Annotated in this window: 48 protein-coding genes (1 of these 48 running past the window's edge); 29 read left to right on the forward strand and 19 right to left on the reverse strand. The window is 72.7% G+C overall.

The annotated features are described in order from the left end of the window. Window positions 1–36: 36 nt before the first annotated feature. The gene (locus tag ACFV57_RS35370) at window positions 37–2,748 is read right to left on the reverse strand and encodes a helix-hairpin-helix domain-containing protein (protein ID WP_385240828.1); all 2,712 of its coding nucleotides are present in this window, start codon (window positions 2,746–2,748) and stop codon (window positions 37–39) included. Then, window positions 2,745–3,728, reverse strand: coding sequence for an aldo/keto reductase (locus ACFV57_RS35375; RefSeq protein ID WP_385240831.1), 984 nt, complete (start codon window positions 3,726–3,728; stop codon window positions 2,745–2,747). Before ACFV57_RS35375 ends, ACFV57_RS35370 begins: the two co-directional genes overlap by 4 nt. Before the next feature lie 162 nt (window positions 3,729–3,890). Here ACFV57_RS35375 and ACFV57_RS35380 point away from each other — a divergent pair, with 162 nt between their 5' ends. Further along, a complete protein-coding gene (locus tag ACFV57_RS35380) occupies window positions 3,891–4,946 on the forward strand; it encodes an LLM class F420-dependent oxidoreductase (RefSeq protein ID WP_385240834.1) in 1,056 nt (351 codons plus the stop codon). A 259-nt stretch (window positions 4,947–5,205) separates the two neighbouring features. Further along, a complete protein-coding gene (locus ACFV57_RS35385) occupies window positions 5,206–5,994 on the forward strand; it encodes a ferritin-like domain-containing protein (RefSeq protein ID WP_385240837.1) in 789 nt (262 codons plus the stop codon). A gap of 109 nt (window positions 5,995–6,103) precedes the next feature. Here the strand turns inward: ACFV57_RS35385 and corA are convergent, their stop codons facing one another. Further along, window positions 6,104–7,087, reverse strand: coding sequence for a magnesium/cobalt transporter CorA (gene corA, locus ACFV57_RS35390; protein ID WP_385240839.1), 984 nt, complete (start codon window positions 7,085–7,087; stop codon window positions 6,104–6,106). Window positions 7,088–7,199: 112 nt separating this feature from the next. On the opposite strand from corA, the gene ACFV57_RS35395 reads away from it, so the two are divergent. The 6 genes from ACFV57_RS35395 (at window position 7,200) to ACFV57_RS35420 (ending at window position 13,097) form a co-directional block, all read left to right on the forward strand. Further along, window positions 7,200–7,898, forward strand: coding sequence for a histidine phosphatase family protein (locus ACFV57_RS35395; RefSeq protein WP_385240842.1), 699 nt, complete (start codon window positions 7,200–7,202; stop codon window positions 7,896–7,898). A gap of 129 nt (window positions 7,899–8,027) precedes the next feature. Further along, the gene (locus ACFV57_RS35400; protein ID WP_385240845.1) at window positions 8,028–8,618 is read left to right on the forward strand and encodes a DUF3090 domain-containing protein; all 591 of its coding nucleotides are present in this window, start codon (window positions 8,028–8,030) and stop codon (window positions 8,616–8,618) included. After that, window positions 8,582–9,559: an SCO1664 family protein gene (locus ACFV57_RS35405; RefSeq protein ID WP_385240847.1), complete on the forward strand. Its 978-nt coding sequence runs from the start codon at window positions 8,582–8,584 to the stop codon at window positions 9,557–9,559. Before ACFV57_RS35400 ends, ACFV57_RS35405 begins: the two co-directional genes overlap by 37 nt. Window positions 9,560–9,743: 184 nt before the next feature. Continuing rightward, on the forward strand, window positions 9,744–10,973 hold the full coding sequence (mshC, locus tag ACFV57_RS35410; RefSeq protein ID WP_385240849.1) for a cysteine--1-D-myo-inosityl 2-amino-2-deoxy-alpha-D-glucopyranoside ligase: 1,230 nt from the start codon (window positions 9,744–9,746) through the stop codon (window positions 10,971–10,973). A 175-nt stretch (window positions 10,974–11,148) separates the two neighbouring features. Next, on the forward strand, window positions 11,149–12,108 hold the full coding sequence (locus ACFV57_RS35415; RefSeq protein WP_385240852.1) for an SMP-30/gluconolactonase/LRE family protein: 960 nt from the start codon (window positions 11,149–11,151) through the stop codon (window positions 12,106–12,108). A gap of 32 nt (window positions 12,109–12,140) precedes the next feature. Next, window positions 12,141–13,097 carry a superoxide dismutase gene (locus ACFV57_RS35420; protein ID WP_385240853.1) on the forward strand — a complete coding sequence of 319 codons (957 nt, stop codon included), beginning with the start codon at window positions 12,141–12,143 and terminating at the stop codon, window positions 13,095–13,097. A gap of 2 nt (window positions 13,098–13,099) precedes the next feature. Here the strand turns inward: ACFV57_RS35420 and ACFV57_RS35425 are convergent, their stop codons facing one another. From ACFV57_RS35425 to ACFV57_RS35440, 4 genes are all read right to left on the reverse strand, one after another. Continuing rightward, window positions 13,100–13,780, reverse strand: a complete 681-nt coding sequence (locus ACFV57_RS35425; protein ID WP_385240856.1) for a response regulator — start codon at window positions 13,778–13,780, stop codon at window positions 13,100–13,102. Window positions 13,781–13,787: 7 nt separating this feature from the next. Next, a complete protein-coding gene (locus tag ACFV57_RS35430) occupies window positions 13,788–15,140 on the reverse strand; it encodes a sensor histidine kinase (protein WP_385240859.1) in 1,353 nt (450 codons plus the stop codon). A 71-nt stretch (window positions 15,141–15,211) separates the two neighbouring features. Continuing rightward, entirely contained in the window at window positions 15,212–16,405 is a 1,194-nt protein-coding gene (locus tag ACFV57_RS35435) for a serine hydrolase domain-containing protein (RefSeq protein ID WP_385240861.1), read from the reverse strand. Between the two features lie 149 nt (window positions 16,406–16,554). After that, a complete protein-coding gene (locus ACFV57_RS35440) occupies window positions 16,555–17,766 on the reverse strand; it encodes a PAC2 family protein (protein ID WP_385240863.1) in 1,212 nt (403 codons plus the stop codon). A gap of 328 nt (window positions 17,767–18,094) precedes the next feature. Here ACFV57_RS35440 and ACFV57_RS35445 point away from each other — a divergent pair, with 328 nt between their 5' ends. The 8 genes from ACFV57_RS35445 to ACFV57_RS35480 all read left to right on the forward strand — a co-directional run bounded on the left by ACFV57_RS35445 (window position 18,095) and on the right by ACFV57_RS35480 (window position 26,736). Further along, complete coding sequence (locus tag ACFV57_RS35445; protein ID WP_385240866.1) at window positions 18,095–19,411, forward strand: enolase C-terminal domain-like protein; 1,317 nt, start codon at window positions 18,095–18,097, stop codon at window positions 19,409–19,411. Then, window positions 19,408–20,211 carry an SDR family NAD(P)-dependent oxidoreductase gene (locus ACFV57_RS35450; protein WP_385240869.1) on the forward strand — a complete coding sequence of 268 codons (804 nt, stop codon included), beginning with the start codon at window positions 19,408–19,410 and terminating at the stop codon, window positions 20,209–20,211. The genes ACFV57_RS35445 and ACFV57_RS35450 overlap by 4 nt, the downstream gene beginning before the upstream one ends. 50 nt (window positions 20,212–20,261) lie before the next feature. After that, entirely contained in the window at window positions 20,262–21,284 is a 1,023-nt protein-coding gene (locus ACFV57_RS35455) for a sugar ABC transporter substrate-binding protein (protein WP_385240872.1), read from the forward strand. A gap of 4 nt (window positions 21,285–21,288) precedes the next feature. Beyond that, a complete protein-coding gene (locus tag ACFV57_RS35460; RefSeq protein WP_385240875.1) occupies window positions 21,289–22,887 on the forward strand; it encodes a sugar ABC transporter ATP-binding protein in 1,599 nt (532 codons plus the stop codon). Then, a complete protein-coding gene (locus tag ACFV57_RS35465) occupies window positions 22,884–23,918 on the forward strand; it encodes an ABC transporter permease (protein WP_385240878.1) in 1,035 nt (344 codons plus the stop codon). The genes ACFV57_RS35460 and ACFV57_RS35465 overlap by 4 nt, the downstream gene beginning before the upstream one ends. A 10-nt stretch (window positions 23,919–23,928) precedes the next feature. Beyond that, on the forward strand, window positions 23,929–24,945 hold the full coding sequence (locus ACFV57_RS35470; protein WP_385240881.1) for an aldo/keto reductase: 1,017 nt from the start codon (window positions 23,929–23,931) through the stop codon (window positions 24,943–24,945). A gap of 32 nt (window positions 24,946–24,977) precedes the next feature. Beyond that, window positions 24,978–25,808 carry an amidohydrolase family protein gene (locus ACFV57_RS35475; protein WP_385240980.1) on the forward strand — a complete coding sequence of 277 codons (831 nt, stop codon included), beginning with the start codon at window positions 24,978–24,980 and terminating at the stop codon, window positions 25,806–25,808. A gap of 181 nt (window positions 25,809–25,989) precedes the next feature. Continuing rightward, the gene (locus tag ACFV57_RS35480) at window positions 25,990–26,736 is read left to right on the forward strand and encodes an SDR family NAD(P)-dependent oxidoreductase (protein WP_385240884.1); all 747 of its coding nucleotides are present in this window, start codon (window positions 25,990–25,992) and stop codon (window positions 26,734–26,736) included. 45 nt (window positions 26,737–26,781) lie between these two features. On the opposite strand, the gene ACFV57_RS35485 is transcribed toward ACFV57_RS35480, so the two are convergent. From ACFV57_RS35485 to ACFV57_RS35525, 9 genes are all read right to left on the reverse strand, one after another. Next, window positions 26,782–27,453, reverse strand: coding sequence for a FadR/GntR family transcriptional regulator (locus ACFV57_RS35485; protein WP_385240887.1), 672 nt, complete (start codon window positions 27,451–27,453; stop codon window positions 26,782–26,784). 234 nt (window positions 27,454–27,687) lie between these two features. Further along, entirely contained in the window at window positions 27,688–29,031 is a 1,344-nt protein-coding gene (locus ACFV57_RS35490; RefSeq protein ID WP_385240889.1) for an amidohydrolase, read from the reverse strand. After that, window positions 29,028–29,786 (reverse strand): purine-nucleoside phosphorylase, encoded by a 759-nt coding sequence (locus ACFV57_RS35495; RefSeq protein WP_385240892.1) that lies wholly within the window; start codon window positions 29,784–29,786, stop codon window positions 29,028–29,030. The genes ACFV57_RS35490 and ACFV57_RS35495 overlap by 4 nt, the downstream gene beginning before the upstream one ends. A 187-nt stretch (window positions 29,787–29,973) precedes the next feature. Next, entirely contained in the window at window positions 29,974–31,335 is a 1,362-nt protein-coding gene (gene mtnC, locus ACFV57_RS35500) for an acireductone synthase (RefSeq protein WP_385240895.1), read from the reverse strand. Continuing rightward, complete coding sequence (locus ACFV57_RS35505; protein WP_385240898.1) at window positions 31,332–31,928, reverse strand: acireductone dioxygenase; 597 nt, start codon at window positions 31,926–31,928, stop codon at window positions 31,332–31,334. Before ACFV57_RS35505 ends, mtnC begins: the two co-directional genes overlap by 4 nt. 181 nt (window positions 31,929–32,109) lie before the next feature. Beyond that, on the reverse strand, window positions 32,110–33,720 hold the full coding sequence (locus ACFV57_RS35510; protein WP_385240901.1) for an FAD-dependent oxidoreductase: 1,611 nt from the start codon (window positions 33,718–33,720) through the stop codon (window positions 32,110–32,112). Between the two features lie 2 nt (window positions 33,721–33,722). Beyond that, window positions 33,723–35,264: a glycerol kinase GlpK gene (gene glpK, locus ACFV57_RS35515; protein ID WP_385240904.1), complete on the reverse strand. Its 1,542-nt coding sequence runs from the start codon at window positions 35,262–35,264 to the stop codon at window positions 33,723–33,725. Window positions 35,265–35,304: 40 nt separating this feature from the next. Further along, window positions 35,305–36,093: an MIP/aquaporin family protein gene (locus ACFV57_RS35520; RefSeq protein WP_385240907.1), complete on the reverse strand. Its 789-nt coding sequence runs from the start codon at window positions 36,091–36,093 to the stop codon at window positions 35,305–35,307. Between the two features lie 227 nt (window positions 36,094–36,320). Then, window positions 36,321–37,094, reverse strand: a complete 774-nt coding sequence (locus ACFV57_RS35525; RefSeq protein WP_385240910.1) for an IclR family transcriptional regulator — start codon at window positions 37,092–37,094, stop codon at window positions 36,321–36,323. Window positions 37,095–37,494: 400 nt separating this feature from the next. Between ACFV57_RS35525 and metH the strand changes: the two genes are divergently transcribed. From metH to ACFV57_RS35545, 4 genes are all read left to right on the forward strand, one after another. Continuing rightward, a complete protein-coding gene (gene metH, locus ACFV57_RS35530; protein ID WP_385240912.1) occupies window positions 37,495–41,004 on the forward strand; it encodes a methionine synthase in 3,510 nt (1,169 codons plus the stop codon). Between the two features lie 160 nt (window positions 41,005–41,164). After that, the gene (locus tag ACFV57_RS35535) at window positions 41,165–41,866 is read left to right on the forward strand and encodes an HAD family hydrolase (protein WP_385240915.1); all 702 of its coding nucleotides are present in this window, start codon (window positions 41,165–41,167) and stop codon (window positions 41,864–41,866) included. 373 nt (window positions 41,867–42,239) lie between these two features. Continuing rightward, window positions 42,240–43,850, forward strand: a complete 1,611-nt coding sequence (locus ACFV57_RS35540; protein WP_385240918.1) for an ABC transporter substrate-binding protein — start codon at window positions 42,240–42,242, stop codon at window positions 43,848–43,850. Between the two features lie 202 nt (window positions 43,851–44,052). Then, window positions 44,053–45,639, forward strand: a complete 1,587-nt coding sequence (locus tag ACFV57_RS35545; protein WP_385240920.1) for an ABC transporter substrate-binding protein — start codon at window positions 44,053–44,055, stop codon at window positions 45,637–45,639. 212 nt (window positions 45,640–45,851) lie between these two features. Here the strand turns inward: ACFV57_RS35545 and ACFV57_RS35550 are convergent, their stop codons facing one another. Together ACFV57_RS35550 and ACFV57_RS35555 are read right to left on the reverse strand one after the other, a co-directional pair. Beyond that, complete coding sequence (locus ACFV57_RS35550) at window positions 45,852–46,523, reverse strand: response regulator transcription factor (RefSeq protein ID WP_003981597.1); 672 nt, start codon at window positions 46,521–46,523, stop codon at window positions 45,852–45,854. A gap of 13 nt (window positions 46,524–46,536) precedes the next feature. Beyond that, complete coding sequence (locus ACFV57_RS35555; RefSeq protein WP_385240983.1) at window positions 46,537–47,532, reverse strand: RecB family exonuclease; 996 nt, start codon at window positions 47,530–47,532, stop codon at window positions 46,537–46,539. Between the two features lie 513 nt (window positions 47,533–48,045). Here ACFV57_RS35555 and ACFV57_RS35560 point away from each other — a divergent pair. From ACFV57_RS35560 to ACFV57_RS35570, 3 genes are all read left to right on the forward strand, one after another. Further along, entirely contained in the window at window positions 48,046–49,359 is a 1,314-nt protein-coding gene (locus tag ACFV57_RS35560; protein WP_385240923.1) for a site-2 protease family protein, read from the forward strand. Window positions 49,360–49,510: 151 nt separating this feature from the next. Next, a complete protein-coding gene (locus ACFV57_RS35565; protein ID WP_385240926.1) occupies window positions 49,511–50,419 on the forward strand; it encodes a tRNA (adenine-N1)-methyltransferase in 909 nt (302 codons plus the stop codon). Window positions 50,420–50,615: 196 nt separating this feature from the next. Beyond that, complete coding sequence (locus tag ACFV57_RS35570; protein ID WP_385240929.1) at window positions 50,616–51,200, forward strand: hypothetical protein; 585 nt, start codon at window positions 50,616–50,618, stop codon at window positions 51,198–51,200. Between the two features lie 15 nt (window positions 51,201–51,215). On the opposite strand, the gene ACFV57_RS35575 is transcribed toward ACFV57_RS35570, so the two are convergent. Beyond that, window positions 51,216–51,503 (reverse strand): ferredoxin, encoded by a 288-nt coding sequence (locus tag ACFV57_RS35575; protein ID WP_385240932.1) that lies wholly within the window; start codon window positions 51,501–51,503, stop codon window positions 51,216–51,218. A 241-nt stretch (window positions 51,504–51,744) separates the two neighbouring features. Between ACFV57_RS35575 and arc the strand changes: the two genes are divergently transcribed. The 6 genes from arc to prcA all read left to right on the forward strand — a co-directional run. Further along, the gene (gene arc, locus ACFV57_RS35580; protein WP_385240935.1) at window positions 51,745–53,511 is read left to right on the forward strand and encodes a proteasome ATPase; all 1,767 of its coding nucleotides are present in this window, start codon (window positions 51,745–51,747) and stop codon (window positions 53,509–53,511) included. 276 nt (window positions 53,512–53,787) lie between these two features. Next, a complete protein-coding gene (gene dop, locus ACFV57_RS35585; RefSeq protein ID WP_385240938.1) occupies window positions 53,788–55,299 on the forward strand; it encodes a depupylase/deamidase Dop in 1,512 nt (503 codons plus the stop codon). 178 nt (window positions 55,300–55,477) lie between these two features. Further along, window positions 55,478–55,696 (forward strand): ubiquitin-like protein Pup, encoded by a 219-nt coding sequence (locus tag ACFV57_RS35590; RefSeq protein ID WP_003981605.1) that lies wholly within the window; start codon window positions 55,478–55,480, stop codon window positions 55,694–55,696. A 5-nt stretch (window positions 55,697–55,701) separates the two neighbouring features. After that, window positions 55,702–56,145 (forward strand): endonuclease domain-containing protein, encoded by a 444-nt coding sequence (locus tag ACFV57_RS35595; RefSeq protein WP_385240941.1) that lies wholly within the window; start codon window positions 55,702–55,704, stop codon window positions 56,143–56,145. Continuing rightward, window positions 56,097–56,942 (forward strand): proteasome subunit beta, encoded by an 846-nt coding sequence (gene prcB, locus ACFV57_RS35600; RefSeq protein WP_385240944.1) that lies wholly within the window; start codon window positions 56,097–56,099, stop codon window positions 56,940–56,942. The genes ACFV57_RS35595 and prcB overlap by 49 nt, the downstream gene beginning before the upstream one ends. A 64-nt stretch (window positions 56,943–57,006) precedes the next feature. Then, window positions 57,007–57,671 carry the 5' portion of a proteasome subunit alpha gene (gene prcA, locus ACFV57_RS35605; protein WP_385240946.1) on the forward strand. 145 nt of this gene lie beyond the right edge of the window, so the window shows 665 of its 810 coding nt (coding positions 1–665); its start codon is at window positions 57,007–57,009; its stop codon lies beyond the right edge, outside the window.

Genomic DNA, 57,671 nt, shown 5'->3' on the forward strand with positions numbered 1-57,671 from the left:
GACCGACGCGCCGCCCCGGCACCGTACGGGCCGTGGTCAGCGGGCCGGGGCGTCCGCCGTGGCCTGGGCCGTGTGGAGCTGGAGCAGCGTCCGCAGGCGGGTGGTGCGCTCCTTCGCCGGGATCTCGGCGACCGCGCGGGGCAGCGCCTGGTCCACGCCCTGCACGACGGACAGATGGCGCTCGCCGCGGCTGAAGGCGGTGTAGACCCAGGCGCGGGTGAGCCCCTTGGCGGCGTCGCCCGGCAGGACGGCCACGACGGCCGGCCAGCGCGAACCGACCGCCTGGTGGGCGGTGACGGCCCAGCCGTGGCGCACGGTGTCCGCGCCCACCCGCTCGCGCGCCACGACCACGGGCGAACCGGCGCAGTCCAGGTGCAGCCCGGCCGCGTCGGCGCCGGTGACCGTGCCGACGACCGTACGGCCGGGGGTGGGGGAGTAGGCGACGCGGTCGCCCGGGTCGAAGCCGCCGAACCGGCCGGGGCCGGGGTTGAGCCGCTCCTTGAGAGCCGCGTTCAGCGCGCGGGTGCCCGCGGCGCCGCCGTGGCCGACGGTGACGACCTGTGTCTGCCCGGCGGGCACACCGATCGCCCGGGGCACCGAGTCGGCGACGAGCTGGACGGTGCGGTGCACCGCCTCGCCCGGATCGCGCGCCGGAACGATCACCACCTCCTTGCCGGGCGCCTCGACCTGGTGCAGCTCGCCGATGCCGATGCCCGAGACCAGCTCGCCGACCGGCCCGAAGTCCGGGGTGCGGGAGGCGACCTGGGGGCAGCAGCGGGCGGCGAGCACGTCGGCGAAGAGCCGGCCGGGGCCGGCCGACCACAGCACGCCGGGGTCGCCACTGAGCACCAGCCGGGTGCCGTCGGTCAGCGACTCGACGAGCATCGCGGCGGTTTCGAGATCGAGTTGGGGGGCGTCCAGGACGACGAGCAGGTCGAGGGCGAGCGCGCCGTCCGCGTCCCGGCCGGGCCCTTCGTGGCCGGCCAGCAGACCGGAGAGGGTGACGGCGGCCTCGGCGGCGGCACCGGGGGCCGGGGCCGTGGCGAGGGGGGCGTACGCGTCGGAGGCCTCGGCGAGATGCCGGGACAGCCGGTCACGGCCGTCCGCGGTGTGGGTGGCGCCGCAGGCCCGCAGGCCGAGCGCGCGGGCCGCGGCGATCAGCGCGGCGGGCTCGGCGCGCGCGGCCTCGGCGCCGGTGTGCGCGACCAGGCCGCCACGGGCCGCGGCGCGGATCAGCTCCGCCGCGGAGGGGGAGGGGGCGGCCGTCGCGGCGGCTTCCCACGCGGCGGCGGACGGCTGCCGGACGGTCAGGACGGCCGGGTCGTCGGTCTCCGTGCCGGGGGCGGGCTCCGAGGGGGTGTCCGGGCTTGCCGCGTCCTGGTGGGGCGGGGCCTGGCCGGATGGGGCCTGCCCGGCTGAGTCCTGGCCTGTCGCTTCCTGTCCCGGCCCGTCCGCTCCCGGCCCGCCCTCCGCGGTCCCGCTGTCCGGCGCGCTGTCCGCGGTCCCGCCGTCGTCGGCCGCCGAGGTGTCGTCGTCCGTTTCGGTGGGCTCCTCGAAGGTGTTGAGCAGCCGTGCGAGGCCGTCCGCCACGCTCTCCTCGGCCATGGCGAACCGGTCGAGCCCGAGCAGGACCCGGACCGGCTGCTCCGCGTCCTCGTCGTCCGCGGCCGGGCGGGCCGCGCCGGGCGTCTCGACGGCGTCCTGGAAGACCAGCACGGCCCCCTCGGCGATGGCCGTCTGCAGGGCCTCGTCCGGGTCCGGGACCGAGCGCTGGGCGAGCGCGGCGCGCAGCGCGGACGCCTCCAGCGCGGAGTGCCCCACCAGGGCGGCCTGCTCCAGCAGCCAGCCGACCAGGGCCTGCGCGCGCCGGTCGTCGTCCGGCCCGCACGCCGGGCCGAGCAGTGCCCGTGCGAAGCCGTCGGCCTGCTCGGGGCGGACGCCCGGTACGCAGAGCAGCTGCCACGGGTCCTCGCGCAGGGCCTCCGCCGCGCGCTCGCCGAGCGTTTCGGCCGCCTTCGGGGCCAGTGCCTCCGGGGCGCCGCCCGCCGTCAGCACCTGGCGGACGCCGTCGAGGCCGGGGGCCAGGTCGAGGTCCGCCGTCGTGGCCGGGTGCGCCGCCGTGTGCTCCGCGGGAGCGGGACGGCTGCCGCCGTCACCGCCCGGGGCCGGCCGGGTGTGGCCCGGGGCGCCGCCCTGATCGGGCCGGGCCGCGGCCTCCGGCTGGGCGCCCGTCGGACCGCCGCGCTCCTGGGCGCCCGACGCCGGGGCCGGTACGCCGCCAGGGGCCTTACGGGCGCCTGCCGCCGCACCCGCGCCGCCCGACCGGGGGGAACGCTGGGTGAAGAACGAGTCCGCCGACCGCTCGCCGCTCTCCACGGCCCGCACCGCCGCAGCCAGCGCCGCGGCCGTCGGCGCACCGCCCCGCCCGGCAGCCGTCGGCGCGCCGCCGCCCGTCCCACCGGCACCGTCCGCACCCGCACTTGCACCCGCGTCCGGACCGCCGACGCCGGCAGACCCGTTCGCGGCGGCCGTCGGCGCTCCGCCCGCATCCGCAGCGACCGGTCCGCCGCCGTCGGCCGCGGGCCCGTCCGGTCCTCCGGCCTCCGCCGCGGCCCGCGGAGCGGCGTCCGTGTCACCGTCCGTCCCGGCTGCCCCCGGAGCGGCCGCGGCGGCCTCCCCTTCGGCGGTCTCCGGGCCGGGCGCGGTGGGCTCGGGCGCGGCCTCGTCGGAGAGGCGGTCGGTACTCACAGCGTGCTCCAGTCGTGGTCGGGGTAGTGGTGCACCGGGGCCGAGACATCGTCCAGGGCCCGGCAGATCTCGTCAGGAAGACTAAGGGTCTCCACTGACAACGCGGCTCTGAGCTGCTGCGCAGTGCGTGCGCCGACGACCGGGGCGGTGACTCCGGGACGGTCGCGCACCCACGCGAGGGCCACCTGGAGCGCGGTGACGGCGAGCCCGTCGGCGGCCGTGCTGACCGCCTCGACGATCCGGCCCGCCGTGTCGTCCAGATACGGCGCGACGAACGGCGCGAGCTGTTCCGAGGCGCCGCGGGAGTCGGCCGGGGTGGTGTGCCGGTACTTGCCGGTGAGCACCCCGCGGCCCAGCGGCGACGAGGGCAGCAGGCCCACGCCCAGGTCACGCGCCGCGGGCAGCAGCTCGCGCTCGATGCCGCGCTGGAGGAGGGAGTACTCCATCTGGGTCCCGGCCAGGCGGGTCCGTATGGTCGGGGCGGACAGCTGCCAGGTCGCTGCCTTGGCCAGCTGCCAGCCGGAGAAGTTCGAGACGCCGACATAGCGGGCGCGGCCGGTGGCGACGGCGATGTCGAGGGCCTGGAGGGTCTCTTCGAGCGGGGTGTGCGGGTCGAAGGCGTGCAGCTGCCAGAGGTCCACGTAGTCCGTGCCGAGACGTTCCAGCGAGGCGTCCAGCGCGTCCAGCAGGTGGCGGCGGGAGCCGTCGACGCGGCGGTCCGCGGCCAGGACGCTGCCCGCCTTCGTCGCGATCACCAGGTCCCGGCGCGCCACCAGTGACTCGCAGAGCCGGCCGAGCAGATACTCGGCGCCGCCGTCCGCGTACACGTCCGCCGTGTCCACGAGGGTGCCGCCGGCCTCCCAGAACGCCTTGAGCTGCTCGGCGGCGTCGTGCTCGTCGGTGTCCCGGGCCCAGGTCAGGGTGCCGAGGCCGAGCCGGGACACACGCAGGCCCGTACGGCCGAGGTGCCTTTGCTCCATGGGCCTTGAGATTACTGGCCCGTCGCGAAGTTCAGTGGACCTGTGGACAACCGGCCTGCCCGGCGCGTGGGCGGCCTGTGGACAACCGGCCGGTGACGCCCGGCGCCACCCCGCGCTAGAGTCCCCGGAACACCGACGTTACTGATCAGTAAGGGGAGCGCTATGAGGCTCGGGATCAACCTCGGCTACTGGGGCGCCGGGATGGACGCGGACAATCTGGCCGTCGCGCAGGAGGCCGACCGGCTCGGCTACTCGGTGTGCTGGGCGGCCGAGGCGTACGGCTCCGACGCCCCCACCGTGCTCTCCTGGGTCGCCGCCCAGACCGAGCGCATCGACGTGGGCTCGGCGATCTTCCAGATCCCGGCCCGTACGCCCGCGATGACCGCGATGACCGCCGCCACCCTCGACTCGCTGTCCGGCGGCCGTTTCCGGCTGGGGCTGGGCGTCTCCGGGCCGCAGGTCTCCGAGGGCTGGTACGGCGTGAAGTTCGACAAGCCGCTGGCCCGCACCCGGGAGTACGTGGAGATCGTCCGCAAGGCGATGACGCGCGAGCGGCTGTCCTACGAGGGGCAGCACTGGACGCTGCCGCTGCCCGGCGGCCCCGGCAAGCCGCTGAAGCTGACCGTGCACCCGCAGCGCGAGCACATCCCGCTCTACATCGCCGCGATCGGCCCCAAGAACCTCACCCAGACCGGTGAGATCGCCGACGGCGCGCTGCTGATCTTCCCGTCCGCCGACCACCTGGAGGAGACGGCGATCGCGCACATCCGGGCCGGGCGCGAGAAGGCGGGCAAGCCGCTGGAGGGCTTCGACGTCTGCCCGACGCTGCCGCTGGCCGTCGGCGACGACAAGGACGTCAGCGCGCTCGCCGACACCTTCCGCCCGTACACGGCGCTGTACGTGGGCGGCATGGGCAGCCGCAAGCAGAACTTCTACAACCAGCTCGCACAGCGCATGGGGTACGAGAAGGAGGCCGCCGAGATCCAGGACAAGTACCTCTCCGGCGACAAGGAGGGCGCGGCGGCCGCGATCCCGCACAAGCTGATCGACCAGACCACGCTGCTGGGCTCCGTGGAGCGCATCGCGGACCGGATGCAGGCGTACGCGGCGGCCGGCGTGACCACGCTGACGCTGGCACCCGCGGGCTTCACCCTGGAGGAGCGGGTCGCCTCGCTGCGGGCGGGCACCGAGGCCCTGGAGCGCGCGGGACTGGCGTAGGGCCCGGGGCGCGGAACGGGCCCGGACAGGCCTGCGGCCGTGGTGGGGGCTCGGGGGTCTTCCCCGCCACGGCCGTCACCCGGCACAACGCCGGGACGGCCCGCGTGGTTACGCCACGGCGCCCCGTCCCGCCGCCGGTCCGTCGTCCGGCCGTCCCGTCCATCCCCCGAACGGACGAGATGGCCGACTCCGTGGTTGCCGCCTTTCCCGTCCGCCCTTTACTTTTCTTTTGCGGATGCGGCGTATCGGAGGTGCCCCGGTGCTCTCGGCCAGAAGCCTGTTCCAGGAGATCCTCGCCCACGACGAGTCGTACCGGCTCTTCTGCTCCATCGCGGCCAGCGGCGAGGCGCAGGGCGGCTGGGAGAACGGCCGGATCGCCGCCCTGGTCCCCGAGTCGCTGCGCGCGCTGGCCCCCAAGGTCGCCCGGCACGGCGCCGACGAGGACAAGCACGGCCGGCTGTTCAACGCCCTGCTGCGCAAGCGCGGCCTGGACCCGGCCCCGGTCCCCGAGGCCGCCGACTACACCGTCCTCCTGGAGCGCCGGGGCATCGGCCTGGCGCACGACAAGCTGCGCCGCGACGAGCCGCTCACCGAGCAGGACATCGTCACCTACCTCGCGCACAGCCGGGTCACCGAGCAGCGCGCCGCCGAGCAGATGGACCTGCTGAAGAAGCACTTCGGCGACCACCCGGAGATCGGCAGGGCGGTCCTGATGATCGCCCGGGACGAGGAGAACCACCTCGCCTACTGCCACGAGGAACTGCTGCGACTGGTGGAGCAGGGCCACGGCCCCGCGATCCGGCGCACGCTGCGCGCCTCGGCGCGCGTCGAGATCGAGGTCTACCGGGACGTCAGTCTGGCCGTGATGGCCCATATGGGCCGCATCCTGGGCTGGTCGCGCCCGAAGTCCGCCGTGCTGGCCGCCGGCATCCACGCGGTGTACGTCTACGAGCGGCTCGCCGGCCGGCGCCGGATGGTCACGCTGCGCCTCCCGGAGCGGCGCGACGCACTGGGCGGCCCGGCCGCCTCGGCGGCGGAATTCGTCTGAGCCCGAGCCGGTTGCGCGCCGGCGCCCACGGCCGGCGCCCACGGCCGGCGCACACCGGCGCCCGAAGCCCGCCGTGCGCCCGCGCACACGGCCCGATGCGTGCCGGCGCTCACAGCCAGCCGCGGCGCTTGAACGTGCGGTACAGCAGCAGCTCGATGGTCACCATCAGGAGCAGGATGCCGTAGTAGCCCCAGTCCCACTTCAGCTCGGGCATGTGCTCGAAGTTCATGCCGTAGACGCCCGCGATCAGTGTCGGTACGGCCGCCAGGGCCGCCCAGGCGGAGATCTTGCGCATGTCGTCGTTCTGGCGCACGCCCATCTGCGCCAGATGGGCGCTGAGGATGTCCGACAGCAGCCGGTCCAGACCCTCGACGGACTCGTTGGCGCGGGTCAGGTGGTCGCCGACGTCCCGGAAGAACGGGCGGGCCTCGTCGTGCACGAAGGGCACCCCGGGGTTCTGCAGGCGCAGCATCGGCTCCACCAGCGGGTTGGCGGCCCGCCGGAACTCCAGCACCTCGCGCTTGAACGCGTAGATGGCGGCCGCCGTGTTGTTGCTGTCCGAGCGGGACGGGGCGAACACCTCCGCCTCCAACTCCTCCAGGTCCACCTGGAGTTCCGCGGCCACCTCGATGTAGTGGTCGACGACCGCGTCACCGACCGCGTACAGCACCGCGGTCGGGCCGTGCCGCAGTACGTCCGGTTCGTGCTCCAGACGCCGGCGTACGGCGGCGAGCGAGCTGGTCGTGCCGTGCCGGACGGTGACGACGAAGGAGTCCCCGAGGAAGATCATGAGTTCGCCGGCGGAGACGGTGCCCGAGGCGTCGTCGTAGGCGATCGGTTTGAGCACCACGAACAGGGAGTCGTCGTACACCTCCAGCTTCGGCCGCTGGTGCGCCTTGAGCGCGTCCTCCACGGCGAGCGGGTGCAGCCCGAACTCCCTGCTGACGTGGTCGAACTCCTCACTGGTGGGCTCGTGCAGCCCGAGCCACAGGAAGGAGTGACCCTCGGCGCGCGCCGCGTCGAGGGCATCGGAGAAGTCCGTCGGCCCCTCGCTGCGGCGGCCGTCCTGATAGATGGCGCAGTCGATGATCACACCGGAAATTGTCACTCGCCGTGCCGGGTCGTGCCAGGAGCCCGGGTCACCGGGGTGCGCGACGCCGGGCCTGCGTCCGGTGCCGCTACGCCGGGAACGTAGGCTGGCTGCCATGCCCACGCTGATCCTGGTGCGGCACGGCCGCTCCACCGCAAACACGTCCGGCCTGCTCGCCGGGCGGACGCCCGGAGTGGCCCTGGACGAGCGCGGCGCCGCCCAGGCCGCCGCGCTCCCCGGCCGCCTCGCGGACCTGCCGCTGGCCGCCGCCGTGAGCAGTCCGCTCCAGCGCTGTCTGGAGACCCTGCGCCCCCTCCTCGACGCCCGTCCCGGCCTGTCGCTGCACACCGAGGACCGCATCACCGAGTGCGACTACGGTGACTGGTCGGGCCGCAAGCTGGCCGAGCTGAACGACGAACCGCTGATGGAGGTCGTCCAGCAGCACCCGTCCGCCGCGGCCTTTCCCGGCGGGGAGTCGATGCGCGCCATGCAGGCCCGTGCCGTGGACGCGGTGCGCGACTGGAACGCCCGTATCGAGGACGCGCACGGCCCCGAGGCCGTCTACGCGATGTGCTCGCACGGCGACATCATCAAGTCGCTCGTCGCCGACGCCCTCGGTCTGCACTTCGACCTCTTCCAGCGGATCTCGGTCGAGCCCTGTTCGCTGACCGCGATCCGCTACACCCGGCTGCGGCCGTACGTCGTACGCCTCGGCGACACCGGCCACTTCGGCGGCCTGGCGCCGCGCGAGGACGGCTCCTCGGCGGCGGACGACCGGGACGCGGCCGTCGGGGGCGGCGCGGGCGGATCGTGATCAGCGGGCGCAGTAGGGTGGTGCGACGGCGCTGCCTGCCCCACCTCCTGCGTTCCGCAACCGGAAGCCACACCCCCAGGAACCGCAGCGACCACAGTGACCCCGCAGTCGAGCAAACGGAGCTGGACGTTGTCCCGTCAGGTGTTCTTCTACGACGCGCCGGACCGCTTCGTGGCCGGTACGGTCGGGCTGCCTGGCCGCCGTAGCTTCTTCCTCCAGGCGACGGCTTCCGGCCGGACCACCAGTGTGGCCCTGGAGAAGACCCAGGTCGCCGCGCTCGCCGAACGGATCGACGAGCTGCTGGACGAGGTGGTGCGCCGCAGCGGCGGCAACGCGCCGGTGCCCGCCGTCGCCCCCGCCGAGGTGAGCGACACCGCGCCTTTGGAGTCGCCGGTGGAGGAGGAGTTCCGGGTCGGCACGATGGCGCTGGCCTGGGACGGCGACGAGCAGCGCATGATCATCGAGGCTCAGGCGCTGGTCGAGCTGGAGGCCGACACGGATGAGGACCTCGCCGAGGCCGCGGAGCGGCTGCTCCAGGACGACGAGAACGGCCCGCCGATGCTGCGCGTGCGCCTCACCGGCTCGATGGCCCGCTCCTTCGCCAAGCGGGCCCTGGAAGTCGTCAACGCGGGGCGCCCGCCGTGCCCGCTGTGCAGTCTGCCGCTCGACCCGGAAGGACACGTATGCCCGCGTCAGAACGGGTACCGGCGGGACGCGTGATGCCGGGGGAGGAGACCGTGGCGGCCGACGGCGGCGGACCGGCCGGCCGTACGGGTGAGGGCCCGGAGGGGGGCTCCGACGGCCGGTCGAACGGCGACATACCGGGCCGGGCCGATGCCCGGGTGGACGGCCGGACCGACGGGCCTCCCGGGCGGCTGTCCGCCGACGCGCTGACGCACGGCGAACTGACCGTACGCGGACAGGTGCGCGAGGCGTCCAACGCCGTCCTGTACTGCACGATCAGCCACGAGGGCGCCACCGGCACCTGCGTCTACAAGCCCGTCGCCGGGGAGCGCCCCCTGTGGGACTTCCCCGACGGCACCCTCGCCCAGCGCGAGGTCGCCGCGTACGAGCTGTCCCGGGCCACCGGCTGGGACCTGGTGCCGACCACCGTGCTGCGCGACGGCCCGTACGGGCAGGGCATGGTCCAGGAGTGGATCGAGGTGGCGCCCGAAGGCGGGGAGCTGCTGGCGCTGGTCGAGGAGGACGAGCCGGGACCCGGCTGGAAACCGGTGGGTTTCGCCGAGATCGGTGAAGGTCGCACGGCACTTCTGGTACACGCCGACGACGAGCGGCTGCGGCGCCTCGCGGTCCTGGACGCCGTCATCAACAACGGCGACCGCAAGGGCGGCCACCTGCTGCCCGCGGACGGAGGGCGGCTCTACGCCATCGACCACGGTGTGACCTTCAACGCCGAGGACAAGCTGCGCACGCTCCTGTGGGGCTGGGCGGGCGAGCCGCTGACCGAGGAGGCCCGCGCGGTGCTGGGGCGGCTCGACACGGCGCTGGCGGACGGCACCCCGCTCGCCGCCCGGCTGGCCGCACTGATCACCGCCGCCGAGCTGGCGGCGCTGCGCGCCCGTGTGGCGGACCTGCTGCGCACCGGGGTGCACCCGCGGCCGGGCGGCGACTGGCCGCCGATTCCCTGGCCGCCGGTCTGACCGGCGGGGGCGCCCGGCGGGCCCGCGGGCAGCGCCGGGACCCGTCCCGGGGGGCCGCGGCGCCGCTCGCGGGCCCGGCGGCACCCTGTGCAGCACAGACCGCCCCTCGGCACAAGAGTGTCTTATCGGCCAAGATCCGAGGACCGGTTCGTATGCGGAACGTGCATCCGGTTACGCTCAAGACATGCATGGATGGCCCGCTTCTGAGGTTCCCGCCCTGCCCGGTCAGGGCAGCGACCTGAGGATCCACGACACCGCGACCGGCGGACGGGTGACCCTCGCCCCCGGTCCCGTCGCCCGTATCTACGTCTGCGGCATCACGCCGTACGACGCCACCCACATGGGGCACGCGGCGACCTACAACGCGTTCGACCTGGTCCAGCGCGTGTGGCTCGACACGAAGCGCCAGGTGCACTATGTGCAGAACGTCACCGACGTCGACGACCCCCTCCTGGAGCGGGCCCTGGCCACCGGCGACGACTGGAGCGCGCTCGCCGAACGCGAGACCGCCCTCTTCCGTGAGGACATGACGGCCCTGCGGATGCTCCCGCCGCGCGAGTACGTCGGCGCCGTCGAGGCCATACCGTGGATCGTCCCCATGGTCGAGCGGCTGCGCGACAGCGGCGCCGCCTACGAGCTCGAAGGCGACGTCTACTTCTCCGTCGAGGCCGACCGGCACTTCGGCGAGGTCTCCCGGCTCGACGCCGAGGCGATGCGGGTGCTGTCCGCCGAGCGCGGCGGCGACCCGGAGCGCCCCGGCAAGAAGAACCCGCTCGACCCGATGCTGTGGATGGCCGCCCGCGACGGTGACCCCAGCTGGGACGGCGGCTCGCTCGGCCGCGGCCGGCCGGGCTGGCACATCGAGTGCGTGGCCATCGCCCTGCAGTACCTCGGCATGGGCTTCGACGTGCAGGGCGGCGGCTCCGACCTCGCCTTCCCGCACCACGAGATGGGCGCCTCGCACGCCCAGGCGCTGACCGGCGAGCACCCCTTCGCCCAGGCCTACGTCCACGCCGGCATGGTCGGCCTGAACGGCGAGAAGATGTCCAAGTCCAAGGGCAATCTCGTCTTCGTCTCCAAGGTGCGGCGCGACGGCACGGACCCGGCGGCCATCCGCCTGGCCCTGCTGGCGCACCACTACCGCTCCGACTGGGAGTGGACGGACGCGGTCCTGGAAGAGGCCGTGGAGCGGCTGGCGCGCTGGCGTGCCGCGGTCTCCCGCCCGGACGGCCCGTCGGCCGACGCGCTGCTGGCGGAGATCCGTACGGCGCTGGCGGACGACCTGGACTCGCCGGCCGCGCTCGCCGCGGTCGACCGCTGGGCCGCCGCGCAGCAGGCGGACGGCGGCAGCGACGAGGGCGCGCCCGGCCTCGTCTCGCGCGCCGTGGACGCGCTGCTCGGCGTCGCCCTGTGATCACCTGACGGGCCGTCGCGAAGAATCGGTCCGTCGCTCCTCGTCCCTCCGGGGCGTTCCCTCTCGCGAGGGAGCGCCCCGGTTCGCTTGTGAAGACGCGCGGTTGCGGCGGACGGCGGGCGCGGGGATGTGCTGCGCTGAGTGGCACAGGAGTCCCGCAGGAAGGACGCGCGCCATGCCACGTTCCCTGTCCCGCCGAAGACTGCTCGCCACCGGTACGGCTCTGGGCGCCGCGGCCGTACTCGCCCCGTCCGGCCCCCGGACGCCGCGGGCCCACGCGGCCGGCGGATGGCCCACGACGCTCCCGCTGCCCGACGGGTTCCAGCCCGAGGGCATCGCCATCGGCCCCGGCCCGTACGCCTACTTCGGGTCCCTGGCCGACGGCTCCGTCTACCGTGCCGAGCTGGCCACCGGCCGGGGCAGGCTGATCACCGGCAGCCTCGGTACGGGCCGGCGGTCCATCGGCCTGAAGACCGACGCCCGGGGGCGGCTGTTCGTCGCGGGCGGTCCGGGCACGCTCCGCGTCATCGACACCCGCAGCGGCGCGGTCCTGGCCACCTACGCCGCCGGCGACGGGCAGAACTTCGTCAACGACGTCCTCCTCACCCGGGGCGCCGCCTGCTTCACCGACTCCTTCCGGCCCCAGCTCTACGTGCTGCCCCTCGGACGGCACGGCGAACTGCCCGGCCCGGACGGCGTCCGCACCCTGCCGCTGACGGGGGAGTGGGTCCAGGGCCCGGACTTCACGGCGAACGGCATCGAGTACACCCCGGACCGCACGGCGCTGCTGGTCGTCAACTCCTTCGCGGGCGCGCTCTTCCGGATCGATCCGCGCACCGGGGACGCCCGCAGGGTGCCGCACACCGGCCCTCCGCTCGTGAACGGGGACGGACTGCTGCTCCTGGAACGGGACCTGTACGTCGTGCAGCAGGCGCAGAACGCCGTGGACGTCCTGCGCCTGAACCGCAGCGGCACGCGCGGCCGGGCCGTCGCCCGCATCACCGACCCGCGCTTCCAGGTGCCGACCACCGCCGCCGCCTGCGGCGACCGCGTCTACCTGCCCAACGCCCGCTTCGATGTGAACCCGCCGCTGCCCACCACGACGTACACCGCGGTCGCCGTGGCCCGCGTATGACCGGCACCGGCACAGCGGAAGGACGTACACCGATGGCGCGCGCCCTGTCCCGCCGCGGGCTGCTCGCCGCCGGCGCCGCGCTGGGGGCCGGCGCGGCCCTGGCGTCCGCCGTGCCCGCCGCGGCCCGGCCCCGTACGGCCGCCGGGCCCGGCCGCGCCGTCTTCCGGCTCCCCGACGGCTTCCGGCCGGGGTGCGTCGGCGACGGCCGGTTCGGCCTGCTCTACTTCGGCTCGCTCCGTGACGGCTCGGTCCACCGGATCGACCCCGCCACCGGCGAGGGCACCCCCGTCCACCAGGGCACCGGCGGCCCGGCGGTCGCTCTCCAGGTCAACTGGCAGACGTCCCTGTTCATCGCGGGCGGCGCGAGCCGCGAACTGCGCGTGGTCGAGGGCGGCAGCGGAGCGGTCCGCGGCGTCTACCCCCTCGGCGGCGAGGGGACCTACGCGGGCGACCTGATCGGATTCGGCGCCGGGCACTACGTCACCGACGCCGGTCGCCCGCAGCTGTACCTGCTGCCGTACGGGCCCTTCGGTTCCCTCCCGCCCGCGCCCGGCGGCATCGTCACTCTGCCGCTTACGGGGGAGTGGGTGCAGGGCGACGGCCCCACGGCCACCGGCATCACCTATGCGGACGACGGCAGCCTGATCGTCCTCAACGCCGCCGCCGGGGCGCTGTACCGGGTCGATCCGAAGACCGGTGACGCCGTCAGGATCGCGCACCACGGGCCGTCGCTGTGCGGCGGCGACGGGCTGCGCACCCTGGGCGGCCGCCTCTACGTCGTCCGGCCGCGGCAGAACGCCGTGGACGTGCTGCGCCTCGACCCGGCCACCGGCAGCACCACCGTCGGCCGTCTCACCGACCCGGATCTCGACTTTCCGGGCAAACCGGCGGTGGACTGGGCGCGTACGCAGCTGTGCGTGCCCAACTCCCGCCGTACGGTGCCGCCGACGCCGACGACCACCTACACGGCGCTGTCCCTGCCGGGATGACCTCACGGCGGGCCGGGCGCAGGAGGCACGATCCCGGCCTCGTGGGCCACGACCGCGGCGGCGGCCCGGTTGTCCACGCCCAGCCGCGCCAGGATGGAACTCACATGGGCCTTGACCGTCCCCTCCACCACCCGCAGCCGCTGGGCGATCTGCCCGTTGGACAGCCCGCCGCCGAGGAAGGCCAGCACCTCCCGTTCCCGGGCGGTCAGGGCGCGCACCCGGTCACGGGCGGCGGTCCGCCGGCCCGCCAGGGCGCCCGTGCCGGTCGCCGCGAGGTGTGCGACGACCCGGGCCGCGATCTTCGGCGACAGATACGCGGCGCCTCCGGCCACCGCACGCACCCCCGCGATCAGTTCCTCCGGCTCGCCCGACTTGATCAGGAAGCCGGCCGCGCCGCCGCCGAGCGCCTGGAGGATGTAGTCGTCCTCGCCGAACGTCGTCAGCATGACGACGCCGGTGGCCGGCGCGGTGGCGCGGATCTCGGCCGCCGCCTCGATGCCGTCGGTCCCGGGCATACGGATGTCGAGTACGGCCACCGCGGGGCGGTGGCGCCTGACCAGTTCCACGGCCCGGCGCCCGTCCGCGGCCTCGGCGACGACGTCGATGTCCGGGGCCGTGGCGAGAACGGCGCGCACGCCCGCGCGGATCATCGCGTCGTCGTCGGCGACCAGCACCCGGATCATCGCGGGCTCATGAGGTCAGGGCGTCCAGGGACACCAGCGTGCCGTCCCGGAAACAGAGCCGGTAGGCGTCCTCGCGGCGCGTGCCGAAGAAGGCGGCGGTCATCGCGTAGTACTCGCACGTCGTGTCCTGTCCTTTCGGTTCCGGAACCGGCGGCCGGTGGCCGGTCTGACGGTCGGGCAGGAAACGTTCCGCCTCGGAGCGGGCCTGACCCACGTACAGGCGGGCGCGGTCGCCGGGCTCCAGGACCGACCGCGACACCGACAGCACCTCCCACGCCGCGCGCGCCCCGCCCAGCAGGGCGCCGGCCAGCACGGGCAGCACGACCATGGCGGCCAGGGACCGGCGGACCCGCCGCCGCGCCCGGCGGTGTTCCGACAGCAGCCCGCCGTCCGGCGTGCCGGGGGGAGGCGACGGCGGATCGCGCGGAATCCGTGCGGCGACCGCGAAACCGCCGGCGTACGGGCCGTGATGGAAGGAGCCGCCGGCGGACCGCACACGTTCGCCGAGGCCGGCGAGGCCGCGTCCCCCGCCCGGCGGGCGGACGGCGACCGTGCGGGGCGGCGGGCCGTTGACCACCACCACCCGAGTCTCCGTGGGCGTGTGCGTCACCCGGACGGTCGCTTCGGCACCGGGCGCGTGCTTGGCGATGTTGGTCAGCGCTTCCTGCACGACGCGGTGGGCGACCCGTTCGACCGCCGTGGACAGGGCGTCCGCGTCGCCGTCGATGTGCAGTTCCACCAGCAGCCCGGACGCGGACGCCTCGGCCGCCAGACTCGCGAGACCCGACCCCGGCGGCCGGTCCGGCGCGTCGTCGGCCTCCGTACGCAGGACACCGATCACCTCCCCGAGACGCTCCACCGCGGCAGCCGCCCGGGACCTGATGTCTCCCGCGGCCCGGCGGTGGTGGTCGTCGAGGCCGGGCGCGAGTTTCAGCGTGCCGGCGGACAGCGCGATCAGGCTGAGGTCGTGGCCGATCACGTCGTGCATGTCCTGGGCGATACGGGCCCGCTCACGCAGCCGCGCCCGCTCGGCCACCGACTGCTGCTCGCGCACCAGTTGCTCGGCCCGCTCCCAGCCCTCCCGGGCGAGCTGTCGGCAGCGTCGCCGGAACCGGCCCGCGAACCAGGCGAGCATCGTGACGGCGACCACCACGGCCACGGACCGGCTCCCCGGCAGGAGCTGACCGGACACGGCGGACGACGCCACCATGCCGGTCGTGGCCAGCGCGACCGGAACGAGCACCGCCGAACGCCTGCCGTCCGTCCGGCGTCCCGCCAGGAACGCGGCGGCCATGGCGGGGACCACCCACCACAGGTGCACCACGTCCGAACCGGCCGCCATCGCCGCGCCCACGGTCACCAGCCCCCCGATCAAGAGCCCGCCGCCCCCGGTTCACGCCCGGGACCGGGCCGTCGGCTCCCCCTCCCGTCTCAGCGGCTGTCCGGCACGGCGAACGCGGCCCGCACGATGCGCGTGGCGACCGGGTTCATCGCTTCGCCCTTGTCGTCGACCGCGTTGACGGAGTACACCAGCGTCCTGGAGAGGTCCCGGGTGGCACCGAGGAACGTGCTGTAGCCGGGGCGGCCTCCGCTCTTGCCCCAGGCGACCCGCCCGTCGCCCGCCTCATAGCGCTGGAGCCCCGCGCTCAGCTGGGCGCCCTTGACGTCCGGCAGCGTGAACATCTCCTTCTCCAGCAGCGGCTGGGGCACGAGTTCGCCCCTGAACAGCGCGAAGAGGAGCTTCTCCAGGTCGGCGGTGGTGGAGATCATGTCGCCCACCGCCCACCGGTCCGACATGTTCCATTCGGTCGCGTCCACGACCTTGCCGTTCGCCAGCCGCTGGTAGCCGCGGTGGTGCGGGCCGTGGATACGCGGGTCGGGTCCGCCGGGAAACGAGGTGTGCCACATTCCGGCGGGCCGCAGGACGCGGGTCCACGCCTGGTGTTCGTAGGTGTCGCCGGTGACCTTCTCGATCAGCATGCCGAGGACGGTGTAGTCGATGTTGGCGTAGCGCTGCTTCCTGCCCGGCCCCTCACCGGGACCGCGGTAGGGGCCCTTGGCGACGGACTCCGCGACGACGGCCCGCGGGGTGAGCGTCTTGAAGCGGTTCTCGTACCCCTCGGCCTCCTTCGGACCGAGGGACGCCCCCGGCTGCAGTCCGCTGGTGAAGGTGAGCAACTGCCGTACGGTGATGGGCTCGAAGGCGTCCGTCAGCAGGCCGGGCAGATACTCCTGGACCGTGCCGTCCAGGTCGATCTTCTTTTCGGCGGCGAGCCGGAGCACGATCGCCGAGGTGACGACCTTGGTGGTGGAGCCCGCGCGGAACCGGGCGTTCTCCAGGGGCCCGCGCCCGCTCGGCAGATCGCGGACACCGGCGCTGCCGTGCCAACTGCCCTGCCCGCCCACGCGCACCAGCGCCGCGGTCGTGTCCCGGTCCGGCAGCCCGCGGATCGCCTGTCTGAGCGCCTCGGCGTTCGGGCCGGTCTGCTGCGCGTACGCCGCCGCGTGCGCGCCGGACGCGTTGCCCGGCGCGGGCGCCGCGGCGGCCGGTACCGCGGCGATTCCCGTGACGAGTGCGGCGGACAGGGCCGTGGCCAGGGCGGCGGTACGTATGCGTGTGTGCAAGGGGACTCCAGGCAAGGGGCGAGCCGGGGCTCGTTCGTACGCTGACGAAGAGCAGCTTTCCGGACCCGGACGCCCGGGGGATCGCCGACGAGGAGGAGCCCGCCCCCGCCCTGCCTTAGGGGGCGACCCTGAGGCCGCCCCCTCGGGGGTCATTCCTCGGAGTCGTCCGGGGAGGCGTCCTGCGGGCCCTTGGCGTCCGCGGAGCCACCGGGCGCGCAGGAGTCGTCCTTGGCGCGGGGGTCCTCGGGCGCGCCGGAGTCACGCGGCTCCCGGCCCGGCGCGGCGGATTCCCGGCCGCCACCGGCTTCCCCGGCGCCGCCGGAGTCCTCGGTGCGGCCGGAGCCACCGGAGTCCTTGGCGGCACCGGGCTCCTTGGACTCCTTGGAGTCCTTCGGTTCCTTGTGCGCCGGCTTCGGCGGGCGGGTGCGCCCGCTCGTCGTGTCGCGCAGGTACGAGCCGTCGCGGCCGTCGGCGACGCCGCCCTCGGTCGCCAGGCCGGGGCCGGCCTGCGGGTCGCGGCGCCGGAGGTAGCGCTCGAACTCCCGGGCGATGGCCTCGCCCGACGCCTCCGGCAGCTCGGCGGTGTCCCGCGCCTCCTCCAGCGACTGGACGTACTCGGCGACCTCGCTGTCCTCCGCCGCCAGCTGGTCCACGCCCAGCTGCCAGGCGCGCGCGTCCTCGCTCAGCTCGCCCAGCGGGATGCGCAGGTCGAGCAGGTCCTCCAGGCGGTTCAGGAGCGCGAGGGTCGCCTTCGGGTTCGGCGGCTGGGAGACGTAGTGCGGCACCGCCGCCCACAGGCTGACCGCCGGGACGCCCGCGTGGGTGCACGCCTCCTGGAGGATGCCGACGATGCCGGTCGGTCCCTCGTAACGGGTCTCCTCCAGGTCCATCGTGCGTGCCAGATCCGGGTCGGAGGTGACGCCGCTGACCGGCACCGGCCGGGTGTGCGGGGTGTCGCCGAGCAGGGCGCCCAGCACCACCAGCATCTCCACGCCCAACTCGTGCGCGAAGCCCAGGATCTCGTTGCAGAACGAGCGCCAGCGCATACTGGGCTCGATGCCGCGCACCAGCACCAGGTCGCGTGGTTTGCCCTTGCCGTTCGCGTCGGCGATCCGGACGACGGAGAGCCGCGTCGTGGGCCACGTGACCTTGCGGACGCCGCCGTCCAGCCAGACCGTCGGACGGTTGACCTGGAAGTCGTAGTAGTCCTCCGCGTCCAGCGCGGCGAACACCTCGCCCTTCCACTCCCGGTCCAGATGCGCGACCGCGGCGGAGGCGGCGTCGCCGGCGTCGTTCCAGCCCTCGAACGCGGCCACCATGACCGGGTCGATCAGCTCGGGAACTCCGTCGAGCTCGATCACCCAGCGCCTCCTTCCGACCGGCGCCGCCTCCTCGGGGCGGCCACCGGCAGCAGTTCCATTGCGTGCGCCCCCAGCCTACGGCGTCCGTGGTACCTCCACGCAGCCCCTGTGCACGAACGAGTGTGCATACATCCGACGTGTTCGGATTCCGTCCGGCGCGGCCCCTTTCCGCCGCGCGTGACCGTCCGGACCCGGCCCCGCGACCGGGTTCGGACACCGGTCCGCGACGTCGCCGCGCCCTCTGGACGGTGGCACGGAAGCGGCGCTATACATCGAAGGACCGGGAAAGGTCCGATGTCCGTCCGCATCCCTGCCTGGAGGCGTACGCATGGCCGTCACCGCACCCGTCACGGAGGTCGAGGTCCACGACGTCCGCTTCCCCACCTCCCGGCAGCGCACCGGCTCGGACGCCATGCACCCGGACCCCGACTACTCCGCCGCCTACGTCGTCCTGCGCACCGCCGACGGCGGCCGGGGCCACGGCCTGTGCTTCACCCTCGGCCGCGGCAACGACGTCATCGCCGCCGCGGTCCGCGCCCTCGCCCCGTACGTGACCGGCCGCCCGGCCCCCGCCACCGCCGCCGACCTGGCCGCCCTGCACCGCGACCTGACCCACGACGGGCAGCTGCGCTGGCTCGGCCCGGAGAAGGGCGTGACGCACATGGCGGCCGGGGCACTGGTGAACGCCGCCTGGGACCTGGCGGCCACCCGCGCGGGCCTGCCGGTCTGGGCGTTCCTGGCCGCGATGTCCCCCGAGGACCTGGTCTCCCTCGTCGACTTCCGCTATCTCACCGACGCGCTGACCCCCGACGAGGCGCTGGCGATCCTGCGTGCCGCGGAGCCGGGCCGCGCCGGGCGCGCGGCCCGGCTGCGGGCCGAGGGGTACCCGGCGTACACCACCTCGCCCGGCTGGCTCGGATACGACGACGCCACCCTCGTACGGCTGGCCGAGCGGGCGGTGGCCGACGGGTTCGGGCAGATCAAGCTCAAGGTGGGCGCGGACCTCGAAGACGACGTGCGGCGGCTGCGGCTGGTGCGCGCCGCCGTCGGGCCCGAGGTGCGCGTCGCCGTCGACGCGAACCAGCGCTGGGACGTGGCCGACGCGGTGCGCTGGATGACCGCGCTCGCGCCGTACGGCCCGTACTGGATCGAGGAGCCGACCAGCCCCGACGACATCCTCGGGCACGCCGCCGTGCGCTCCCGCCAGCCGGTCAAGGTCGCCACCGGCGAACACGCCGCCAACCGCGTCGTGTTCAAGCAACTGCTGCAGGCCGGGGCGGTGGACTTCGTACAGATCGACGCGGCCCGGGTGGCGGGGGTGAACGAGAACCTGGCGGTCCTGCTGCTCGCCGCCAAGTACGGCGTGCCGGTGTGCCCGCACGCGGGCGGCGTCGGGCTGTGCGAGCTGGTGCAGCACCTGGCGATGTTCGACTACGTGGCGGTGTCCGGCAGTTGGGAGGACCGGGTGATCGAGTACGTCGACAACCTGCACGAGCACTTCACCGACCCGGCCGTCGTCACGGACGGCCGCTACCGGGCGCCCGCCGCACCGGGCTTCTCCGCCCGGATGAAGACCGCGTCGGTCGCCGCTTACCGCTTCCCCGACGGGCCGGTGTGGCGGGCCCGGCAGGACGCCGCGCAATGAGCGCCGCCCCCGGAACCCCGGAGCCTTCCGCAGGACGCGACTTCGCGGGCATGGCGGCGCTCGTCACCGGCGGCGCCTCCGGCATCGGCGCCGCCACCGCCGCCCTGCTGCTGAGCCGCGGCGCCCGCGTCGCCGTACTGGACCGTGACCCCGCGGGCGCACCACCCGGCACCTTGCCCGTCACCGCCGACGTGACCGACGACGACGCCGTACGGGCGGCGGTCGCGGCGGCCGTGGGCGCGCTGGGCGGACTGGACACCCTCGTCGGCAACGCGGGCATCGGCGCCGTCGGCACGGTCGAGGACAACACCGACGAGGAATGGCGGCACGTCCTCGACGTCGACGTGCTGGGCCTGGTGCGTACCGCGCGCGCCGCCCTGCCGCACCTGCGGCGCTCCGCCGCCGCCCACCCCGGCCGGCCCTCGATCACCCACACCTGCTCCATCGCCGCCACCGCCGGACTGCCGCAGCGCGCTCTCTACAGCGCCGCCAAGGGAGCCGTCCTCTCTCTCACCCTCGCCATGGCCGCCGACCACGTCCGCGAGGGCATCCGCGTCAACTGCGTCAATCCCGGTACGGCCGACACCCCGTGGATCGGGAGGCTGCTGGCACAGGCGCCCGACCCGGCGGCCGAACGCGCCGCTCTCGACGCCCGGCAGCCGACCGGCCGGATGGTCACCGCGGACGAAGTGGCCGCCGCCATGGTCCACCTGGCGTCCCCGGCGGCCTCCGGCATCACCGGCACCTCCCTCGCGGTCGACGGCGGGATGCAGGGACTGCGGCTGCGCCCCGCCCCCTGAGCCGTACGGGAACGGGCGGGGCGCCGTACACCTCGACCAAGGACGGGACCATGGGACTGCGTACGACCGGCGCGGCGGCCTGTGCCGTACTGCTCGCCGTCGCGCTCACCGGCTGCAACCGCGGCAGCGACGCCCGGGGCAGGATCGGCATCGACCTGCCGCGCGCGGACACCGACTTCTGGAGCTCCTACCAGCAGTACCTGGAGAAGGAGCTGGCCGCGAGTCGTACTAGGGCGCTGCCGCTGTCCAACTCGCAGAACGACATCGCCAAGGTCGTCTCCAACGTCCAGGCACTGACCGGCCAGGGCGCCGACGCCGTCGTGATCGCCCCGCAGGACACCGGCGCCATCACCGCCGAACTGCACCGCCTCGCGGCGAAGAAGATCCCCGTGGTCAGCGTCGACACCCGGCCGGACGAGGGCGCGGTCTACATGGTCGTACGGGCCGACAACCGCGCCTACGGGCAGAAGTCCTGCGACTACCTCGGCCGGAAACTGGGCGGCCGGGGCCGGGTCGCCGAACTGCAGGGCGACCTCAGCTCGGTCAACGGCCGGGACCGCTCCGAGGCGTTCGCCGCCTGCATGCAGCGCAAGTACCCCCGGATCACCGTGCACGAGCTGCCCACCGACTGGAAGGGCGAGGTCGCCTCCGCCAAACTGCAGAGCCTGCTGGCCCAGCACCCGGACACCGACGGCATCTATCTGCAGGCCGGCGGCGCCTTCCTGCGGCCCACCCTGGCCCTCCTCGAACAGCGGGGCCGGCTCAAGCCGGCCGGTACCGCCGGGCACATCACGATCGTCTCCAACGACGGCATCCCGGACGAGCTGGCCGCGATCCGCGCCGGGACGATCGACGCGACGCTCTCCCAGCCGGCCGACCTGTACGCGAAGTACGCGCTGTACTACGCCCGCGCGGGCCTGGCGGGCAGAACGTTCCGGCCCGGCCCCACCGGCCACGGCTCGAAGATCGTGAAGATCCCGAACGGCCTGGAGGACCAGCTCCCGGCCCCCCTCGTGACGCGGGCCGACGTGGACGACCCGAAGCTGTGGGCCAACCGGACGGCGGAGGAGTAGGGCGGTGGCGGACGTGCGGAACGCGACGGAGGCAGCGGCGGGCCCGGTGGACGCCCCGCCCGCCGTACACGCCGAGGGCATCGTCAAACGCTACGGTCCGACCCTCGCCCTGGACGGCGCCGGACTGACCGTACGGCGCGGCGAGGCACACGCCCTCGTCGGCCGCAACGGCGCCGGCAAGTCCACCCTGGTCTCCGTGCTCACCGGCCTGACCCGGCCGGACGCCGGACAGATCGCCTTCGACGGCGTCCCGGCGCCCCGCCCGGGCGACACCGCCGGCTGGCGGCGCAAGGCCGCCTGCGTCCACCAGCGGCCGATGACCGTCCCGGAGCTGACCGTCGCCGAGAACCTCCACCTCAACCGGTTCCCGGCCGGACGCGTCATCCGGTGGCGGGCCCTGCGCGCGCGGACCGCCGCGCTGCTGGCCGAGTACGGCGTCGAGGCCGACCCCGCGGCCCGCATGAAGGACCTCGGCGTGGAGCAGCGGCAGTTCGTCGAGATCGCCCGCGCGCTGTCCTGCGGCGCCCGCCTGATCATCCTCGACGAGCCCACCGCCCGGCTCGACGCGGGCGGCTCCGCCCGACTGTTCGCCAAGCTGCGTGCCCTGCGCGCGGCGGGCGCCGCTTTCCTGTTCATCTCGCACCACCTGCACGAGGTCTACGACCTGTGCGACACCGTCACCGTCCTGCGCGACGCCCGCCCGGTGCTCACCGCCCCCGTCGCCGGGCTGCCCGAACACGACCTGGTGGCGGCGATGACGGGGGAGCGGCCGGCCCCGGCCGGACCGGTACGCGCCCCCCGGCGGCCGGCGGGCCGGACGGTGCTGCGCACCGAAGGGCTGGCCGTGCGCGGGGCGTTCGCGCCCCTGGACCTGACCGTGCGGGCGGGCGAGGTGGTGGGCCTGGCCGGGGCGGCGTCCGGCGGCACCACCGCCATCGGCGAGACGCTGGCCGGGGTACGGGCGCCGGACAGCGGACGGATCGAGGTGCGCGGGCGGCCCGTACGGACCGGCAGCGTGCGGCACGCCATCGAGGCGGGCATCGGGTACGTCCCGGAGGACCGGCACCACGACGGGCTGGTCCCCGGCCGCAGCGTCGCCGAGAACGCGACGCTCACCGTCACCGACCGGCTCGGCCCGCTGGGCACCGTGCTGCCGTCCCGCACACGGGAGTTCGCCCGGCGCATGATCGCCGGCCTGGACATCCGGACGACCGGGCCCGCCCAGCCGGTGTCCGGGCTGTCCGGCGGCAACCAGCAGAAGGTCGTCGTCGCACGGGCGCTGGCCCGCGAGCCCGCCGTGCTGGTCGCGGTCCGGCCCACCAACGGGGTGGACGTCAAGTCCAGGGACGCGCTGCTCGGCGTCGTACAGGCGGTGGCAGCGGCGGGCAGCGGCGTACTGATCGTCTCCGACGAACCGGCCGACCTGCGGGTCTGCGACCGGGTGCTGGCGGTGTTCCGCGGGCACGTGGTGGCCCGGTTCGGGCGGGGGTGGCAGGAGCGGGAACTGGTGGCGGCGATGGAAGGGGTGGGCGCGGGGGAGCCCCCGGGCGGCGCGCCGCGTCCGGACGCCCCGGCCCGTACGGAAGGAGACGCCAGGCCATGACCGACACCGCACGGCAGCAGGTCCCCGGCCTGGCGGACGCCACCGCCGGCCGCCGCCCGCGCCCCGCCGCCCTCGCCCGCCGGCGGGACATCTCCCTCGTCCCGGTGATCCTCGTCCTCGGCGTCACCGGCTTCATCGTCTCGCCCGCCTTCCTCACCCGGGACAACCTGGTCGGCGTCGTCCAGCAGTCCACCGAACTCGGCCTGCTGGTGCTCGGCGAGGCGCTCATCCTGATCAGCGGGCGGATGGACCTGTCGCTGGAGTCGACCATCGGCCTGGCGCCGGTGGTCGCCCTCTGGCTGGTGACGCCCGCGCACGGCGGGCGCTTCGCGGGCCTGGAACTCCTGCCCCCGTGGACCGCCGTGCCGCTGTGCCTGGCCGTGGGCGCCGCGGTCGGCGCGGCCAACGGGTTCCTCATGCTCAAGCTGCGCGTCAACGGCTTCATCGCCACCCTCGGCATGCTGACCATGCTGCGCGGCCTGCACCTCGGCATCTCCGGGGGCCGGTCGATCGGCGACGTCCCGGAGTCCTTCGCCTACCTGGGCCGGGCCGTCTGGCTGGGCGTCCCGGCCGCCGTCTGGGTCTGCCCGGCGCTGTTCGCGCTCGGCGGCGCCGCCCTCGGCTACCTGCGGCACGGGCGCGCGCTGTACGCGATCGGCGGCAACCCGGAGGCCGCGCGCTCGGCCGGTATCCGGGCCGACCGGATCACCTGGGCCGTCCTGGCCACCGGCGGCCTGCTCGCCGCCCTGGCGGGCATCCTCTACACCGGCCACTACGGCGCCGTCTCCGCGAGCCAGGGCAACGGCTGGATCTTCCAGGTCTTCGCCGCCGCCGTCATCGGCGGCATCAGCCTCAAGGGCGGCCGCGGCACCCTCTTCGGCGCGCTCACCGGCGTCCTGACCCTCCAGCTCGTCATCAACGTCATGACGCTGGGCGGGGTGCCGCCGCTGTGGACCCAGTCCCTCAACGGCCTCATCATCATCGTCGCGCTGGTCATCTCCCGGTTCACCGGCGGCGGGAACCAGGACTGAGGAGGCCGCGATGCCGTACGTACCGCGCGGACGGCGGCGGCTGGGCCGTACGGGCGTGACCGTGCCGCCCCTCGGCCTGGGCTGCGCGCCGCTCGGCAACCTCTACCGGCCCGTCACCGAGGAACGCGCCCGGCAGACCGTGCGCGCCGCCCTCGACACCGGCGTCCGCCACTTCGACACCGCGCCGCACTACGGCCTCGGCCTGTCCGAGGAGCGGCTCGGCCGCGCGCTGGCGGGCCGCGACCGCGCCTCCTGCGTCCTGTCGACCAAGGTCGGCCGGCGGCTGCGGCCCCTCGCGCCGGGCGAGGCGGTGGACGGGCAGGGCTACACCGCCACCCCGGCGCGCGCCCGCGTCCGGGACCTCACCCGTGACGGCATCCGCCGCACCCTCGACGCCTCCCTGGAACGGCTCGGTGTCCCCGCCGTCGACATCGTCTATCTGCACGACGTCGAAGGGCACGAGGCCGAGGTGTACGAAACCGGGTTCCCCGCCCTCGCCGAACTGCGCGCGGAGGGCGTGGTGGGCGCCATCGGCTTCGGCATGAACCACAGCGGCGCCCTGGCCGGGTACGTCGCCGGCCTCGACGTGGACGTGGTGCTGTGCGCCGGGCGCTGGACCCTGCTCGACCGCACCGCCTTCGACGACCTGCTGCCGGTCTGCGCGCGCCGCGGCACGTCGGTGGTCGTCGGCGGCGTCTACAACTCCGGGCTGCTCGCCGACCCGTCGCCCGGCGCTCCGTACGACTACGTACCGGCACCGGACGCGCTGGTGGAGCGGGCGCGGCGGCTCGCGTCGGTGTGCGCGGAGTTCGGCGTGCCGCTCAAGGCCGCCGCCCTGCGCTTCCCCTTCGGGCACCCCGCCGTGGCCGGGGCCCTGGTCGGCGCCGCGACACCGGAGGAAGCCCGGGAGAACGCCGAGCTGTTCGCGTACGACATACCGGATGCCCTGTGGACCGCGCTCACCGGCCGCGGACTGCTCGGCACCGACCTGCCGCTGCCCACCGCCGCCCCGGGAGCCCACCCGTGACCGACCGCACCGACCGGCCCGTACGCCCGCCCGTGACCGGCCGCATCGACGCCCACCACCACCTGTGGGACCCGGCCCGGCACCCGCAGCCCTGGATGGACGGCGCCTGGGCCGACCCGATCCGCCGTACGTACACCCTCGACGACCTGACCCCGCACCTCGCCGCCCACCGCATCGACGGCACCGTCCTGGTCCAGTCCTCGGCCTCCCGCGCCGAGACCGCCGCCCTCCTCGCCCTCGCCGCCCGCTCACCCGTCGTACGGGGCGTCGTCGGCTGGGCCGACCTCACCGACCCAGGGCTGCCGGACCACCTGGCGGCGATGCCGGCGGAACTGGTCGGCCTCCGCCACCAGGTGCAGGACGAGCCCGACCCCGACTGGCTGGCCCGGCCCGCCGTACGGCGCGGACTGGCAGCCGTCGCGGACGCCGGGCTCGTCTACGAGCTGCTGGTCACCCCGCACCAGCTCCCCGCCGCGACCGCCGCCGCCCGCGCGCTCCCCGGCCTGCGCTGCGTCCTCGACCACGCCGCGAAACCCGCGGCCGGTACCGGAGCCTGGCAGCCGTGGGCCGACGACCTGGCCGCCCTCGCCCGGCTGCCGAACACCGCGTGCAAGCTCTCGGGTCTGGTCACCGAGGCTGACTGGACACACTGGCGGCCCGCCGACCTCCTGCCGTACGCCCGGCATGTCCTGGACACCTTCGGCCCGCACCGGGTGCTGTTCGGCTCCGACTGGCCGGTCTGCACCCTGGCCGCCACCTACGACGACGTCATCACCCTGGCCGAAACGGCCACCGCCGCTCTGTCCCCGCACGAACGGGCAGCCATCTTCGGCGGGAACGCGGAGCGGGTGTACGGCTGGTGAGCGCTCGGCCGCGGGCGCGGGCGCGGGAAAGGGGCCGCGGCCGTACGCCCTGACTCGCCGTCCGGATTCCGCCAGCGGCGCCGTCCGCCGCGTACGAGTATCGAGTCATGTCGCCGAGGGCGACACATCACAACAACTCGGTATATAGCGCAACAGGTGCACGGAACGTGAAGGGGCGGACATGACTACCGCACAGCTCGACGGCAAGGTGGCGCTGGTGACCGGGGGCAGCCGGGGGATCGGGGAGGCCGTCGCGGTGCGGCTCGCCGCGGAGGGGGCCGACGTGGCGATCACCTACCGCGGTGAGGAGGCCCGCGCCGACGAGGTGGTGGCCCGGATCAAGGCGCTGGGACGCCGCGCCCGGGCGGTGCGGGCGGACGGCGCGGACGCCGCTGCCGTACGGGCGTCCGTGGACGGCACCGTGGAGTACTTCGGGCGCCTGGACATCCTCGTCAACAACGCGGGACAGGGCGTCCTCGGGCCGATCGAGGAGATCGCCGAGGAGGACGTCGACCGCGTCCTCGCCGTCAACGTCCGCGCGCCGTTCCTGGCCGCGCAGGCCGCCGCGCGGCACATGACCGACGGCGGGCGCGTCATCAGCATCGGCAGCTGCATGGCCGAGCGCGTCGCCTTTCCCGGCGGCACGCTGTACGCGACGAGCAAGGCCGCGCTCACCGGCCTGACCAAGACCCTCGCCAGGGAACTGGGCCCGCGCGGCATCACGGCCAACCTCGTCCACCCGGGCCCGATCGACACCGACATGAACCCGGCCGACGGCGAGAGCGCCCCGATGCAGGCCCAGTTGACCTCGCTGGGGGCCTACGGGCAGCCGTCGGACATCGCGGCGACCGTCGCGCACCTCGCGGGGGACGGCGGCCGGTACATCACGGGCGCTTCGATCGCGGTGGACGGCGGGTTCGCCGTCTGACCGGGGCGGGGAAGGGGGCAGGGCGGCTCCGGGGGCCGTCCTGCCTCACAGCGTCGAGCGCAGCCACTGCTCCACGCTCGCGATGTGCACCGTCGCCCAGGCCCGCGCCGCCTCCGCGTCGCGGTCGCGGAGGGCGCCGAGGATCGCCCGGTGCTCGGTGAGGGTGCGGCTCACCGCGTCCTTCTGCGTCAGCCCCCGCCAGATGCGCGCCCGGGTCGTCGGGCCCGACAGGCCGTCGAGCAGGGAACTGAGCACCGAGTTGCCCGCGGCGGCCACGATCCGCCGGTGGAACTCCAGGTCGCAGGCGACCAGGTCCTCCACCGGCGGATGCGGCCCGAGGGCGTCCAGCTGCCGTCCCAGCTCGTCCAGTTCGGCCGGGGTGATGCGGCCGGAAGCGGTCGCGGTGGCGGCCGGTTCCAGCATCCGCCGTACGGCCAGGAACTCCAGGACCGTGTCGTCGCGGTGGAAGTCCACCACGAAGCTCAGCGCTTCGAGGAGGAGCTGCGGATCGAGGCTGGTGACGTAGGTTCCGTCGCCCTGCCGTACGTCCAGGATGCGGATCAGCGACAGGGCCCGCACCGCCTCGCGCAGCGAGTTGCGGGACAGGCCCAGGTCCGCGGCGAGTTCGCTCTCCTTGGGCAGCCGGTCGCCCGGCCGGAGCGCACCGGAGACGATCATCGCCTTGATCTTCTCTATGGCCTCGTCCGTGACCGCCATGTCCACAGCCTCCCCGCTCGCGTTCGCCGACCGGATGCCGGATGCCGGATGCCGGATGCCGGATGCCGGATGCCGGATGCCGGATGCCGGCAGACATCCGATGTCTGCGTCATTATGGCCGTGGAAGCCCGGCCCCGGGAGCCTCCAGCGGGTCGCACGCCCACGCCCGCGCCGATCGAACTCCCGGGCCGCGTACGGCAGATGCCTACCGCTGCCCGGGAGCGCGCCGCCGTCTCAGGCGGTCCGGACGAGCGTCTCCACGGCACCGGTCACGGCCGCCTCGTCCAGCGTCGTCAGCCGCCGGTCGCGCATCAGCACCCGGCCGTCGACGACCGTGTCCCGCACGTCACCGGCCCGCGCCGAGTACGCCAGCGTCGACCACGGATCGTGCCGGGGCGCCAGATGCGCACCGCCGAGGTCGAGCACCGCCAGGTCCGCGCGCTTGCCCACCTCCAGCGAGCCGAGCTGCCCGCCCAGGCCCAGGGCCCGCGCGCCCTCGATCGTCGCCAGCCGTACGGCCTGCTCGGCACCGACCGCCGTGGGATCGCCGCCCGCCTTGTGGACCAGCGCGGCCATCCCCAGCGCCCCGATCATGTCCAGGGAGTTGGAGCTGACCGCGCCGTCCGTGCCCAGCCCGACCCGCACGCCCTGCCGCAGCAGCTCCGGGACACGGGCGATGCCGCAGCCCAGCTTGAGGTTGGATACCGGGCAGTGCGCGACGCCGGTACCGGTCCTGGCCAGCGCGGCGATCTCGGTGTCGGACAGTTCGACCGCGTGCGCGAGCAGGGTGTCCGGGCCCAGCAGCCCCAGCGACTCCAGCAGTTCGACGGGCCGCTTGCCGTACTGCTCGCGCACCGTCGCCACTTCGGCGGCGTTCTCCGCGGCGTGCAGGTGCAGCAGCGCGCCGTACTCCTTGGCCAGCGCCGCGATCTCCGTCAGCTGCCCGGCATCCAGGGTGTAGGTGCTGTGCGCGAAGACCACCGGGCGGGTGCCGGGGGCGGGGCGGCGGGCGTCGAGGTGGCGGCGCGCCCACTCCATCCGGTCCCCGTACGGCATCCGGTCGGGCGGCCCCGGTACGTCCATGAACGTCGGGCCGGACAGCAGCCGCCAGCCCGCGTCCCGCGCCGCCCGCTCGGCCGCCTCGTGGAACCAGTACATGTCCAGGGCGGTGGTCACCCCGCCCCGTACGCTCTCCGCGACGGCCAGCCGCAGGCCCGCGGTCACCGACTCGGGCGACAGCAGCTCGTTCTCCCGGGGGACCACCCGCCCCAGGAAGCCCTGGAGGTCCAGGTCGTCGGCGTGGCCGCGCAGCAGCGTCATCGCCAGGTGGGTGTGGGTGTTGACGAGCCCCGGCAGGACCAGGCACCCGGCCGCGTCGATCTCCTCGGCCGCGTGGTGCGCCGCGCGCAGCCCGGCGGCCGGGCCCACCGCGATGATCTCCCCGTCCCGTACGGCCACCGCGCCGTCGGACAGCACCGTGCCCGCCGCGTCGACGGTGAGCACCGTCCCGCCGTGCACCAGCAGATCGGCCGTCGCCGGGCCGCTGCCCGCCGCCTCCGTGTTGCGTACCGCGCTCACCGGGCCTCCTCCTCCGCCAGCGTCCGCAGGGCCTCCAGCGCGACGACGGAGCCCCGCGCCACGCCCTCCGCGACGGCGTCCCGGTGCGGGTCGTAGCCGCCGGTGGCCGTCTCGTCGACCAGTTCGTCCGCGTTCACCCCGTCGATCACCAGCACCGCGCCGGCGACCAGCCCGCGCAGGCCCGCCGTCACCAGCAGCGCGGACACCTCCATCTCGATCGCGGCCACGCCGGCCGCCGTGTACGCCGCCACCGGCAGCGGCAGCAGACCCGGCTGGAACGCCGCCCGGGTCCACACCACCCCGCGGTGGTACACCGCCCCGGCCGCCTCCGCCGCCCGCCGCAGCGCCAGCACCGCCTCCGGCGCGGCCACGGCCGGATACTCCGGCGGCACCAGCTGCTGCGTCACCCCGTCGTCCCGCACCGCCGCCTCGGCGATCACCAGGTCGCCGTCGCCGATCCCCGGGCGGATCGCCCCCGCCGTACCGAGGCGCACGAAGGTCCGTACGCCCGCGTCGGCCAGCTCCTGGAACAGCAGCACCGCGCCGGGCCCGCCCACACCGTGCGAGGCGACGACCACCGGCAGGCCCTTCCAGCTGCCGGTGAACGTCCGGTACTCACGGTGGTACGCGATCTCCGCGGCGCCGTCGAGCAGCTCGGCGACGGCGGCCGCGCGGGCCGGGTCGCCGACGACGACGGCCTGCGCCGGGAGCCCGCCGCGGGGCAGGCGGGCGAGGGGGGACAGGTCTGGGGTCACGAGTCGGCTCCAGGGGCTGGGACGGGTGGTCCGCAAGACGGGACAACGCGGACGGGACAGCGGTCGCCCCCCAACCTACGGGCCCGGCCGCATCCGCCCGCAACGTGGTCCCGCGCAGGCGCCCGGCCGACGGGGACCGCGGCCGGACCACTGGACGAGACCACCCGCCCCCGGGTCCGGCCGCCGCTCAGCCGAGGCCCGACGCCATCTCCAACTCCAGGAGCCACTGCACGACTTCGGCGTGGTGCCGGGCCTGGATCAGGTCCGCGCCCCACACGTACAGTCCGTGCCCCGCCACGACCACGGCGGGCATCCCCGGTTCCCTCGCCGCCTCCAGCCGGTCCCCGAGCACGTCCATGTCCTGGCTGTTGCCGATGACCGGCAGCCGCGCCGCCGTCCCCTCCGCGGGCAGTCCGAGCCCCTTGAGCATCTCCAGGTCCCGGAAGACGACCCCGCCGGGCCGGCGCCGCCCCATCGCCACGGCCGCGACCGTGTGGACATGCACGACCGCGCCCGCCCCGGTCGACCGCACCACCCGCGCGTGGAGCCCGGCCTCCGCCGACGGCCGCCCGGCCCCGGCCGCTGCGCCCGCCGTGCCCGCGACGGCGGCGCCCCGGTCGTCGACCAGCACCACATCGTCCGCGGCCAGCTCGCCCTTGTCCCGCCCGCTCGCGGTCACCGCCAGCCGCAGCGGATCACGCGCCAGCACCACCGACAGGTTGCCGGACGTCCCGCGCATCCACCCGAACGAGGCGAACCGCGCGGCCTCGGCGGCCAGCAGGGCCCCGGCCCGCCGCACCTCCTCGGCGCCGGGCCCGGCCCCGGCCTCCGTCCCGCCGCCGGTACGGATCTCCAGCTCCGCGAAGGAGGCCACCTCGGCGTGGCCGCTCACCCCGCTCTCGTAGTACGGCTCCCCGGGCCGCCGCACCGCGGCCGTGCGCCAGCCTGCCGCCCGGGCCGCGTCCAGCTCCCCGGGCCGGTCGGACAGGAACAGCACCCGCTCCGGCGCGGCCCCGAGATCCCTGGCGATCGTGCCGTACGAGGCGGCCACCAGCTTGGGCCCGGCGTTCTCCGTGTCGTAGAACTCCTCGGCCAGGGGCCGCAGGTCCCCCTCCGCGCTGTGCCCGAACCACGCCCGCTGCGCGGCCACCGAACCCGACGAGTACACGTGCAGCCGCGCGCCCGCCGCGTGCCAATCGCGCAGCCGGGGCACCACGTCCGGGTAGAAGTGCGAGACCAGCTCCCCGCTCCCGAAGCCCTCGGCCCACACGATCCCCTGCAGCGTCTTCAGGGGCGTGGTCTTGCGGTCCTCGTCCAGCCACGCGCCGAGCACCCGCTCGATCCGCCCCGCGTCGGCGGCCGGTTCGCCCAGTACGTCCCGTACCTGCTCGACGGCCCGCCGGACCGCCGGGTCCGCGGCCCGTTCGGTCAGCAGCCGCCCGAACCGCTCACGCGCGTACGGATACAGCTCGTCCACGACGAACGCCGTCGCGCTCGTGGTGCCCTCGATGTCGAGCACCACGTGGTCCACGTCGAAGGTGAAGCTCACGCCGCGCCCCGTTCCGCCCGGCCGGCCACGAGCGTGTCGAAGTCCGGGAACCGCAGCGCGATGTCGTCCCCCGTGAACGTGGCGACCCAGCCGTCCTCCTCGTGGAAGAAGCGCAGGGCCGTGAACGACGGCCGGGTGCCCATGTCGAACCAGTGCGTGGCGCCCCGCGGCACCCCGAGCAGGTCGCCCTTCTCGCACAGCACGGCGTGCACCTCGCCGCCCGCGTGCAGATAGAACACCCCGGAACCGGCGACGAAGAACCGCACCTCGTCGTCGTCCTCGTGGACGTGCTCGGCGAGGAACTTCTCCCGCGCGGCGCGCGCCTTCGCCGGCCACGCCGGATCGTCGACGGGGTGCAGCGCCGCCACGTCCACCGTCACGAAGCCCTCCTCGGCGGTCAGCGTGTCGATCTCCGCCCGGTACGCCGCGAGGACGGCCGCGGGCTCCGCGTCCGGCGCCACGTCCGCGCGCACCGGCCACTGCTCGTACCGCACCCCGATCGGTGCCAGCGCCGCGGCGATCTTCGCGGGCTCGGACGTGCGGCGCAGCACGGTCCGCGGGCCGCTCTCCGGCCAGGTGGTCAGCATGGTCATGGGGATCTCCGAGGTCGGTGACGGTTCTGGAGAAACACGGGGGAGACCGAGAGGACCGGCCGGGCCCCTGTCCGGCGATGCTAGGCCCCGCACCGCCCGCGGCGGCAGCGGGCCCCGGACACGCCGGAGGGCGGCCCCCGGACCGGGAGCCGCCCTCACGACGGTGGTGGATGACGCGGCGTCAGCCGCGCTGCTCCAGTATCGCCTTGGCCCGGGTACGGACGTCCTCCGTGTCCAGACCGCGGATGGTCAGCGTGGTGCGGCGGCGCAGCACGTCGTCGACCGTCTCCGCCCACTCGTGGTCACGGGCGTAGACGACCTGGGCCCAGATCTCCGGGGCGTCCGGGTGGATGCGCTCGGCCAGGGCCGGGTCCTCGTTGGCCAGGCGCGCGATGTCGAAGGACAGCGAGCCGTAGTGGGTGGCCAGGTGGCGGGCGGTCTCCGGCGCCATGCGCGGGCCGGGGGCCGAGCCGTCGACCAGCAGGCGGTGGGCGACCGCGTTGGGGTTGGCGATGCCCGGCAGCGGGAGCTTCTTCGGCAGGTGCGAGATCGGCTCCATGTCCTCGGCCAGCGGCTGGCCGGGCAGCGCCGCCAGCTTGTTCATGACCGTACGGCCGATGTGGCGGAACGTCGTCCACTTGCCGCCCGCGACCGAGAGCATGCCGCCCGCGCCCTCGGTGACGACGGTCTCGCGCTTGGCCTTGGAGGTGTCGCCGGGGCCGCCCGGCAGCACCCGCAGGCCCGCGAAGGAGTACGTGATCAGGTCACGCGAGAGCTGCTGGTCGCGGACGGAGAACGCCGCCTCGTCCAGGATCTGCGCGGTGTCCTTCTCGGTGACGCGGACGTCCGCCGGGTCGCCCTCGAACTCCTCGTCGGTCGTACCGAGCAGCAGCATGTCCTCCCAGGGGAGGGCGAAGGTGATGCGGTACTTGTCGATCGGGGTGGCCAGCGCGGCCTTCCAGGGGGAGGTGCGCTTGAGGACCAGGTGCGCGCCCTTGGACAGGCGGATGGAGGGCGCCGCGTTCGGGTTCTCCATCTTGCGCAGGTGGTCGACCCACGGGCCGGTCGCGTTCAGGACCAGGCGCGCGTTGACACCGAACTCGCTGCCGTCGGTGCCGTCCTTCAGCTCGGCACCGGTGACCCGGCCCTGCGTGAAGCGCAGGCCGGTGACCTCGGCGTGGTTGAGCACGGTGGCGCCGGCCTCGACGGCCGCGCGGACCGTCATCAGCGCCATCCGGGCGTCGTTCATCTGGTCGTCGCCGTACACGGCCACGGCCTTCAGGTTCTCCGTACGCAGCTCCGGCACGTCCCGCTGCGCCTTGGACGGGCTGATGACGTGACCGACGCCGTCACCGAAGGCGGACAGCGCCGAGTAGGCGAAGACGCCCGCGCCCAGCTTGGCCGCGCCGTGCGGGCCGCCCTTGTAGACCGGCAGGTAGAAGGTGAGCGGGTTGGCGAGGTGGGGGGCCACCTCGCGCGACACCGCGCGGCGCTCGAAGTGGTTCTCCGCCACCAGCTTGACCGCGCCGGTCTGCAGGTAGCGCAGACCGCCGTGCAGCAGCTTGGAGGAGGCGGAGGAGGTGGCGCCGGCGAAGTCGCCGGCGTCCACCAGCGCAACCCGCAGCCCCGACTGCGCGGCGTGCCAGGCGGTGGAGATGCCCAGGATGCCGCCGCCGATCACCAGGAGGTCGTACGTCGCCTTGGAAAGCTGCTCCCGAGTCTCGGCGCGGCTCTGGGTCGAACCGTCGGCCGGGTGCGTCCCGAGGGCCGGGACGCTCTGCAGGGTGCTCATGATTACTCCTCGTCCTCGATCCAGCCCATGGTCCGCTCGACGGCCTTGAGCCAGTTCTTGTACTCGCGGTCGCGGGTCTCCGCGTCCATGCGGGGGGTCCACTCGGCGGCCCGGCGCCAGTTGGCGCGCAGCGCGTCGGTGTCCGGCCAGAAGCCGACGGCCAGACCGGCGGCGTAGGCGGCGCCGAGGCAGGTCGTCTCGGCCACCATCGGGCGCACCACGGGGGCGTCCAGGAAGTTCGAGATGGTCTGCATCAGCAGGTTGTTGGAGGTCATGCCGCCGTCGACCTTCAGCGAGGTCAGGTCGACGCCGGAGTCCTTGGTCATGGCGTCGGTGATCTCGCGGGTCTGCCAGGCGGTGGCCTCAAGTACGGCGCGGGCGATGTGCGCCTTGGTGACGTAGCGGGTCAGGCCCGCGATGACACCGCGCGCGTCCGAGCGCCAGTAGGGGGCGAACAGGCCGGAGAAGGCCGGGACGAAGTACGCGCCGCCGTTGTCCTCGACGGTGGACGCCAGCGTCTCGATCTCCGCGGCCGAGTTGATCAGGCCCATCTGGTCGCGCATCCACTGCACCAGCGAACCGGTGACGGCGATCGAGCCCTCCAGGGCGTAGACCGGGGCCTGGTCGCCGATCCGGTAGCCGACCGTGGTCAGCAGCCCGTTGTAGGAGTTGACGGGCTCGTCACCGGTGTTCATCAGCATGAAGGTGCCGGTGCCGTACGTGGACTTGGCCTCGCCCTTCTCGTAGCAGGTCTGGCCGAAGAGCGCGGCCTGCTGGTCGCCCAGTGCCGAGGCGACCGGCACGCCGGCCAGCGCGCCCGCGACGGCGGTGCCGTACACCTCGGCCGACGAGCGGATCTCGGGCAGCACCGTCGCCGGGATGTCGATGGAGTGCAGGATCTTCTCGTCCCACTCCAGCGCGCGCAGGTTCATCAGCAGGGTGCGCGAGGCGTTGGTGACGTCGGTGACGTGCACGCCGCCCTTGGCGCCGCCGGTCAGGTTCCAGATGACCCAGGAGTCCATGGTGCCGAAGAGGATGTCGCCGGCCTCGGCGCGCTCGCGCAGCCCCTCGACGTTGTCCAGCAGCCAGCGGATCTTCGGAGCGGCGAAGTAGGAGGCCAGCGGCAGGCCCGTCTCGCGGCGGAAGCGGTCCTTGCCGACGTTGCGGCCCAGCTCGCGGCAGAGCGCGTCGGTGCGGGTGTCCTGCCAGACGATGGCGTTGTGGACCGGCTCACCGGTGTGCTTGTCCCACATCAGCGTGGTCTCGCGCTGATTGGTGATGCCGATCGCCTTGACGTCCTTGGCGGTGATGCCGGCCTTCTCGACGGCACCGGCCACGACCTGCTGGACGTTCTCCCAGATCTCCTTGGCGTCGTGCTCGACCCACCCCGGCTTGGGGAAGATCTGTTCGTGCTCCTTCTGGTCGACCGAGACGATGCGGCCGTCCTTGTCGAACACGATGCAGCGGCTGGAGGTGGTGCCCTGGTCGATGGCCGCGATGAAGGGGCCGTGGCCGTGCGAGGCGGTGCTGTGGGTGTCGCTCATGGTGTGTGTGCTCCAAAAATCTTCGGTCGGGCGGCGCGGCTCAGGCGAACGCGATGTTGTAGATACCACCGGCGATCGCGCCGCCGATCAGCGGACCGGCGACCGGGATCCACGCGTAGCCCCAGTCCGACCCGCCCTTGTTCGGCAGCGGAAGCAGCGAGTGGACGATACGCGGACCGAGGTCGCGAACCGGGTTGATCGCGTAGCCGGTCGGGCCGCCGAGCGACAGACCGATGCCGACGACCACGAACGCGGTCAGCAGCGCGCCGATGACGCCGACGCCCTTGCCGTCGTCGCTCAGGCCCTGCGTGAGGATCGCCAGCACGAGCACGATGGTGGCGATGACCTCCGTGGTCAGGTTCTGCGCCGCGTTGCGGATCTCGGGTCCGGTGGAGAAGACACCGAGAACCGGGCCGGCCTTGGGGGCCGCCGCCTTGTCGACCATGCCCTCCTGCCCGCTCTGCTCGCCCACGATCTCGGGGTCGGTCAGATGGGCCTTGAAGTGGCCGTAGTACGCGAGCCACACCAGTACCGCGCCGATCATGGCGCCGAGCAGCTGACCGGCGAAGTACACCGGTACGTCGCCCCACGGCGTGCCGCCCTTGACGGCCAGGCCCACGGTGACCGCCGGGTTCAGATGGGCACCGGACTTCGACGCGATGTACGCGCCGGTCAGTACGGCGAAGCCCCATCCGAACGCGATGGCCACCCAGCCCGCGTTGTACGCCTTCGAGCGCTTGAGCGTGACGGCGGCGCAGACGCCACCGCCCAGCACGATCAGAACAGCGGTACCGATGGTCTCGCTGATGAAGATGTCGGAGCTGGACACCCGCGACTCCTTTGTCCTTCGTCCAGGGGAAGGCGGACCCCGGGTCCCTCCGGTGGTCCGCGCCCTCCGAGAGGGCGTTGGTCGGCCTCCGGCACCGTCCACCATAACGAATATTGTCGTTAGGTGTTCGACAATGCCGACCGACGAACGGCAGTTTTCTTCACACATAGCACCCCGTCAAGGGTTCTGTGACTGAAAACTTAGGTGAACGTATGGGACGGAAGGGGTCAGAATCGCCCTGCGCCGAGGTCCCGGGACACCGCACGTGCGCAATCCCTCACAGCGGCGACGATTTCCGGCCGCAGCTCACCCGGCTCGCCGTCCCGGCAGACCCGCTCCACCGCACCGGTCACCCCCACCGCGCCCACCGGCATCCGGCGCCGGTCGTGGATGGGCGCGGCCACCGACGCCACGCCCTCCCAGGTCTCCTCCACGTCGGCGGCCCAGCCGCGCGCCCGGGTGAGGTCCAGCACACCCTCCAGCTCCTCCAGCGCGGTCACCGTGCGCGGCGTGAACGCCCGCCGCTCGGCCTCCGCCGCCTCGCTGTGCGCCACCGGGTCGTACGCCGTCAGCACCTTGCCCAGCGCCGTGCTGTGCAGCGGGTGCATCGCGCCGACCTCCAGCACCTGGCGGCTGTCGTCGGGCCGGAAGACGTGGTGCACGATCAGCACGCCCTGCTGGTGCAGCACGCCCAGGTACACGCTCTCGCCGCTGGACCGCGCCAGGTCGTCCGTCCATACGAGCGCGCGGGCGCGCAGCTCGTGCACGTCCAGGTAGCTGTTGCCGAGGCGCAGCAGCTCCGCGCCCAGCTGGTAGCGGCCGGACGCCGGGTCCTGCTCGACGAAGCCCTCCTGCTGGAGGGTGCGCAGGATGCCGTGCGCGGTGCCCTTGGCCAGCCCCAGGGACGAGGCGATGTCGGACAGGCCCAGCCGCCGCTCACCGCCGGCCAGCAGCCGCAGCATCGCGGCGGCACGCTCCAGCGACTGGATGGTCCGTGCCATCGGGCAACCTCCGGGTGAAGCGGTTGGAGCAGGTGACATGGTGCAGGGTGCGGCGGCACCGAGCAGCCCACCGAGCGGTTCGGCAATGCTGAACGATATCGGTGAATGCCGACCCTGTGGCAGTCGGCCGAACCCTGTCAATGATCTTGACCAAGTCCTGTACCGGCCCGGCCCACAGCCCGTACGGCCCGGCCCACAGCCCGTACGGCCCGGCCCACAGCCCGTACGGCCCGGCCCACAGCCCGTACGGCCCGGTCCGCGGTCCGTACGACCCGGGCCGTACGGCGTCCACGCCCTGGGACACCCGGGCCCCCGGCAGCCACGCCCGCTACCCTGACCGGGTGCGCCTTCTTCCGGAAGACGCAAAGCCGACAGCCGTCGCAACCAGGGGAGCACCTCCATGGCCTCGTACACGCCATCGTCCACCAGCACATCCCGCACCACGGCACTGCGCGAGGCCCTCGCCTCCCGCGTAGTGGTGGCCGACGGGGCGATGGGCACGATGCTCCAGGCACAGGACCCGTCGATGGAGGACTTCCAGCAGCTGGAGGGCTGCAACGAGATCCTGAACGTCACCCGTCCGGACATCGTCCGTTCGGTCCACGCGGAGTACTTCGCGGTCGGCGTCGACTGCGTCGAGACCAACACCTTCGGCGCCAACTTCGCCGCGCTCGCCGAGTACGACATCCCCGAGCGCGTCTTCGAACTGTCCGAATCGGGCGCCCGCATCGCCCGCGAGGTCGCCGACGAGTTCACCGCCTCCACCGGGCAGCAGCGCTGGGTGCTCGGCTCCATGGGCCCCGGCACCAAGCTGCCCACCCTCGGCCACGTCGACTATCTGACCCTGCGCGACGCCTACCAGCAGAACGCCGAAGGCATGATCGCCGGCGGCGCCGACGCGCTGCTGGTCGAGACCACCCAGGACCTGCTGCAGACCAAGGCCGCCGTCCTCGGCGCCCGCCGCGCCCTCGCGGCCACCGGCACCGATCTTCCGGTGATCTGCTCGGTGACCGTCGAGACCACCGGCACCATGCTGCTCGGCTCGGAGATCGGCGCCGCGCTGACCGCGCTGGAGCCGCTCGGCATCGACATGATCGGCCTGAACTGCGCCACCGGCCCCGCCGAGATGAGCGAGCACCTGCGCTACCTGGCCCGCAACTCCCGCGTACCGCTGTCCTGCATGCCCAACGCCGGCCTGCCCGTCCTCGGCAAGGACGGCGCCCACTACCCGCTGACCCCCGGCGAGCTGGCCGACGCCCAGGAGACCTTCGTCGGCGAGTACGGGCTCTCGCTCGTCGGCGGCTGCTGCGGTACGACGCCGGAGCACCTGCGCCAGGTCGTCGAGCGGGTACGGGGCCTGGCCCCCACCGAGCGCAGCCCGCGCCCCGAGCCCGGCGCCGCCTCCCTCTACCAGACCGTCCCGTTCCGCCAGGACACCTCGTACCTGGCCATCGGCGAGCGCACCAACGCCAACGGCTCCAAGAAGTTCCGCGAGGCCATGCTCGACGGCCGCTGGGACGACTGCGTGGAGATGGCCCGCGACCAGATCCGCGAGGGCGCCCACCTGCTCGACCTGTGCGTGGACTACGTCGGCCGGGACGGCGTCGCCGACATGCGCGAACTGGCCGGGCGCTTCGCCACCGCCTCCACCCTGCCCATCGTGCTGGACTCCACCGAGGTCCCGGTCATCCGGGCCGGACTGGAGAAGCTGGGCGGCCGCGCGGTCATCAACTCCGTCAACTACGAGGACGGCGACGGCCCCGAGTCGCGGTTCGCCAAGGTCGCCGCGCTGGCCCGGGAGCACGGCGCCGCCCTGATGGCGCTGACCATCGACGAGGAGGGCCAGGCCCGTACCGTCGAGAACAAGGTCGCCATCGCCGAGCGCATCATCGACGACCTGACGTCCAACTGGGGCATCCGCGAGTCGGATGTGCTCATCGACTGCCTGACCTTCACGATCTGCACCGGCCAGGAGGAGTCCCGCAAGGACGGCGTCAACACCATCGAGGCCATCCGCGAGCTGAAGCGGCGCCGCCCGGACGTCCAGACCACGCTGGGCCTGTCCAACATCTCCTTCGGCCTCAACCCGGCCGCCCGCATCGTGCTCAACTCCGTCTTCCTCGACGAGTGCGTCAAGGCCGGACTGGACTCGGCGATCGTGCACGCCTCCAAGATCCTGCCGATCGCGCGCCTGGAGGAGGAGCAGGTCCAGGTCGCCCTCGACCTGATCTACGACCGGCGCGCCGAGGGCTACGACCCGCTCCAGAAGCTCCTGGAGCTGTTCGAGGGCGCCACCGCCAAGTCCCTGAAGGCCGGCAAGGCCGAGGAACTGCTCGCCCTGCCCCTGGAGGAGCGGCTGCGGCGCCGCATCATCGACGGCGAGAAGAACGGCCTGGACACCGACCTGGACGCGGCGCTCGCCGAGCGCCCGGCCCTGGACATCGTCAACGACACCCTGCTCGAAGGCATGAAGGTGGTCGGCGAACTGTTCGGCTCCGGACAGATGCAGCTGCCGTTCGTGCTCCAGTCCGCCGAGGTCATGAAGACCGCGGTGGCCTACCTGGAGCCGCACATGGAGAAGTCCGACTCCGAGGGCAAGGGCACCATCGTCCTGGCGACCGTGCGCGGCGACGTCCACGACATCGGCAAGAACCTCGTCGACATCATCCTGTCCAACAACGGCTACAACGTCGTCAATCTCGGCATCAAGCAGCCGGTTTCGGCCATCCTGGAAGCCGCCGAGGAGCACCGCGCCGACGTCATCGGCATGTCCGGACTCCTGGTCAAATCCACCGTGATCATGAAGGAGAACCTGGAGGAGCTCAACCAGCGCAAGATGGCGGCCGACTTCCCCGTCATCCTCGGCGGCGCCGCCCTGACCCGCGCCTACGTCGAACAGGACCTGCACGAGATCTACGAGGGCGAGGTCCGCTACGCCCGCGACGCCTTCGAGGGCCTGCGCCTGATGGACGCCCTGATCGCCGTCAAGCGCGGCGTGCCCGGCGCCACCCTGCCCGAGCTCAAGCAGCGCCGCGTCCCCAAGCGCGACATCGAGATCAAGGAGCCGGAGCAGGAGGAGGGCACCGTCCGCTCCGACGTGTCCACCGACAACCCCGTCCCCGCCCCGCCCTTCTGGGGCACCCGCGTCGTCAAGGGCATCCAGCTCGCCGACTACGCCTCCTGGCTGGACGAGGGCGCCCTGTTCAAGGGCCAGTGGGGCCTCAAGCAGGCCCGTACGGGAGACGGCCCCTCGTACGAGGAACTGGTCGAGTCCGAGGGACGGCCCCGGCTGCGCGGCTGGCTGGACAAGCTCCAGACCGAAAACCTGCTGGAGGCCGCCGTCGTCCACGGCTACTTCCCCTGCTACTCCAAGGGCGACGACCTGATCCTGCTCAACGAGGACGGCACCGAGCGCACCCGCTTCACCTTCCCGCGCCAGCGCCGCGGCCGGCGGCTGTGCCTGGCCGACTTCTTCCGCCCCGAGGAGTCCGGCGAGCGGGACGTGGTCGGCCTCCAGGTCGTCACCGTCGGCTCGAAGATCGGCGAGGCCACCGCGGAACTGTTCGCCTCCGACTCCTACCGCGACTACCTGGAGCTGCACGGTCTGTCCGTCCAGCTCGCCGAGGCGCTCGCCGAGTACTGGCACGCCCGGGTCCGCGCCGAACTGGGCTTCGCCGGCGAGGACCCCGCGGACGTCGAGGACATGTTCGCGCTGAAGTACCGCGGCGCCCGCTTCTCGCTGGGCTACGGGGCCTGCCCCGACCTGGAGGACCGCGCCAAGATCGCCGACCTGCTGCGGCCGGAGCGGATCGGCGTCCAGCTCTCCGAGGAGTTCCAGCTGCACCCCGAGCAGTCCACCGACGCGATCGTCATCCACCACCCGGAGGCCAAGTACTTCAACGCGCGATAGCGCCGGGACCGGGGAGGCCACGGAAGTCCCCGCGGGCCACGCGCGCCTCCCCGCACAGCCGTACACTGGTCGGTCCGGTGATGGCCGGTCGCCTCCCCCGCGCGGGGAAGCGGCCGGCCCTTTCGTCCCTTCGGGGACGCGCGACTACGGAGGCGCACGGATGACCAGCAGCATCCCCGCGGTAGGCACCCGTACGGCCGACGGCGCCACCCTCCAGGCCGTATTCCTCGACCTCGACGGCACCCTCGTCGACACCGAGGGCTTCTGGTGGGAGGCGGAGGCCGAGGTCTTCGCCGAGCTGGGCCACGTACTCCACGACCACCACCGCCAGGTCGTCGTCGGCGGGCCGATGACCCGCAGCGCCGCCTACCTGATCGGCGCGACCGGCGCCGACATCGGCCTGGACGACCTGACGGTGCTGCTCAACGCCCGGTTCGCGGAGCGCATCGCCCGCGGGGTGCCGCTGATGCCCGGCGCCCGCCGGCTGCTGGCGGAACTGGCCGCGCACGGCGTGCCCACCGCCCTGGTCTCCGCCTCGCACCGCACCATCATCGACCGGATGCTGCACTCCCTGGGCCCGGAGAACTTCCGCCTGACCCTGGCCGGCGACGACCTGCCCCGTACGAAGCCGCACCCGGACCCGTATCTGACCGCGGCCGCCCGGCTCGGGGTGGACCCGCGGCGCTGCGCCGTGGTGGAGGACACCGTCACCGGCGTGACCGCCGGGGAGGCGGCCGGCTGCCGGGTCGTCGCCGTGCCGTCGGTGACGCCGATCGGCCCCGGCGCGGGCCGCACCGTGGTGGCTTCGCTCGAAGAAGTGGATCTCCCATTTCTCCGGTCGCTCATCACGGACGGCCGGTGACCCGTACACCGAGCGTGCGCACGGAAAACGGAAGAAACTGTAAGCAGCGGCCCGCTCATTTTCCGTGACGAATGCGCTGGCCGAATATCCTCAGGAGATCGCCTCAATGTAGGAGTGACGTTTCTCACGCGCCAGCCCGTCGACAGCGCGGACCATGGTCGTTCCATGGGTGCTTTCTGCTGGTTTCCCTGGGGGTAAGTGTCCGGATTGATGGAGGCCCGTACGAATCGTTCCACCGTCCGGATATCGGTCATCCGGCGGCCGTTATCCGGGCGTGATATCCGTTCAACTCTGTTGTGTCCCGGACGCCCTGGCCGTTCCTACTAATGTCATCGCGAGCAACACCTCTGCGCTGATAAGGAACCTGCCGACGATGAATCGCAAGACCTTGGTGCTGCCGGCCCTGGCCGGTCTGCTCGCCCCCGTGCTCGCCGGCTGCGGCAGTTCGGACGGCTCTGGCGAAGGCGGCAATCCGATCAAGGTCGGGACCACCGCCCAGCTGGAGGCCACCAAGGACGCGCCCGCCCCGCTCGACCCCGCGCAGGCGTACGACGTCGACGCGTGGAACGTGCTGCGCGGAACGATGCAGACGCTCATGCGGCTGCCGCGCACGGGCACCGCCCCGGTGCCCGAGGCCGCCGAGTCCTGCGGCTTCCGGGACACCCAGAACGAGCAGTACCGCTGCAAACTCCGGGACGGTCTGAAGTTCTCCAACGGGCACGCCCTCACGTCCAAGGACGTGAAGTTCTCCATCGACCGGATGCAGACCATCAAGTTCGACCGCGGCCCCATCTCCCTGGTGGACAACGTCGACAAGGTCGAGACCCCCAGCGAGACCGAGGTGGTCTTCCACCTCAAGAAGCCGGACGCCACTTTCCCGCAGAAGCTCGCCACCCCGGCCGCGGCCATCGTCGACAGCGAGGTGTATCCGGCCAAGGGCCTCTACAAGGGCTTCGAGGTATCCGGCTCCGGCCCGTACACCGTCAAGGTCGAACACAGCGGAGAGCGCGTCAGCAAGGCCGTCTTCACCAAGAACCCCGACTACAAGGGCGGAATCGAGGCGAAGAACTCCGCCGTCGAGATGAAGTTCTTCGAGGACTCCGACGGCATGGAGAAGGCGCTGCGCAAGGGCGACATCGACCTGATGAACCGCAGCCTGACGCCCGACCAGATCAAGGGCCTGGAGAACGCCCGGGACCAGCACGTCACCCTGACGGCGGTACCCGGCTCCGAGATCCGCTACCTGGCCTTCAACACCGACGACCCGTCGGTCTCCGACAAGGCCGTCCGGCAGGCCATGGCCCAGCTGGTCAACCGCTCCGCGCTGGTACGCGACGTGTACTCCTACACCGGTGACCCGCTGTACTCCCTGGTGCCCAAGGGCCTCACCGGTCACATCAACTCGTTCTTCACCAAGTACAGCAACCCGAGCGTGCCCGCCGCCCGCAAGATCCTCCAGCAGGCGCACATCAACACCCCGGTGAAGCTCACCCTCACCTACACCGCGAACCACTACGGCGCCAGCACCGCCAAGGAGTTCCAGGAGCTGCAGAGCCAGCTCAACAAGAGCGGCCTGTTCGAGGTCCAGATCAAGGGCATCAAGAGCTGGCAGCAGTTCCGCAAGGAACAGTCCGAGGGCAAGTACGCCGTCTACGGCATGGGCTGGTTCGCCGACCTCCCCGACGCGGACAACTACATCGCGCCGTTCATCGGCAAGGGGAACTTCCTCAACTCCCCGTACCGCAACAACAAGATCGAATCCCAGCTGATCCCCGGCACCCGGCAGCAGACCGACCGCAACTCCGCCGCCGAGGGCTTCAAGCAGGCGCAGGACATCATCGCCGACGAGGTGCCCATCCTGCCGCTGTGGCAGGGCAAGCAGTACGTCGCCGCCCGCGACGACATCACCGGCGCCGAATGGGCCCTGAACTCGTCCTCGGCGCTGCAGATCTGGGAACTCGCCCGCGGCGTGAGCAGCAACTGACGACGACCCCCGGCCGGCGCCACCCCGCGCCGGCCGGCTGCCGCATCCCCGGGACGGCGCGCACCACCACAACCGATGACGGCACCCCGGCACCGGTGGGTGCAGCAGCAGCAGCTTCTTCTTCTGCTGCTGCACCCACCGGCACGGAGCTGCAAGCCCCACCGCCACGACGACTGTCACGACGACTGTGAGGAACACGCACGTGAGGAAACGCGACCAGTGGCTCGCCGCACCGCTGGGGGCAGGGCTCGTCGCCGCCCTGCTCAGCGGCTGCGGAACCGGTGACGGCGGCGACGCCGGGTCCGGGGAACCCGTGGTGATGGGAATGACCGACAAGGTCGTGTCCACCGACCCCGCAGCCGGCTACGACCCCGTCTCCTGGTTGCTGTTCAACAACGTCTTCCAGTCGTTGCTGAGCTTCCCCAAGGGCAGCACCACCCCCGAACCCGAGGCAGCCGACTCCTGTGGCTTCCTGGAGGGCGGCAGCACCGTCTACAAGTGCACCCTCAAGGACGGCCTGAAGTTCAGCAACGGCAACAGCCTGACCTCCGAGGACGTCAAGTTCTCGTTCGACCGGATCAAGCGCATCGACGACAAGCGCGGCCCGGCCGTGATGTTCGCCGCCGTCGACAAGGTCGAGGCGCCCGACGACAAGACCGTCGTCTTCCGCCTCAAGACCCCCGACGCGACCTTCCCCATGAAGATCGCCTCCGGCGCCGGCTCCATCGTCGACCACCGTGAGTACGCGCCGGACAAGCTGCGCACCGACGACAAGGCCGTCGGCTCCGGCGTCTACACCCTGAACGACTACGGCTCCTCGGAGGCGGTCTTCGGCGTCAACGGCTCCTACAAGGGCCCCGCCAAGGTCAAGAACTCCGGCATGACCATGAAGTTCTTCGACAGCCAGGAACGGCTGAAGAAGGCGGTGCAGGACGGCTCCATCGACCTCGCCTACCGCGGTCTGGCCATGAAGGACATCGCCTCGCTGGACCAGGCGTCCGACCGCCAGAAGCACGGCATCCAGGTCGTCGAGGGCAACAGCGCCGAGGTCATGCACCTGGTCTTCAACATGCGCGACCCGGTGGCCGGCAAGCTCGGCGTCCGCAAGGCCGTCGCGTACCTCCTGGACCGCTCCACGCTCGTCCGGGACGTCTACAAGCGCACCGCCGAACCGCTGTACTCGATCGTCCCCGCGGGCATCACCGGCCACAACACGGCCTTCTTCGCCAGCTACGGCGACCGGCCGCAGACCGACAAGGCCGTCGCCGCCCTGCGCGAGGCCGGCTACACCAACAAGAAGGTGCCGCTGACCCTCTGGGCCACGCCCGTCCGCTACGGCCCCGGCACCGTCCCGGCCTTCCAGGAGATAGCCCAGCAGCTCAACGCCAGCGGCCTCTTCGACGCCAAGGTCAAGTCCGTGCCCATCGAGGAGTTCGAGAAGGACCGGGAAGCCGGGAAGTACGGCGCGTACGTCAAGGGCTGGGTGCCCGACTACCCGGACCCCGACAACTTCACCCAGCCGTTCTTCGGCAAGGACAACGTCCTCGGCAACAACTACGACGCCAAGCGGATCACCGGGAAGCTGCTGCCCGGCACCGCGGGCCAGCCCGACCGGCAGGCGACCAAGGCCGCCTTCCGCGAGATGCAGGACATCGTCGCCGAGGAGCTGCCGATGATCCCGGTGTGGCAGGGCAAGCAGTACGCCGTCGCCCGCGAGAACATCGACGGCCTCCAGTGGACGCTGGACGCCTCCACCGTCTTCCGTTTCTGGGAGATCAAGAAGGGCTAGCCGGGGCGGACACGCGCCGGGCAAGCGCCGGATGCGTACCGGATACGCGCATACGACTACGGCCCGGCCTGCTGCCGCTCCTCGGGGGGCGGGGCGGGCCGGGCCGTTTTTGTGGGATACGGTCGGGGCGGGTGCTCAGTCGGCGGGCTGCCGGCCCCGGCACCCGGGCGCTGGGCGACCGGCTCACTGGGCCCCGGTACTGGGCGACCGGCTCACTGGGCCCCGGGACGCACCAGGCCGCTCTCGTACGCGTACACCGCCGCCTGCACCCGGTCCCGCAGCCCCAGCTTCGTCAGCACGTGCCCGACATGCGTCTTGACCGTCGTCTCGCTCACGAACAGGTCCGCGGCGATCTCCGCGTTCGACAGGCCGCGCGCCACCAGCTTCAGCACCTCCACCTCACGCTCGGTGAGAGTGTGCAGCGTGTCCGGCACCGGCTCCTCACCGGACGGCAGATGACCCGCGTACTTGTCCAGCAGCCGGCGCGTGATGCTCGGCGCGAGCATCGCCTCGCCCGCCGCCACCACCCGGATCGCCTGCACCAGCTCCTGGGCCGGCGCGTCCTTCAGCAGGAAGCCGCTGGCCCCCGCGCGGAGCGCCTCGACCACGTACTCGTCCAGGTCGAACGTGGTCAGCACCAGCACCTTCGCCGGTCCGTCCTTCGCCGGACCGGTGATCTGCCGGGTCGCCTCGACCCCGTCCATCCGCGGCATCCGGATGTCCATCAGCACCACGTCGGGCTGCAGCGCACGCACCTGCTCCAGGGCCTGCAGACCGTCCCCGGCCTCGCCGACGACCGCGAGATCCTGCTCGGCCTCCAGGATCATCCGGAAACCGGTACGCAGCAGCGGCTGGTCGTCGACCAGCAGGACGCGGATTGCCACAGGAACTCCTTCGTTAGACCAGGTCCATTCTGCCCTGCCCCTCCCCGGACGCCGCCACGGGGAGAGCCCGGCCGGGCGCCGGAACCGGCAGCGGATACGGCGGGGGAGTCCCGCCGAACTCCGGGCACACCGCCTGATGGTCGCACCACCCGCACAGCTTCGTACGGCGCGGCCGCCAGTCACCCGTCGCCGTCGCCCGCTGGATGGCGTCCCACAGCGCCAGCAGCTTGCGCTCCACGCCCCGCAGGTCCGCCTCGCTCGGGTCGTACGTCAGCACGTCGCCGCTGCCCAGGTACACCAGCTGCAGCCGACGCGGTACCCGGCCGCGCAGCCGCCACATCACCAGTGCGTAGAACTTCATCTGGAACAGCGGACCGTCCGCGTACTCCGGGCGGGGCGCCTTGCCGGTCTTGTAGTCGACGAGCCGCACCTCGCCCGTCGGCGCCACGTCCACCCGGTCGATGAAGCCGCGCAGCCGCAGCCCCGAGTCCAGCACCGTCTCCACGTACAGCTCGCGGTCCGCGGGCTCCAGACGGGTCGGGTCCTCCAGCGTGAACCAGCGCTCCACCAGCGCCTCGGCGTCCGCCAGCCAGGACGCCAGCCGCTCGCCCGACGGATCGTCCTCGAACAGTTCGGCCAGCTCAGGCCGCTTCGCCAGCAGCCTGTCCCACTCACCCGGCACCATCGACCGCGCACCGCCCGCCGTACGCTGCGCGGCCGGCGCGTCGAAGAGCCGCTCCAGCACGGCGTGCACCACCGTGCCGCGCGTCGCCGCGGCACTCGGCTTCTCCGGCAGCTTGTCGATCACACGGAAGCGGTACAGCAACGGACACTGCATGAAGTCGCTCGCCCGCGAGGGGGAGAGGGAGACGGGACGGGCGGGGGAGGCCGCCGGGGCTGTCCCGGTGTCCCCGGCCGTATCGGTCGCCGTGGCCGTATCGGCTGTCGCGGTCGGACGGGCCGCCTGGGCCGTACCGGCATCCGCGGTGGGCTCGGCCGCTCCGGCCACCCTGGCCTCTACGGCGTCAGCGGACACCTCCGTGGCATCCGTCACCACTGTCGCCACGGTGTCACTGGTCACCGCAGTATCACTAGTACCGACGGTGTCATCGATCACTCCTGTGCCACCAGTCACCTCGGTGTCATCCGTCACCTCGACGTCACCCACCGCCCCGGCAACACCGGCCACCTCGGACGCGCTGCTCGCCCCGGCCGACCGGGACGCGGCGGTCGCCCCGGCCCCGGCGGCCGCCTCCGCCCCGCCGGTCCCGCTCTGTCCGCCGTCCCCGCCCGCGGCGTCCGGCCCGGCCTTCTCGGTGCTCGTTCCCATGGCACCCGACCCTACGGCCCGCCACTGACAGCTCCCGCAACCGAGGGATCACAATGGGAGACCGAGACGGGGTGCCGGGGAACGCTCCGCATACCATCGACGCCAGACCCCTTCGCCCTGCATGATCGTCAGGCCGTACCGGACCGGAACCGGACGGACAGGAGCGAAGGCCGCAACCGACGAGGGGACGCCGTGGACGAGAGTGGGAAGCCGCAGGACCCCGAGGAGTCCGCGCACCCCCAACCGCCCAACCCGCCCGGACCGTCCGACCCGGCCCGCGGCACCGGCCGTACGCGGCCGTCGGGGAACCGCCCCTCCAAGCAGCAGCGCCCGGCCGGGGACGGCCAGGGACGGCGCACCGGCGGCGGCATCCTGATGGGCCGCCCCTTCGGCGTACCGGTGTACGTGGCCCCCAGCTGGTTCGTGGTCGCCGCCCTGATCACCTGGGTCTTCGGCGGCCAGCTGGAGCGCATCCTCCCGGAGCTGGGCGCCGGCCGCTACCTCGTCTCGCTCTTCTTCGCCGTCGCCTTCTACGCCTCGGTGCTCGTCCACGAGCTCGCGCACACCATCGCCGCGCTGCGCTTCAAGCTCCCGGTGCGCCGCATCCAGCTCCAGTTCTTCGGCGGCGTCTCCGAGATCGAGAAGGAGTCCGAGACCCCGGGCCGCGAGTTCGTCCTCGCCTTCGTCGGGCCCCTGCTCTCGCTCGTCCTCGCCGGCGTCTTCTACGGGGGCATGAAACTGGTCGAGCCCGGCACCGTACCCGGTGTCCTGCTCGCCGGACTGATGATCTCCAACCTCATCGTCGCCGTCTTCAACCTGCTGCCCGGCCTGCCGCTGGACGGCGGCCGGATGCTCCGCGCCGTCGTGTGGAAGATCACCGGCAAGCCGATGACCGGCACCGTCGCCGCCGCCTGGGCCGGCCGGGCGCTCGCCATGACGGTCCTGATCGGCCTGCCGCTGCTCACCCACACCGGTGCTCTCGGCAACGCCCCCACGGACCTCGGCGGCGCCGACTCGATCACCGACGCGCTGCTCGCCGCGATCCTCGCCGCGATCATCTGGACCGGCGCGGGCAACAGCCTGCGCATGGCCCGGCTGCGCGAACGCCTTCCGGACCTCCAGGCCCGTACCCTCACCCGGCGCGCCGTCCCGGTGGAGGCCGACACCCCGCTGTCCGAGGCCCTGCGCCGCGCCAACGACGCGGGCGCCCGCGCCCTGGTCGTCGTGGACCGGGTGGGCCGGCCGACCGCCGTCGTCCGCGAGACCGCCATCGTCGGTGTCCCGGAACACCGCCGCCCCTGGGTCGCCGTCAGCGGCCTGGCCCAGGACCTCAAGGACGGGATGCGGGTCTCCGCCGAGCTGGCCGGCGAAGACCTCCTGGACTACCTGCGGGCCACCCCCGCCACCGAGTACCTGGTGGTCGAGGAGACCGGCGAGATCTACGGCGTCCTGTCCACCGCCGACGTGGAGCGCGCCTTCGTGGCCGCCATGGCCCGCCCGTCCTGACCCCTCACTCACCCGGGCGCAGGCGCTTCCCGCCCGCCACCCCTGGGTAAGCCCCCGCCGGGGGGACGCGCACGTTCGATTCGCCCCGTAGGGCGGCCGCCCCGCCCCCACCCTGGTACGGAGCACCCCCCACGCCCGGTAGGCTGGTCACATGTCCGAACCGACCGGTGCCGCCCGCCGTCGCGGGCCCTTCAAGGTCGGGGACCAGGTCCAGCTCACCGATCCCAAGGGACGCCACTACACGTTCACGCTCGAAGAGGGCAAGAGCTTCCACACCCACAAGGGAGCCTTCCCCCACGACGAGCTGATCGGCGCTCCCGAGGGCAGTGTTGTCCGTACCACCGGGAATGTCGCCTATCTCGCGCTGCGCCCGCTGCTCCCCGACTACGTCCTGTCCATGCCCCGCGGCGCCGCCGTGGTCTACCCCAAGGACGCGGGGCAGATCCTGGCGATGGCCGACATCTTCCCCGGCGCCCGCGTCGTCGAGGCGGGGGTGGGTTCCGGCTCGCTCAGCAGCTTCCTGCTGCGCGCCATCGGCGACCAGGGCATGCTGCACAGCTACGAGCGGCGCGCCGACTTCGCCGAGATCGCCACGCAGAACGTCGAGCGGTACTTCGGCGCTCCGCACCCGGCGTGGACGCTCACCGTCGGTGACCTCCAGGACAACCTCTCCGACACCGACGTCGACCGGGTCATCCTGGACATGCTCGCCCCCTGGGAGTGCCTGGAGGCCGTCTCCAAGGCGCTCGTCCCGGGCGGCATCCTGTGCGCGTACGTCGCCACGACGACGCAGCTGGCCCGTACCGTCGAGGCCATCCGCGAGCACGGCACCTTCAACGAGCCGTCGGCCTGGGAGACCATGGTCCGCACCTGGCACGTCGAGGGTCTCGCCGTCCGCCCCGACCACCGCATGATCGGCCACACCGGCTTCCTGCTCACCGCCCGCCGCCTCGCGGACGGCGTCGAGCCGCCGCTGCGCCGGCGCCGCCCCGCCAAGGGCGCGTACGGCGACGACTACACCGGTCCCGGCAGCTCCAGCGGGGGCGCGGAGCGCGGCTGACGCGCCCCGCACGCACCACGCGAACCATCCGGCGCCGCCGACCAGTTCCCGTCCCACGGGAACCGTCGGCGGCGCCGCTTCGTTCGGCAGGCGGGGGCCTGGCGGGAAACCCCGCCCGAGTGTTCCCCGGCGGTCCGCCCTGTGGAACGATGCTGGGCACTCCCACCGCCACAGCTCTCCACAGGAGTTACCCCGCGTGCAGTTCACGGCAGGCCAGGCCCTCCCGCACACCCGCACCCGCGCCCTGCACTGGCTCGCCACCGCCGCCGCCCTGGCGGCGGTCGTCGCGACCGCTTCCTTCGTCCAGCCCCCTGACGCCACGGCCACCACCGAAGCCGCGCCGGGCGCCCGCGCGGCCGCGGGTCCTGCCCCTGACCCGCACGCCGCCGCCTATCCGGTGGACTGCGGCCCGAACCGCCTCGACGTGGTCGACAGCGCCACCGGCGACCTCGACGGCGACGGCAGCCCCGAGACCGTCGCCGTGGTCCGCTGCCATACGGAGACGGGCACACCCCCCAGCGGTATCTACGTCCTCGCCCGCCCGAAGGCCGGAAAGGGCGCCCCGCGCGTCGCGGCGACCCTCCTGGCGCCCGCGCGGCAGCGCAGCGTGGAGGGCTTTGCCGTACGGGGCGGGGTGGTCGCGGCGACCCTGCTGGGCTATTCCACGACCGACGTGCCGCGCTGCTGCCCGGATGTGCGCGGGCAGACCAAGTGGCAATGGAAAGGCGGGAAGTTCGTCCAGAGCGAACTTCCCGCCTCCTCCAGCACCCAGGGTGTGTGATCCGTCACACTGTGTCTAGTCCGCGTCCGGCCCGTAGACCTCCACCTGGTCCGTTACGCGGCGTACGTGGATGCAGTCACCCGGGCACTCCTTCGCGGAGTCCCGTACGTCGTTGAGCAGCGGCAGGGGGACGGGGGTGGTGGCCCCCTTCTCCTGCAGCAGCTCGTCGTCGGCGCTTTTCACATAAGCCAGACCGTCGATGTCGAGTTCGAAGACCTCCGGCGCGTACTGCGCACAGATGCCGTCGCCGGTGCAGAGGTCCTGGTCGATCCAGACCTCCAGTGCTTCGTCCTGCGCCGTCATCTCGCCTGCCGTTCCTGCGTACGTAAATCAAATGGGGCCAACCCTGACGGGTGTTGACCGTCTCGACGATACAACCGCTCGCTTTCTGATGTTGTTGGGTGGGTATCCCCATGAGGTGAGGACGTGCGCAAGGGTGAAGATCGGACACACCCCGACAGTCTTTTCGATCTAGGGGTTTCAACCTGCACCGGCCCAGGTAGGGTCAGGAAGCGTCCAGCTCCCCTTGGAGGAGGTGAGGACCGTGGCAGCCCACGACGACGACATCAACCGCGGCATCCGGCCGGGGCGGGGGTCTGATGACCCTGCCGGCCAGGTTGCCTATCTTGAGCAGGAGATCGCCGTCCTGCGACGCAAGCTCGCCGACTCTCCGCGTCACACGAGGATTCTCGAAGAGCGGATCGTCGAGCTGCAGACCAACCTGGCCGGTGTTTCGGCACAGAACGAGCGTCTCGCCAACACACTGCGTGAGGCGCGCGACCAGATCGTGGCCCTCAAGGAAGAGGTCGACCGGCTCGCGCAGCCGCCGGCCGGCTTCGGCGTCTTCCTGCAGGCGAACGAGGACGGCACGGCCGACATCTTCACCGGAGGCCGAAAACTCCGTGTGAACGTCAGTCCGAGCGTCGACCTCGACGAGCTGCGGCGTGGCCAGGAGGTCATGCTCAACGAGGCGCTCAACGTGGTCGAGGCCATGGAGTACGAGAACGCCGGGGACATCGTCACCCTCAAGGAGATCCTTGAGGACGGCGAGCGGGCCCTGGTCATCGGGCACACCGACGAGGAACGGGTGGTGAGGCTCGCCGAGCCGCTGCTGGACATCACCATCCGCCCCGGCGACGCCCTGCTCCTGGAGCCCCGCTCCGGCTACGTCTACGAGGTCATCCCCAAGAGCGAGGTCGAGGAGCTCGTCCTCGAAGAGGTCCCGGACATCGACTACACGAAGATCGGCGGTCTGGGCGGCCAGATCGAACTGATCCGCGACGCGGTCGAGCTCCCGTACCTCTACCCGGACCTGTTCAAGGAGCACGAACTGCGCCCGCCCAAGGGCGTGTTGCTCTACGGCCCGCCCGGCTGCGGCAAGACGCTGATCGCCAAGGCGGTCGCCAACTCGCTCGCCAAGAAGGTCGCCGAGGTGACCGGCAAGCCCGCGGGCAAGAGCTTCTTCCTGAACATCAAGGGCCCCGAGCTGCTGAACAAGTACGTCGGCGAGACGGAGCGGCACATCCGCCTCGTCTTCCAGCGGGCCCGGGAGAAGGCGAGCGAGGGCACCCCCGTCATCGTCTTCTTCGACGAGATGGACTCCCTCTTCCGCACCCGCGGATCCGGGGTCAGCTCGGACGTGGAGAACACCATCGTCCCCCAGCTGCTCTCCGAGATCGACGGTGTGGAGGGCCTGGAGAACGTCATCGTCATCGGCGCCTCCAACCGCGAGGACATGATCGACCCGGCGATCCTGCGCCCCGGCCGGCTGGACGTCAAGATCAAGATCGAGCGTCCGGACGCCGAGGCCGCCAAGGACATCTTCTCGAAGTACCTCACCGAGCGGCTGCCGCTGCACGCCGACGACCTCGGCGAGCACGGCGACTCCCGCAAGGCCGCGGTCGGCGCGATGATCCAGTCGGTCGTAGAGCAGATGTACGCGGAGTCCGAGGAGAACCGCTTCCTTGAGGTCACCTACGCCAACGGCGACAAGGAAGTTCTCTACTTCAAGGACTTCAACTCCGGCGCAATGATCGAAAACATCGTCGGACGCGCCAAGAAGATGGCCATCAAGGCATTCCTCGAACACAACCAGAAGGGCCTTCGCGTCTCCCACCTGCTCCAGGCATGCGTGGACGAGTTCAAGGAGAACGAGGACCTGCCCAACACCACCAACCCGGACGACTGGGCCCGCATCTCCGGCAAGAAGGGCGAGCGGATCGTCTACATCCGCACCCTGGTCACCGGCAAGCAGGGCGCGGACACCGGCCGCTCCATCGACACGGTGGCGAATACCGGCCAATACCTGTAACAGCGCTCACCGGCTGCGGATGTCCTGCACGGGGCGTCCGCAGCCGGACGCTTTTCCGGGGCTACGGGGGTGATCCCCGGAAGGCCGCGATGGAGCAGGGAAAAACCGGACTGGAGCAATGACTGTAATGATCTCCCCAGCGCCGCAAAGGCGTTCTAGGCTCTTCGGTACCGCCGCGTCGCGCACTGCGGAAGCGGGGGCCGCACACGGACCGGAAGCGCAGCGGTACTTGAGCGCCGACCCCATCCGGGGGCGCCGCCGGGCAAGGAGGGCCGCATGACCGTACGGCGAGTAATGGGAATCGAGACGGAGTACGGGATCTCCGTCCCCGGCCACCCGAACGCCAATGCCATGCTCACCTCGTCCCAGGTCGTCAACGCTTACGCGGCGGCGATGCACCGGGCGCGACGCGCCCGCTGGGACTTCGAGGAGGAGAACCCGCTGCGGGACGCCCGAGGCTTCGACCTCGCCCGCGAGAACGCCGACGCCAGCCAGCTGACCGACGAGGACATCGGGCTGGCCAATGTGATCCTCACCAACGGGGCACGCCTGTACGTCGACCACGCGCACCCGGAATACAGCTCGCCGGAGGTCACCAACCCGCGGGACGCGGTGCTGTGGGACAAGGCCGGCGAGCGCATCATGGCCGAGGCCGCCGAGCGCGCGGCCCAGGTCCCCGGCGCCCAGCCCATCCACCTCTACAAGAACAACACCGACAACAAGGGCGCCTCCTACGGCACGCACGAGAACTACCTGATGAAGCGGGAGACCCCGTTCTCGGACATCGTGCGCCACCTGACGCCCTTCTTCGTCTCCCGCCAGGTCTACGCCGGTGCCGGCCGCGTCGGCATCGGCCAGGACGGCCACGAGCACGGCTTCCAGATCAGCCAGCGCGCCGACTACTTCGAGGTCGAGGTCGGCCTGGAGACCACCCTCAAGCGCCCGATCATCAACACCCGCGACGAGCCGCACTCCGACGCGGAGAAGTACCGCCGGCTGCACGTGATCATCGGGGACGCCAACCTCTCCGAGATCTCCACCTACCTCAAGCTGGGCACGACCGCGCTGGTCCTGTCCATGATCGAGGACGGCTTCATCGCCGTCGACCTCGCCGTCGACCAGCCCGTACGCACCCTTCACCAGGTCTCCCACGACCCGACGCTGCGCCGGCTGATCACGCTGCGCAGCGGCCGTACGCTGACCGCCGTACAACTCCAGATGGAGTACTTCGAGCTGGCGCGCAAGTACGTGGAGGACCGCCTCGGCGCGGACGCCGACGAGCAGACCAAGGACATCCTGGCCCGCTGGGAGGACGTGCTCGGGCGCCTGGAGCACGACCCGATGAGCCTGTCCGGCGAGCTGGACTGGGTGGCCAAGCGGGAACTGATGGAGGGCTACCGGCGCCGGGACGGCGTGGAGTGGGACGCGGCCCGGCTCCACCTGGTCGACCTCCAGTACGCCGACGTACGGCCCGACAAGGGCCTCTACAACCGCCTGGCGGCCCGCGGCAAGATGAAGCGGCTGCTGACGGACGCCGAGGTCGCGCGGGCGGCGCAGGCGCCGCCGGAGGACACCCGGGCGTACTTCCGCGGCCGCTGCCTGGAGCAGTACGCGGACGACGTCGCGGCGGCCTCCTGGGACTCGGTGATCTTCGATCTGCCGGGCCGTGACTCTCTGCAACGGGTGCCGACGCTGGAACCGCTGCGCGGCACCCGCAATCACGTCAAGGAGCTGCTCGACCGGTGCCGTACGGCCGAGGACCTGGTGAGGGTCCTGTCCGGAGGGTGACCGAAGGGCCGATACGGCACCCGATCCGGGGCTGAAAGGTCCCCCGGACGGGAATCATCGGGGTGACTCCCGGACGTTGTACGAAGACGACCAAGAACAGGGCCGATGTCAGACCTTGCTTGTAGGGTCTGATCTTGACAGTCACATCGAGCGGGGCGAACCGAGCGGGGTGAGGGACATGGCGACCAAGGACACCGGCGGCGGACAGCAGAAGGCGACGCGTTCGACCGAGGAGGTCGAGGAGCAGTCGCAGGACGCGCAGGCCGCGGACGATCTCAAGGAGCGGCAGGAGAAGCTGTCGGACGACGTCGACTCCGTGCTGGACGAGATCGACGACGTACTCGAAGAGAACGCCGAGGATTTCGTGCGGTCGTTCGTGCAAAAAGGCGGACAGTAACGGGTATGCCGGTCTCCGTCGGCATCCGGTGCGGCGAGCGCGGGCGCAGCGGGCCATCGGCCGCGTACGCCGTGCGCGAGAACGGGTGTGACGGAATCCGGCCCCGGTGCCGGGAGCGCGCGGCGGCCCGTGCGGCCACGCGCTCCCCGCACCACCACGGCGCACCGGGCGAGCGCGTGCGGACGGGCCGCCCAGGGCGTCGCCGCGCGCCCGCGGGGGCAGGAGGACGACGGGCTGCCGCAGCCGTCGCACGATCCGTCTCCCGCGCGCATGTGGATCATGACCACAGGACAGGTAAGGTCCGGGGCGTACGGTGCTTCAGCTGCAACGCAGCGCTGGGCCAATTCAAGGATCGGCCGGACGTCTTGGGGCGGGCGGCCGAATATCCGGAAGGAAACGTGTGGAAGCCAACACTCGTAACGCCGGGCATCTACCAGCTGCCTTCCTGACGCCCGGGTCCTCGTCGTTCATGGACTTCCTCGGGGAGCACTCGCCGGAGCTGCTGCCGGGCCGGCGCCCGCCGCTGCCCGTGCAGGGGGCCATCGAGGCGCCGCACGGCACGACGATCGTGGCGGCGTCGTTCCCCGGCGGCGCGGTGCTCGCCGGTGACCGCCGCGCGACGATGGGCAACGTCATCGCGCAGCGCGACATCGAGAAGGTCTTCCCGGCCGACGAGTACTCGGCCGTCGGCATCGCCGGCACGGCCGGTCTCGCCGTCGAGATGGTCAAGCTCTTCCAGTTGGAGCTGGAGCACTTCGAGAAGGTCGAGGGCGCCCAACTCTCCCTGGAGGGCAAGGCGAACCGCCTCTCGACGATGATCCGCAGCAACCTCGGCATGGCCATGCAGGGCCTGGCCGTGGTGCCGCTGTTCGCCGGCTGGGACGTGGACCGCGAAAAGGGCCGGATCTTCTCGTACGACGTGACCGGCGGACGTTCGGAGGAGCACGGCTTCGCCGCGACGGGCTCCGGCTCGGTCTTCGCGCGTGGTGCCCTCAAGAAGCTCTACCGCGACGACCTCACGGAGAACCAGACCGCGACGGCCGTGATCCAGGCGCTCTACGACGCCGCGGACGACGACTCGGCGACCGGCGGCCCCGATCTGGCCCGCCGGATCTATCCGATCGTCACGGTGATCACCGAAGAGGGCTTCAAGCGGTACACCGAGGCCGAGGTGTCGGAGATCGCCCGGGCCATCCACGAGCGGCGGCTCGACGAGCCCGACGGCCCGCGTGCCGCGCTGCTCTGAAGGTCGGGAGTCCGTCATGCACGCGCCACTGAGAGAGTCATTGACAGAAAGGGACGGATAGCCGGTGTCGACGCCGTTCTATGTCTCACCCCAGCAGGCCATGGCCGACCGGGCGGAGTACGCCCGCAAGGGCATCGCGCGCGGCCGCAGCGTCGTGGTGCTGCAGTACACCGACGGCGTGGTCTTCGTCGCCGAGAATCCCTCCCGGGCCCTGCACAAGGTCAGCGAGATGTACGACCGCATCGCCTTCGCGGCGGTCGGCAAGTACAACGAGTTCGAGAACCTGCGCATCGCCGGCGTGCGCTACGCCGACCTGCGCGGCTATACCTACGACCGCGCGGACGTGACCGCGCGCGGCCTTGCCAATGTCTACGCCCAGACCCTCGGCTCGATCTTCTCCAGCGCCGCCGAGAAGCCCTATGAGGTGGAGCTGATCGTCGCGGAGGTGGGCAACGCCCCCGAGGACGACCAGATCTACCGGCTGCCGCACGACGGTTCGATCGTGGACGAGCACGGCTCGGTCGCGGTCGGCGGCAACGCCGATCAGATCAGCAGCTACCTCGATCAGCGGCACCGCGACGGCATGACGCTGGGCGAGGCGCTGAAGCTGGCCGTCGAGTCGCTCTCCCGCGACAACAACGGCGGTGAACGCACGCTGGCCGCCGAGCAGTTGGAGGTCGCGACCCTCGACCGCACGCGTCCGCAGCAGCGGAAGTTCAAGCGCATCCT

It is taken from the genome of Streptomyces sp. NPDC059788, assembly GCF_042732265.1.
GTDB lineage: Bacteria > Actinomycetota > Actinomycetes > Streptomycetales > Streptomycetaceae > Streptomyces.

What these genes read in the sequence shown, in the direction of transcription:
- ACFV57_RS35375 (WP_385240831.1), bottom strand. Translation starts at nt 3,728, where the DNA reads ATGGAGCAAAGGCACCTCGGCCGTACGGGCCTGCGTGTGTCCCGGCTC.
- ACFV57_RS35380 (WP_385240834.1), top strand. Translation starts at nt 3,891, where the DNA reads ATGAGGCTCGGGATCAACCTCGGCTACTGGGGCGCCGGGATGGACGCG.
- ACFV57_RS35395 (WP_385240842.1), top strand. Translation starts at nt 7,200, where the DNA reads ATGCCCACGCTGATCCTGGTGCGGCACGGCCGCTCCACCGCAAACACG.
- ACFV57_RS35405 (WP_385240847.1), top strand. Translation starts at nt 8,582, where the DNA reads ATGCCCGCGTCAGAACGGGTACCGGCGGGACGCGTGATGCCGGGGGAG.
- mshC (WP_385240849.1), top strand. Translation starts at nt 9,744, where the DNA reads ATGCATGGATGGCCCGCTTCTGAGGTTCCCGCCCTGCCCGGTCAGGGC.
- ACFV57_RS35415 (WP_385240852.1), top strand. Translation starts at nt 11,149, where the DNA reads ATGCCACGTTCCCTGTCCCGCCGAAGACTGCTCGCCACCGGTACGGCT.
- ACFV57_RS35420 (WP_385240853.1), top strand. Translation starts at nt 12,141, where the DNA reads ATGGCGCGCGCCCTGTCCCGCCGCGGGCTGCTCGCCGCCGGCGCCGCG.
- ACFV57_RS35425 (WP_385240856.1), bottom strand. Translation starts at nt 13,780, where the DNA reads ATGATCCGGGTGCTGGTCGCCGACGACGACGCGATGATCCGCGCGGGC.
- ACFV57_RS35445 (WP_385240866.1), top strand. Translation starts at nt 18,095, where the DNA reads ATGGCCGTCACCGCACCCGTCACGGAGGTCGAGGTCCACGACGTCCGC.
- ACFV57_RS35450 (WP_385240869.1), top strand. Translation starts at nt 19,408, where the DNA reads ATGAGCGCCGCCCCCGGAACCCCGGAGCCTTCCGCAGGACGCGACTTC.
- ACFV57_RS35455 (WP_385240872.1), top strand. Translation starts at nt 20,262, where the DNA reads ATGGGACTGCGTACGACCGGCGCGGCGGCCTGTGCCGTACTGCTCGCC.
- ACFV57_RS35465 (WP_385240878.1), top strand. Translation starts at nt 22,884, where the DNA reads ATGACCGACACCGCACGGCAGCAGGTCCCCGGCCTGGCGGACGCCACC.
- ACFV57_RS35470 (WP_385240881.1), top strand. Translation starts at nt 23,929, where the DNA reads ATGCCGTACGTACCGCGCGGACGGCGGCGGCTGGGCCGTACGGGCGTG.
- ACFV57_RS35480 (WP_385240884.1), top strand. Translation starts at nt 25,990, where the DNA reads ATGACTACCGCACAGCTCGACGGCAAGGTGGCGCTGGTGACCGGGGGC.
- ACFV57_RS35485 (WP_385240887.1), bottom strand. Translation starts at nt 27,453, where the DNA reads ATGGCGGTCACGGACGAGGCCATAGAGAAGATCAAGGCGATGATCGTC.
- ACFV57_RS35505 (WP_385240898.1), bottom strand. Translation starts at nt 31,928, where the DNA reads ATGACCATGCTGACCACCTGGCCGGAGAGCGGCCCGCGGACCGTGCTG.
- ACFV57_RS35510 (WP_385240901.1), bottom strand. Translation starts at nt 33,720, where the DNA reads ATGAGCACCCTGCAGAGCGTCCCGGCCCTCGGGACGCACCCGGCCGAC.
- glpK (WP_385240904.1), bottom strand. Translation starts at nt 35,264, where the DNA reads ATGAGCGACACCCACAGCACCGCCTCGCACGGCCACGGCCCCTTCATC.
- ACFV57_RS35525 (WP_385240910.1), bottom strand. Translation starts at nt 37,094, where the DNA reads ATGGCACGGACCATCCAGTCGCTGGAGCGTGCCGCCGCGATGCTGCGG.
- metH (WP_385240912.1), top strand. Translation starts at nt 37,495, where the DNA reads ATGGCCTCGTACACGCCATCGTCCACCAGCACATCCCGCACCACGGCA.
- ACFV57_RS35535 (WP_385240915.1), top strand. Translation starts at nt 41,165, where the DNA reads ATGACCAGCAGCATCCCCGCGGTAGGCACCCGTACGGCCGACGGCGCC.
- ACFV57_RS35540 (WP_385240918.1), top strand. Translation starts at nt 42,240, where the DNA reads ATGAATCGCAAGACCTTGGTGCTGCCGGCCCTGGCCGGTCTGCTCGCC.
- ACFV57_RS35565 (WP_385240926.1), top strand. Translation starts at nt 49,511, where the DNA reads ATGTCCGAACCGACCGGTGCCGCCCGCCGTCGCGGGCCCTTCAAGGTC.
- ACFV57_RS35575 (WP_385240932.1), bottom strand. Translation starts at nt 51,503, where the DNA reads ATGACGGCGCAGGACGAAGCACTGGAGGTCTGGATCGACCAGGACCTC.
- dop (WP_385240938.1), top strand. Translation starts at nt 53,788, where the DNA reads ATGACCGTACGGCGAGTAATGGGAATCGAGACGGAGTACGGGATCTCC.
- ACFV57_RS35590 (WP_003981605.1), top strand. Translation starts at nt 55,478, where the DNA reads ATGGCGACCAAGGACACCGGCGGCGGACAGCAGAAGGCGACGCGTTCG.
- ACFV57_RS35595 (WP_385240941.1), top strand. Translation starts at nt 55,702, where the DNA reads ATGCCGGTCTCCGTCGGCATCCGGTGCGGCGAGCGCGGGCGCAGCGGG.